This is a genomic window from Colwellia sp. BRX10-9, assembly GCF_014077405.1.
In the GTDB taxonomy this organism is placed as follows: domain Bacteria; phylum Pseudomonadota; class Gammaproteobacteria; order Enterobacterales; family Alteromonadaceae; genus Colwellia_A.
In genome coordinates, this window is record NZ_JACGVV010000005.1 from 57,672 (window position 1) to 115,342 (window position 57,671).

Annotated in this window: 58 protein-coding genes (1 of these 58 only partly in view); 42 read left to right on the forward strand and 16 right to left on the reverse strand. The window is 38.2% G+C overall.

Annotated features, from left to right (window positions below):
* The first annotated feature begins 90 nt into the window (after window positions 1-90).
* The 13 genes from H4J69_RS04520 (at window position 91) to H4J69_RS04575 (ending at window position 10,309) form a co-directional block, all read left to right on the forward strand.
* On the forward strand, window positions 91-246 hold the full coding sequence (locus H4J69_RS04520; protein WP_182214746.1) for a hypothetical protein: 156 nt from the start codon (window positions 91-93) through the stop codon (window positions 244-246).
* Window positions 247-336: 90 nt separating this feature from the next.
* A complete protein-coding gene (locus H4J69_RS04525) occupies window positions 337-564 on the forward strand; it encodes a hypothetical protein (RefSeq protein WP_182244737.1) in 228 nt (75 codons plus the stop codon).
* Between the two features lie 180 nt (window positions 565-744).
* On the forward strand, window positions 745-2,646 hold the full coding sequence (locus H4J69_RS04530) for a hypothetical protein (RefSeq protein ID WP_182244739.1): 1,902 nt from the start codon (window positions 745-747) through the stop codon (window positions 2,644-2,646).
* Between the two features lie 200 nt (window positions 2,647-2,846).
* Window positions 2,847-4,073 carry an ectonucleotide pyrophosphatase/phosphodiesterase gene (locus H4J69_RS04535; protein ID WP_182222531.1) on the forward strand — a complete coding sequence of 409 codons (1,227 nt, stop codon included), beginning with the start codon at window positions 2,847-2,849 and terminating at the stop codon, window positions 4,071-4,073.
* Between the two features lie 152 nt (window positions 4,074-4,225).
* Window positions 4,226-5,074 carry an alpha/beta hydrolase gene (locus H4J69_RS04540; RefSeq protein ID WP_259367709.1) on the forward strand — a complete coding sequence of 283 codons (849 nt, stop codon included), beginning with the start codon at window positions 4,226-4,228 and terminating at the stop codon, window positions 5,072-5,074.
* Window positions 5,075-5,252: 178 nt separating this feature from the next.
* A complete protein-coding gene (locus tag H4J69_RS04545; protein ID WP_182222532.1) occupies window positions 5,253-5,615 on the forward strand; it encodes a DUF413 domain-containing protein in 363 nt (120 codons plus the stop codon).
* A 292-nt stretch (window positions 5,616-5,907) separates the two neighbouring features.
* On the forward strand, window positions 5,908-6,882 hold the full coding sequence (dusA, locus tag H4J69_RS04550; protein ID WP_182244740.1) for a tRNA dihydrouridine(20/20a) synthase DusA: 975 nt from the start codon (window positions 5,908-5,910) through the stop codon (window positions 6,880-6,882).
* Between the two features lie 276 nt (window positions 6,883-7,158).
* Window positions 7,159-7,437: a hypothetical protein gene (locus H4J69_RS04555; RefSeq protein ID WP_182221229.1), complete on the forward strand. Its 279-nt coding sequence runs from the start codon at window positions 7,159-7,161 to the stop codon at window positions 7,435-7,437.
* A gap of 10 nt (window positions 7,438-7,447) precedes the next feature.
* On the forward strand, window positions 7,448-7,579 hold the full coding sequence (locus tag H4J69_RS20050) for a hypothetical protein (protein ID WP_259364605.1): 132 nt from the start codon (window positions 7,448-7,450) through the stop codon (window positions 7,577-7,579).
* Between the two features lie 109 nt (window positions 7,580-7,688).
* Window positions 7,689-8,576: a sulfurtransferase gene (locus H4J69_RS04560; RefSeq protein WP_182244741.1), complete on the forward strand. Its 888-nt coding sequence runs from the start codon at window positions 7,689-7,691 to the stop codon at window positions 8,574-8,576.
* Window positions 8,577-8,868: 292 nt separating this feature from the next.
* Window positions 8,869-9,531 carry a phage shock protein PspA gene (gene pspA / locus H4J69_RS04565; protein ID WP_182244742.1) on the forward strand — a complete coding sequence of 221 codons (663 nt, stop codon included), beginning with the start codon at window positions 8,869-8,871 and terminating at the stop codon, window positions 9,529-9,531.
* A 147-nt stretch (window positions 9,532-9,678) separates the two neighbouring features.
* Window positions 9,679-9,891 carry a PspC domain-containing protein gene (locus H4J69_RS04570; protein WP_182176464.1) on the forward strand — a complete coding sequence of 71 codons (213 nt, stop codon included), beginning with the start codon at window positions 9,679-9,681 and terminating at the stop codon, window positions 9,889-9,891.
* Between the two features lie 82 nt (window positions 9,892-9,973).
* The gene (locus H4J69_RS04575; protein ID WP_182243086.1) at window positions 9,974-10,309 is read left to right on the forward strand and encodes a hypothetical protein; all 336 of its coding nucleotides are present in this window, start codon (window positions 9,974-9,976) and stop codon (window positions 10,307-10,309) included.
* A gap of 54 nt (window positions 10,310-10,363) precedes the next feature.
* On the opposite strand, the gene H4J69_RS04580 is transcribed toward H4J69_RS04575, so the two are convergent.
* Window positions 10,364-11,098 carry an enoyl-CoA hydratase/isomerase family protein gene (locus H4J69_RS04580; protein WP_182244743.1) on the reverse strand — a complete coding sequence of 245 codons (735 nt, stop codon included), beginning with the start codon at window positions 11,096-11,098 and terminating at the stop codon, window positions 10,364-10,366.
* Window positions 11,099-11,168: 70 nt separating this feature from the next.
* Between H4J69_RS04580 and H4J69_RS04585 the strand changes: the two genes are divergently transcribed.
* From H4J69_RS04585 to H4J69_RS04605, 5 genes are all read left to right on the forward strand, one after another.
* On the forward strand, window positions 11,169-11,648 hold the full coding sequence (locus tag H4J69_RS04585) for a copper chaperone PCu(A)C (RefSeq protein ID WP_182244744.1): 480 nt from the start codon (window positions 11,169-11,171) through the stop codon (window positions 11,646-11,648).
* A 9-nt stretch (window positions 11,649-11,657) separates the two neighbouring features.
* On the forward strand, window positions 11,658-12,650 hold the full coding sequence (locus tag H4J69_RS04590; protein ID WP_182214728.1) for a DUF2333 family protein: 993 nt from the start codon (window positions 11,658-11,660) through the stop codon (window positions 12,648-12,650).
* Between the two features lie 13 nt (window positions 12,651-12,663).
* Window positions 12,664-13,422, forward strand: a complete 759-nt coding sequence (locus tag H4J69_RS04595; RefSeq protein ID WP_182244745.1) for a TIGR04219 family outer membrane beta-barrel protein — start codon at window positions 12,664-12,666, stop codon at window positions 13,420-13,422.
* A 450-nt stretch (window positions 13,423-13,872) separates the two neighbouring features.
* Window positions 13,873-17,787, forward strand: coding sequence for a rhombosortase-dependent M36 family metallopeptidase (locus H4J69_RS04600; protein ID WP_182244747.1), 3,915 nt, complete (start codon window positions 13,873-13,875; stop codon window positions 17,785-17,787).
* 106 nt (window positions 17,788-17,893) lie between these two features.
* Window positions 17,894-18,466 carry a hypothetical protein gene (locus tag H4J69_RS04605; protein WP_182244749.1) on the forward strand — a complete coding sequence of 191 codons (573 nt, stop codon included), beginning with the start codon at window positions 17,894-17,896 and terminating at the stop codon, window positions 18,464-18,466.
* Window positions 18,467-18,508: 42 nt separating this feature from the next.
* On the opposite strand, the gene hslO is transcribed toward H4J69_RS04605, so the two are convergent.
* Both hslO and hslR read right to left on the reverse strand, forming a co-directional pair.
* Window positions 18,509-19,372, reverse strand: coding sequence for an Hsp33 family molecular chaperone HslO (gene hslO / locus H4J69_RS04610; RefSeq protein ID WP_182176457.1), 864 nt, complete (start codon window positions 19,370-19,372; stop codon window positions 18,509-18,511).
* A 2-nt stretch (window positions 19,373-19,374) separates the two neighbouring features.
* A complete protein-coding gene (gene hslR, locus H4J69_RS04615) occupies window positions 19,375-19,782 on the reverse strand; it encodes a ribosome-associated heat shock protein Hsp15 (protein WP_070374949.1) in 408 nt (135 codons plus the stop codon).
* Between the two features lie 232 nt (window positions 19,783-20,014).
* Between hslR and gspC the strand changes: the two genes are divergently transcribed.
* The 12 genes from gspC (at window position 20,015) to H4J69_RS04675 (ending at window position 31,689) form a co-directional block, all read left to right on the forward strand.
* Complete coding sequence (gene gspC, locus H4J69_RS04620) at window positions 20,015-20,968, forward strand: type II secretion system protein GspC (RefSeq protein ID WP_182214722.1); 954 nt, start codon at window positions 20,015-20,017, stop codon at window positions 20,966-20,968.
* A 110-nt stretch (window positions 20,969-21,078) separates the two neighbouring features.
* Window positions 21,079-23,151: a type II secretion system secretin GspD gene (gene gspD / locus H4J69_RS04625; protein WP_259367711.1), complete on the forward strand. Its 2,073-nt coding sequence runs from the start codon at window positions 21,079-21,081 to the stop codon at window positions 23,149-23,151.
* Between the two features lies 1 nt (window position 23,152).
* Window positions 23,153-24,709 carry a type II secretion system ATPase GspE gene (gspE, locus tag H4J69_RS04630; protein WP_182214820.1) on the forward strand — a complete coding sequence of 519 codons (1,557 nt, stop codon included), beginning with the start codon at window positions 23,153-23,155 and terminating at the stop codon, window positions 24,707-24,709.
* Window positions 24,710-24,722: 13 nt separating this feature from the next.
* Window positions 24,723-25,946 carry a type II secretion system inner membrane protein GspF gene (gene gspF / locus H4J69_RS04635; protein ID WP_182214719.1) on the forward strand — a complete coding sequence of 408 codons (1,224 nt, stop codon included), beginning with the start codon at window positions 24,723-24,725 and terminating at the stop codon, window positions 25,944-25,946.
* 22 nt (window positions 25,947-25,968) lie between these two features.
* Window positions 25,969-26,403, forward strand: a complete 435-nt coding sequence (gene gspG, locus H4J69_RS04640) for a type II secretion system major pseudopilin GspG (RefSeq protein WP_182214818.1) — start codon at window positions 25,969-25,971, stop codon at window positions 26,401-26,403.
* A gap of 18 nt (window positions 26,404-26,421) precedes the next feature.
* Window positions 26,422-27,063: a type II secretion system minor pseudopilin GspH gene (gene gspH, locus H4J69_RS04645; protein WP_182214718.1), complete on the forward strand. Its 642-nt coding sequence runs from the start codon at window positions 26,422-26,424 to the stop codon at window positions 27,061-27,063.
* The gene (gspI, locus tag H4J69_RS04650; protein WP_083277946.1) at window positions 27,053-27,451 is read left to right on the forward strand and encodes a type II secretion system minor pseudopilin GspI; all 399 of its coding nucleotides are present in this window, start codon (window positions 27,053-27,055) and stop codon (window positions 27,449-27,451) included. The genes gspH and gspI overlap by 11 nt, the downstream gene beginning before the upstream one ends.
* 11 nt (window positions 27,452-27,462) lie before the next feature.
* Window positions 27,463-28,071, forward strand: a complete 609-nt coding sequence (gene gspJ, locus H4J69_RS04655; protein ID WP_220465911.1) for a type II secretion system minor pseudopilin GspJ — start codon at window positions 27,463-27,465, stop codon at window positions 28,069-28,071.
* A gap of 42 nt (window positions 28,072-28,113) precedes the next feature.
* A complete protein-coding gene (gspK, locus tag H4J69_RS04660; RefSeq protein WP_259367710.1) occupies window positions 28,114-29,142 on the forward strand; it encodes a type II secretion system minor pseudopilin GspK in 1,029 nt (342 codons plus the stop codon).
* The gene (gene gspL / locus H4J69_RS04665) at window positions 29,142-30,476 is read left to right on the forward strand and encodes a type II secretion system protein GspL (RefSeq protein WP_182244195.1); all 1,335 of its coding nucleotides are present in this window, start codon (window positions 29,142-29,144) and stop codon (window positions 30,474-30,476) included. Before gspK ends, gspL begins: the two co-directional genes overlap by 1 nt.
* On the forward strand, window positions 30,476-30,946 hold the full coding sequence (gene gspM, locus H4J69_RS04670; RefSeq protein WP_070374943.1) for a type II secretion system protein GspM: 471 nt from the start codon (window positions 30,476-30,478) through the stop codon (window positions 30,944-30,946). The genes gspL and gspM overlap by 1 nt, the downstream gene beginning before the upstream one ends.
* Window positions 30,946-31,689, forward strand: a complete 744-nt coding sequence (locus tag H4J69_RS04675; RefSeq protein WP_182244194.1) for a type II secretion system protein N — start codon at window positions 30,946-30,948, stop codon at window positions 31,687-31,689. The genes gspM and H4J69_RS04675 overlap by 1 nt, the downstream gene beginning before the upstream one ends.
* Before the next feature lie 79 nt (window positions 31,690-31,768).
* Here H4J69_RS04675 and yrfG read toward each other — a convergent pair whose 3' ends face one another.
* Window positions 31,769-32,443 carry a GMP/IMP nucleotidase gene (gene yrfG, locus H4J69_RS04680; RefSeq protein ID WP_182244193.1) on the reverse strand — a complete coding sequence of 225 codons (675 nt, stop codon included), beginning with the start codon at window positions 32,441-32,443 and terminating at the stop codon, window positions 31,769-31,771.
* Window positions 32,444-32,542: 99 nt separating this feature from the next.
* Here yrfG and nudE point away from each other — a divergent pair, with 99 nt between their 5' ends.
* Genes nudE through H4J69_RS04695 form a run of 3 tightly spaced genes read left to right on the forward strand, consistent with a single transcriptional unit; the run spans window position 32,543 to window position 34,564 of the window.
* Window positions 32,543-33,103 (forward strand): ADP compounds hydrolase NudE, encoded by a 561-nt coding sequence (nudE, locus tag H4J69_RS04685; protein WP_182214712.1) that lies wholly within the window; start codon window positions 32,543-32,545, stop codon window positions 33,101-33,103.
* Window positions 33,104-33,132: 29 nt separating this feature from the next.
* Window positions 33,133-33,957 carry a 3'(2'),5'-bisphosphate nucleotidase CysQ gene (gene cysQ / locus H4J69_RS04690; protein ID WP_182214710.1) on the forward strand — a complete coding sequence of 275 codons (825 nt, stop codon included), beginning with the start codon at window positions 33,133-33,135 and terminating at the stop codon, window positions 33,955-33,957.
* A gap of 28 nt (window positions 33,958-33,985) precedes the next feature.
* The gene (locus H4J69_RS04695) at window positions 33,986-34,564 is read left to right on the forward strand and encodes a YceI family protein (protein ID WP_182244192.1); all 579 of its coding nucleotides are present in this window, start codon (window positions 33,986-33,988) and stop codon (window positions 34,562-34,564) included.
* 46 nt (window positions 34,565-34,610) lie between these two features.
* Here the strand turns inward: H4J69_RS04695 and H4J69_RS04700 are convergent, their stop codons facing one another.
* From H4J69_RS04700 to H4J69_RS04725, 7 genes are all read right to left on the reverse strand, one after another.
* The gene (locus H4J69_RS04700) at window positions 34,611-34,862 is read right to left on the reverse strand and encodes a YheU family protein (RefSeq protein WP_182243097.1); all 252 of its coding nucleotides are present in this window, start codon (window positions 34,860-34,862) and stop codon (window positions 34,611-34,613) included.
* Window positions 34,859-35,842 (reverse strand): hydrolase, encoded by a 984-nt coding sequence (locus H4J69_RS04705; protein ID WP_182221215.1) that lies wholly within the window; start codon window positions 35,840-35,842, stop codon window positions 34,859-34,861. Before H4J69_RS04705 ends, H4J69_RS04700 begins: the two co-directional genes overlap by 4 nt.
* Before the next feature lie 329 nt (window positions 35,843-36,171).
* Window positions 36,172-36,582 carry a Cu(I)-responsive transcriptional regulator gene (gene cueR / locus H4J69_RS04710; protein WP_182214702.1) on the reverse strand — a complete coding sequence of 137 codons (411 nt, stop codon included), beginning with the start codon at window positions 36,580-36,582 and terminating at the stop codon, window positions 36,172-36,174.
* Between the two features lies 1 nt (window position 36,583).
* On the reverse strand, window positions 36,584-38,959 hold the full coding sequence (locus tag H4J69_RS04715; RefSeq protein ID WP_182244191.1) for a heavy metal translocating P-type ATPase: 2,376 nt from the start codon (window positions 38,957-38,959) through the stop codon (window positions 36,584-36,586).
* A gap of 443 nt (window positions 38,960-39,402) precedes the next feature.
* The gene (locus H4J69_RS20055) at window positions 39,403-39,531 is read right to left on the reverse strand and encodes a DUF3149 domain-containing protein (protein ID WP_157470907.1); all 129 of its coding nucleotides are present in this window, start codon (window positions 39,529-39,531) and stop codon (window positions 39,403-39,405) included.
* Between the two features lie 156 nt (window positions 39,532-39,687).
* Window positions 39,688-40,410 (reverse strand): tetratricopeptide repeat protein, encoded by a 723-nt coding sequence (locus H4J69_RS04720; protein WP_182214699.1) that lies wholly within the window; start codon window positions 40,408-40,410, stop codon window positions 39,688-39,690.
* 67 nt (window positions 40,411-40,477) lie between these two features.
* Window positions 40,478-42,385 carry an ATP-binding cassette domain-containing protein gene (locus tag H4J69_RS04725; protein ID WP_182214697.1) on the reverse strand — a complete coding sequence of 636 codons (1,908 nt, stop codon included), beginning with the start codon at window positions 42,383-42,385 and terminating at the stop codon, window positions 40,478-40,480.
* 102 nt (window positions 42,386-42,487) lie between these two features.
* On the opposite strand from H4J69_RS04725, the gene H4J69_RS04730 reads away from it, so the two are divergent.
* Complete coding sequence (locus H4J69_RS04730; RefSeq protein WP_070374933.1) at window positions 42,488-42,682, forward strand: YheV family putative zinc ribbon protein; 195 nt, start codon at window positions 42,488-42,490, stop codon at window positions 42,680-42,682.
* Window positions 42,683-42,749: 67 nt separating this feature from the next.
* Here H4J69_RS04730 and H4J69_RS04735 read toward each other — a convergent pair whose 3' ends face one another.
* Window positions 42,750-42,986: a SlyX family protein gene (locus tag H4J69_RS04735; RefSeq protein WP_070374932.1), complete on the reverse strand. Its 237-nt coding sequence runs from the start codon at window positions 42,984-42,986 to the stop codon at window positions 42,750-42,752.
* A 12-nt stretch (window positions 42,987-42,998) separates the two neighbouring features.
* Window positions 42,999-43,997 (reverse strand): hypothetical protein, encoded by a 999-nt coding sequence (locus tag H4J69_RS04740; protein ID WP_310733505.1) that lies wholly within the window; start codon window positions 43,995-43,997, stop codon window positions 42,999-43,001.
* Window positions 43,998-44,128: 131 nt separating this feature from the next.
* Between H4J69_RS04740 and fkpA the strand changes: the two genes are divergently transcribed.
* On the forward strand, window positions 44,129-44,884 hold the full coding sequence (fkpA, locus tag H4J69_RS04745; protein WP_070374931.1) for an FKBP-type peptidyl-prolyl cis-trans isomerase: 756 nt from the start codon (window positions 44,129-44,131) through the stop codon (window positions 44,882-44,884).
* A 132-nt stretch (window positions 44,885-45,016) separates the two neighbouring features.
* On the opposite strand, the gene H4J69_RS04750 is transcribed toward fkpA, so the two are convergent.
* Window positions 45,017-46,126, reverse strand: a complete 1,110-nt coding sequence (locus H4J69_RS04750) for an NAD(P)/FAD-dependent oxidoreductase (protein WP_310733586.1) — start codon at window positions 46,124-46,126, stop codon at window positions 45,017-45,019.
* A gap of 212 nt (window positions 46,127-46,338) precedes the next feature.
* Here H4J69_RS04750 and H4J69_RS04755 point away from each other — a divergent pair, with 212 nt between their 5' ends.
* From H4J69_RS04755 to H4J69_RS20060, 4 genes are all read left to right on the forward strand, one after another.
* A complete protein-coding gene (locus tag H4J69_RS04755) occupies window positions 46,339-48,138 on the forward strand; it encodes an assimilatory sulfite reductase (NADPH) flavoprotein subunit (RefSeq protein ID WP_182244190.1) in 1,800 nt (599 codons plus the stop codon).
* Window positions 48,138-49,886 (forward strand): assimilatory sulfite reductase (NADPH) hemoprotein subunit, encoded by a 1,749-nt coding sequence (gene cysI / locus H4J69_RS04760; protein WP_220467858.1) that lies wholly within the window; start codon window positions 48,138-48,140, stop codon window positions 49,884-49,886. The genes H4J69_RS04755 and cysI overlap by 1 nt, the downstream gene beginning before the upstream one ends.
* Window positions 49,879-50,655 (forward strand): phosphoadenylyl-sulfate reductase, encoded by a 777-nt coding sequence (locus tag H4J69_RS04765; RefSeq protein WP_157470904.1) that lies wholly within the window; start codon window positions 49,879-49,881, stop codon window positions 50,653-50,655. Before cysI ends, H4J69_RS04765 begins: the two co-directional genes overlap by 8 nt.
* Before the next feature lie 261 nt (window positions 50,656-50,916).
* Window positions 50,917-51,045 (forward strand): hypothetical protein, encoded by a 129-nt coding sequence (locus tag H4J69_RS20060; RefSeq protein ID WP_259364607.1) that lies wholly within the window; start codon window positions 50,917-50,919, stop codon window positions 51,043-51,045.
* 390 nt (window positions 51,046-51,435) lie between these two features.
* Here H4J69_RS20060 and H4J69_RS04770 read toward each other — a convergent pair whose 3' ends face one another.
* Entirely contained in the window at window positions 51,436-52,350 is a 915-nt protein-coding gene (locus H4J69_RS04770) for a TIGR03899 family protein (RefSeq protein ID WP_182221210.1), read from the reverse strand.
* A 268-nt stretch (window positions 52,351-52,618) separates the two neighbouring features.
* On the opposite strand from H4J69_RS04770, the gene H4J69_RS04775 reads away from it, so the two are divergent.
* The gene (locus H4J69_RS04775) at window positions 52,619-54,841 is read left to right on the forward strand and encodes an EAL domain-containing protein (protein WP_182243103.1); all 2,223 of its coding nucleotides are present in this window, start codon (window positions 52,619-52,621) and stop codon (window positions 54,839-54,841) included.
* A gap of 76 nt (window positions 54,842-54,917) precedes the next feature.
* On the opposite strand, the gene H4J69_RS04780 is transcribed toward H4J69_RS04775, so the two are convergent.
* Complete coding sequence (locus tag H4J69_RS04780) at window positions 54,918-56,096, reverse strand: MFS transporter (RefSeq protein ID WP_182214689.1); 1,179 nt, start codon at window positions 56,094-56,096, stop codon at window positions 54,918-54,920.
* A 173-nt stretch (window positions 56,097-56,269) separates the two neighbouring features.
* Here H4J69_RS04780 and H4J69_RS04785 point away from each other — a divergent pair, with 173 nt between their 5' ends.
* Both H4J69_RS04785 and H4J69_RS04790 read left to right on the forward strand, forming a co-directional pair.
* Window positions 56,270-56,953, forward strand: coding sequence for an ABC transporter ATP-binding protein (locus H4J69_RS04785; protein ID WP_182214687.1), 684 nt, complete (start codon window positions 56,270-56,272; stop codon window positions 56,951-56,953).
* A protein-coding gene (locus H4J69_RS04790) for an HlyD family secretion protein (protein ID WP_182244189.1) crosses the window boundary here: on the forward strand, window positions 56,938-57,671 show its 5' portion. The gene runs 238 nt beyond the window's last position; the window shows 734 of its 972 coding nt (coding positions 1-734); its start codon is at window positions 56,938-56,940; the stop codon falls past the right edge of the window. Before H4J69_RS04785 ends, H4J69_RS04790 begins: the two co-directional genes overlap by 16 nt.

The window sequence follows — 57,671 nt, forward strand, 5'->3', positions numbered from 1 at the left end:
GTCATTAAAGATTCATAAACTAACTCATTAAAAGCTATACCTTTTTCATTGTTTAAGTCATAATTCATTGACATATAACAAGGAATGTTAATGATGAATGTCAATGAATTTGATCGAATGAATACCCTCTCTGAAAAAATCCTCAGCTCAACCGCATCTGTCCATGAAATAGCAGAATTTACTGTATTACTTAACCTATGGAAAAGTTCTGAAAAATTCAATTTAGTTATTGATTTACCCCAATAAAGAATAGACGTTTCAATTGTAAATATATTGATCTTTAGGTATAAATGTCTCGCCTATTTAGGATGAATTATAACAAATGGATGTTTTTGAATGAATTATACTGCTTCTCTTTTTGTGAGCTTAATATCACTGGCTCTTTTAGCTTCTTGTGGTGGAGGCAGTGGTGAACGTTCAGAAAAAATAACGACACCGCAGCCTACTGTTCCAACACCACCTGTTGTCAACGCGATTTTTACAGAAGATAATGCCGGTGATATTGCCATCTGGAGTACGGTGTTAACCGAAGCGAGTATTAATGCCGCAGACATCATTGAATAGGAAATTATTTGGTTTCATCATGCACCTGAAAACATCTTAATTAGAGACTGTAATAGCACAGGTACCGTTGAAAAAATTATTGACGATACAGAAAATAGCTACCAATTAGTTTTTACAGACTGTAGTTACCAAACCGATATTATTGATAGAGAAAACTCAACCACAACAGTGACTGCCTTAGTGAATATTACCCAGCAGTATATTCAACTTGATGACAGCAAGAATCCTTACTCGGATAGTTTCCTTATTAAGGACCTAAGTGCAAAGTTTTCCTCTACGCGCTTTATTATTTCTACGATAGAAGAACCTTCACTTTCATTAGAGTTAATGTTTGAGCTTTTGCTAACAAGCAACCAAACGTGGAGCGCAAGTACTGAAGATTTAGACGGAGATCTCGTTTTAAATTATCAAAGTAAAAACAGAAAACTTGATATAAAAGCAATCGACTTTAAAGTTAAAACTGATGATTTAATGGTTGTTACGGACTCTCTAAAGCAAACGACAATTAATCAACATATTAATGCGCCAGGTAGTAATAAATATCCGCATTACCAAGTCGATATTACCAGTACAATAACGAGTGAACTATTTGCCTTTGAGACCACTTTAACCTCTACCGTTACCTCGCCATATTCAGGTAAAGGTTACGCATCACAATCACCTGCTGGAACCTTTAGACTGACCAACGCTCAAAATGAAGAAATATTGCTAACATTTATCACAAATAAATATATGCAATTGCACCTTAACCAAGAACTTATAGGTGAAGCAGAAACAGTAGCATGGACTTCATCCGCCTTATTTAATTTACATGATAATGCCCAAGCACTAGCTTTTATCCAAGAGTTAACACCGTTTAAAGCTATTTCAATTACTAAAGAGACGATTGAAAATGATCCCGTTGAAAAGGTAATCATAAAATTTAATAAAAAAGTATCCATTGATAGTAGTTATTCAAATACTCCGATACAAGTTTCAACTCTTTCGGTCTCTAATTCTTTTTACCGACCTATTATTTTAGCGACTGAAAACAAGATTACCCTTTCTTTCGATACCAATGAATCTAAAGGTTTTTATAATATTTATTACGACGGAAACTATAAACTGAAAACCAGTGAAAAATATGTTGAACAAAGTTCAGGCGGACACTCAGTTAAACAAATCGTTGGCATTGTCGGTGAGGCAGTTACATTAGATCATACCGTCGAGCAGGTTCGATACTCATCTGTGTTCGACCATCTTATTGCAATAAATGATTTTAATACCGTAATAAAAGTCTTTGATCTTGAAACCGGTCACTTAATTAAGGCTTCTAATGAAACCAATATTATTTTTGACCATATTTGTTTCTCGGCTGATCAAGAACGTATATTTTTAACGGGTCTAAACTATGACGATTACAGTTACCAAATATTTTCATATGACCACCAAACGCTAAGGCTTATTGAGTCTTATCAGCAAACGGGCTCTGCTCATAGCCTTAAAAAGTGCGCGGCTAATCAACTTATATTTGTAAATGATGATTCACTTGAGCAATTTAACTTGTCAACGACAGACTTTTCGCTTACCAACACCGCTTTAGCTAACGTCAATAACATTGTTCAATTTCCATTAAACGACAATAAATTATTATATGTGTCGGATACAGATAGCCGTGGTTATGAATTGTTCTCATTAACATTAGATCCTTTGGCGATTGAAGCTGTTGCGACTCCACTGGCGGATAGTCGCGATACTTACAATTACTCTGGTAACCAAGAACGGGCTATTTTCATTGATGGCGTCAATGAAACACTGCTTGCTAGAAACACTGTTATTAAGATAAGTGACACTTCTGAAGTACTGCATACCTTTACGGGCGAAGAAACTTATTTTCCTAAGAAAAATGAACATATCCGATATCATAATCAAGCGCATAATATTATAGTTACTAATCTTGCGGTTTATGACGCCTCAACTTTTGTTGAGCTTATAGCACTCCCGTCGATTCCTGCGGCAAGCTATTGGTTTGTTGATAATGATGATAGATTATCTGTAGTCCTTCAATCAATGGATAGTATTTACCGAGTAAAGCTCTACTAATTTTACCGAGCGCTCAATTATAAAAAGGCATCAGCACAAAATATATAATTATTATGCTGATGTTTAATTGAAGCGATTGTCTTATTTACGCCCCGCGTTGAGTCAATAAATACTCGTCTTAAGATAAAGCAATAACGATTTTATGTTAGTAAAAAAATGCTAGAAAGCCCTTAAACACTAATTATTGATGAGAAATTACCGTGAATAAATTATTTATAATAGGCATGTTATTTGCCTTAAATGCATGCACATCAGAATCAAAAAATTCACTAGGTATAGCATCCAATCCTAATCCTAAACCTTATGTGTTGTTAATTTCACTGGATGGTTTTAGGTGGGATTATGTTGATAAATATCAGCCTACATTCTTGTCTCAATTTGCTAAAGAGTCTGCTCATTTAACATCATTACGTCCTACTTTCCCGACAAAAACCTTTCCTAACCATTTGAGTATTGTTACGGGGTCATACCCTGAGAATCATGGCATAGTGTCTAACCGTTTCTATGCTCGCGATTTAAATAAAACCTACAGCATAAGAGACTCGGAAGCGGTGACCAATCCCGACTTTTATTTACGTAAACCCTTGTGGATTATTGCGGAAGAACAAAATATGCGTACCGCTAACTATTTTTGGCCAAGCTCCGAAGCCGCTATTGCGGGTATTTATCCGTCTCATTTTAAAAAATATGATCACAACGCCTCACATCAAGAACGCATAGATGGTGTATTAAATTGGTATCAGCTTCCTTCAAGCGAACGGCCGCAATTAATAACCACTTATTTTCATGATATAGACAGTGCAGGGCATGGTTTTGGTCAAGATTCACCTGAGCTTATTGCCGCTATTAACCGTGTAGATAGCACCATTCGTGAAATGGTTGAAAAAGTACGAACGTTAGATTTTGAAGTAAATATTATTATTGTCTCTGATCATGGTATGGCTGATTATCCTGCTAAGAATTATGAATATTTACCTAATTGGTTAAATGATGAATATAAAGTTTTGGCAACCAACCCTATTACACTTATATACGATGAGGGTAAGTCTACCCGCACATTAGCTCAAACTGTTGCACAATTAAATCAACAAGCTAAACATTATAAATGTTATCAATACCAAGATATTCCAGCAAAATTTAACGCCTCAAAATCCAGTCGTATCGGTGATATAGCTTGTTTAACCGATAACGATTGGTCGATAGGTTTTACCGGAAAAACCAGTAAAGGAAATCATGGTTGGAGTCAGTTTGACACTACAGACATGGACGGAATATTCTATGCACAAGGGCCCGCATTTAAAAAAGCATATCAGTTAGATACAGCTGAAAACATAAATATTATGCCATTAATAGCAGACATTTTAGGCCTAGAAATCACCACACCAATTGATGGTAAATTAGCGATTATGAAACCGTTACTTAAATAAATATTATGCCCATAAGAGTTGCACACTAAAAGTAATACACCGGTGATTTATTCGCTGGAGTATTGCTTTACTTATCCTTAAGGTTTTATAAATAGCTCGTTATGGTTAGGTAAACATAACGACTTGTCATTGAGTCAAGAAAGAGAGTTCACTTGAAACTAGTAATATACAGTTTAACGCTGCTATTAATATTGACCAGCCAGCTATCAATGGCTTTTGCCACTACGCCTTTTCAAATACCAAGAAGTAAAGTCGTTGAAATTAAAGATCCCGACAGTCAACGCGTTTACCCATTATTTATAAAGTTACCTAAATCTTATGCTAAAAATGATGATAAAACTTATCCCGTTATTTACTTAACCGATGCTTGGTATACTTTTCAGATTGTTTCTGGGGCAACCCGTTACCCAATGAATGCACAAAAAATGAAAGAAGCTATTATCGTTGGCATTTCATATGCGAAAGGGTCGAAGCGAGATGCTAGCAGAGTGCGAGACTATACCCCAACAATCAATAAATCCTGGCAACAAACAACAGGTGGTGCTCAACAGCATATGGCGTTTATCGAAGCTAGTGTTATCAATTATATCGATAAAAATTATCGAACGGATCGACAAGATAGAACCTTTGTCGGTAACTCGCTTGGCGGATTATTTGGTACATATATATTATTAACTAAACCGACATTATTTAATCATTACATACTCGGTAGTCCTTCTTATTGGTTTGATAATAAGGTTATTTTTACATTAGAAGAGGCGCATCGAAAGCGGCAGTTAACCATTAATGCTAATGTTTTTATTGCTATTGGCGAGCGTGAATCAAAAGCATTAGACAGCAGCCATGACATGGTCAAGGATGCTGAAAATTTTTATGAAAAAATACTTAATTGGCAGCAAACTCATGTAAAAGCAAAAATTGTTATTATCCCAGAAGCCAATCATCAAACCGCTTTTCCTACGACGGTCATTCAAGGACTACATTGGATTTACAAAATATAACCTCATGCTAGTTTTGTATTTTTAGCCTAAAAAAAAGTCAAAAATAGTGTATATAATGGTAAATAATATACATTAAGTAAAATATTCTAATTAACGTTAAAAAAATAATTGCCAATTAATCGATATTGAGTTAAAAATGCGATTATCAGTGTATTTATATTTTAGTAGAGTTTATAAAATGGCTAATTTAGCAATATCAGCAGAAAGTTTTAAGGTAAATAGAAATTTTTACGATGATAGAAATTATCCGCGCGGCATAAAGCGTTCCGGTGACTTTAACTTGGCCGAGGCCGAGGCATTAGAAAAATATGGCGTTGCATTAATGGCACTTTCTTTAGGAAGCCGTCTGCCTGTTACCGAAGAAGAGCAACATTTTGTTGAAGTTTGTCGTGGTAATGCTGCTGTAAGCAATACCATCGAGAAGGCTTGGTTAAAATATCAAAACATAATTTTAACACCCAAGCAATTCCACACCTTATTTGGTCGAACTAAAGTTGAAACAGACGACGAACTTGAGTCAGATCCTGACGACCTAGATTAACCTTTTGTTGTTAATCTATTAGGCTATTTATGCAAGATACTTGCTATAACTTAGCCCCGATTTAGGTTCAAATTGACTAGGCGTTAATTCGCCAAATTATTAAGTGATGTTATTTAAAATTCACCCATCTTTATACCATAAAAATAGCTGAAAGCTATCGAGGCTTTCGGTGCTGTCACTTGGCATTATTTCTTTTGTTTAACATCGCTAAAGCCTTTATAATCAGCGAAATTTTCTGTTGTTGTTTCCAACAGCTACATTCGCTTTAAACTTAAAGGTTTTTTATAACTTTATGATTTCACATAAACTTTCTGTTGCACCCATGCTCGATTGGACTGATCGCCATTGCCGTTACTTCTATCGTGTTATGTCAAAGCACACCGTGCTATACACCGAAATGGTGACTACTGGCGCAATTATATTTGGTAAAGGTGATTATTTATCCTTTAACAAAGAAGAGCACCCTGTTGTACTGCAACTGGGGGGAAGTGATGTTAAAGCCATGACAGAGTGTGCAAAAATGGCTGAGCAGTATGGTTATGATGAAATTAACATTAATGTTGGCTGCCCATCTGATCGTGTCCAAAATGGTCGTTTTGGTGCTTGCTTAATGGCTGAACCTTCTTTGGTAGCTGACTGTGTCAATGAGATGCAAGCGGCAGCCAATATTCCGGTTACTGTTAAATCGCGTATCGGTATCGATGACCATGACAGTTATGAGTTTTTACATAATTTTGTTGATGTTGTCTCTCAGGCTGACTGTAAACATTTTATTATTCATGCACGTAAAGCTTGGTTAAGCGGTTTAAGCCCTAAGCAAAATAGGGAAGTTCCCCCGCTTGATTATGGTCGTGTTTATCAAATCAAAAAAGACTTTCCACAGTTACAAATTTCAATTAACGGCGGTATTAAAACCTATGATGAGGCGAATGAGCATTTAACTCATATTGATGGTGTGATGATAGGCCGTGAAATTTATCAAAACCCTTACATGTTAGTTGAAGCAGATAACGCGATTTATCAAACAAACACGGATATTCTTTCTCGTGAGCAAATTGTTGCCGAGATGGCGCGCTATATTGATATTCATATTGCCAACGGCGGGCGTGCTTGGCATGTTGTTCGCCATATGCTTGGACTCTGCAATGGTTTAGCGGGTGCTAGGCAGTTTCGTCGTTATTTAAGTGAGCAATGCAGTGGTAATGAAGTTACCAGCCAAGTTCTTTTTGATGCGTTCGCACAAGTGACCCTTCCTGCAGGCGAGTAATTTTCTGTTTTGTGTACCGATTTTGGGAAATTGTATCCCTAAATCGGAATACTATATATCTTGCCGTTTAGCGATAAAGATAATGTTATCGCTATAATTATTAATAATTGGCTTTTTTGACCACTTTTCTTTTATTTAGTCTTAAGCTTTATTTTTATGATAAAAGCATAGATTAATTAATCCTATAAAATTCAATTGCTTAATTTTTTTTTGATCTCTGGCACAACCTTTGTAATAGATATTACGACTTAACTATTATAAAACTTGGAGAACAACATGAAAACGTTATTGATCACCACATTAACTACCGCTTTATTATCTTTTAACAGTTTTGCAGACAACACTACAGACATCAAAACTATCGCTAATCTGATGGTTAAAACAGGCATTGAACAACTCAATACAAAATTAGCGAGTAACGTAAAAGATAAAGTTCAGCCAGATATCACGATGTCAGCTTTAGCCAACAACAAATATTCCCAAATTTTAGTGGCTAAGCTTAGTAACAAAAAGGGTACTCAACAAAAGAATACCGTTCAAGCAGCGGATGAGTAAGGAATTGATTATGCCGAGCTTAGAGCTAATTTTTACGTTATTGATGTTACCTGCTGTATTTTTATTGGCAGCGTCTTTAGTGGTAAGCCTAGTAGAAAATAACCGTGAACAATCATCAGCCGAAAAACAAGCCGCAAGCTAAACGCAGGGAATTTGTTGTACCCTGCCAATTTATATTGTTTTTTCGACTGTACAACTATCGATTTATTCGTTATTTTTTAAGCCTTATTCAAAAATGAATGACGCTAACTATGCCTTCGACTTTTCAGCAAATAATATCGTGCCGTCAGCTGCATGATTTGCTTTTTCCTACACTCCATTTAACCGGAGACTCTGCAAAACCATTATCAAATATAATACTGCTTGATGCGAGTATCCCACCCGTTGGTAATATGCGCTCGCCAGAAAAACAATGGCCAGACTTTACGTTGCCTTATGCCAAGCGATTCGATTTAAATAAAAACTTTTCTGATTTATCAAATCCACTTCCCCACACTATGCCAAGTGCTGAACATTTTCAGCAGCAAGCGCGTGCGTTAGGGGTAATGACAGACAGTCAAATTGTTGTTTACGATGACCAAGGCTTATTTTCTGCAGCGCGTGCTTGGTATATGTTTAGAGCAATGGGACATGAAAATGTTGCCGTACTTGATGGCGGATTACCCGCTTGGTTGGCATCAGGGTATCGTGTTTCATCAACGACATCTTCCGTTACTAGCAGTGGTAACTTTATCGCTACATTTTGTAAAAAATACTTTTATAGCAGCCAAAATATAGAACGTAACCTTAACTCTCAAGAACACCTTATTGTTGATGCTAGGGCTAAAGAACGCTTTGAGGGCAAAGTTGCTGAGCCACGCGAAGGTATTCGTAGCGGTCATATTCCCTCTTCTGTGAATTTACCCTTTAGTGATTTATCGCATGATGGCTGCTTGCTCGCCAAAAATATTTTAAAAGAAAAATTTAACGCTATTAATAGCGAAAATAAACCAATGGTGATGAGCTGTGGCTCTGGGGTAACCGCCTGTGTTTTAGCGTTAACCGCCGAAATGAGCGGTTATAAGCACGTAAAAGTTTATGACGGCTCATGGAGTGAGTGGGGCGCAGGTGATTATTTTCCGGTAGTCGTTACTCAATAATTCAACGCTCATTTTAATAAAATTCCACCATGTTATGGGTATAGTCAAATTAACTAATTAATTTGTGAATTTGACTATATTTTCGTCTGACATATTATGTCCCCTTTCTTTCTGTAATCGATGTCTTTATAAAATCCCTTAATAAACAGTAGTTTAATTTGTTTTGCTGAGTTGGCATGTCACTTGTAATAGAAAACACAGTAGCAAGTTAAGCATTAACATTTTGGTTAATACTTAATGAGTCATTAAATTAAAATACTAATAGCAGCGCATTTGCGCAGGAGAATGGATTATGGGCATGTTTTCACGTTTTACCGATATTATTAACGCTAACTTAAACAATATGTTAGATAAAGCTGAAGATCCTGAGAAAATGGTTAAATTGATCATTCAGGAAATGGAAGAAACCTTGGTTGAAGTACGCTCTACTGCAGCAAAAAATATAGCAGAAAAGAAAACCTTAATGCGTAAAATAGCATCACTAGAAGTTAGTATTAATAATTGGCAAGAAAAAGCCGCATTAGCCATTAATAAAGGACGTGATGATCTTGCGAAGTCTGCGCTACATGAAAAGCAAAAATGTTCAGTACAAGTCAGTGAATTCCATGATGACTTAGCGCAACTAGAGATTTTTTTGAGTGCAGTACAAGAAGACGGTCAACGTTTACAAGAAAAACTTCAAGAAGCTAAACGTAAGCAAGACGCTTTTGCATTGCGTCAAGAGTCAGTTGAAGTACGTTTAAAAGTGCGTGAAAGAGCGATTGTCTACAACATAGATGAAGCCATTAATAAATTTGAACGCTACCAACAAAAAATTGACCGAGTAGAAGCTGAATTAGAGTCTTATGACTTAACCGAGAATAAAGATCTCGCCAGCCAGTTTCGTGATTTAGAAACAGATGAATCTATTGAACAAGAATTAGCCGATTTAAAAAAGCAAGTTGTTAATGGCTAAGCGACAAAAAACTAGGGGGCATTACATGATACATCACAGTAGTTATTTCATAATGATCATGTGTCTTGCTCCCGTATTAACTTTTTTTGTTGGCGCAGGACTATTAACTTTTTTTACAAAACAGCGGTTAGAATTAAGGAATAAATGATGAGCTATCAACGTGAGTATTCAGTGAAAAAAACTTTAACAAAAGATGTTGCCCATAAAAAATTATCAGGCGTTTGTGCGGGCATCGCAAAATATTATGACTTACCAAGAATAGCTGTTCGTATTGCCGCTATTGGTGCTTTGCTTATATTTCCGTTAGCTAGCGGTGTTGCTTATGTGGTCGCGGCGATACTATTACCCACCAAACATTAATGGGCAGTATTAACTTAAAGCGATAGCGAGTAAATAATATTTACCGATAGCTGTGCGTAAAACTAAGTAAGCAGGAGGAATTATGTCATTTTTTAAATCATTAATATTAGCAATTTTTGCAACCTTATTTTTAACCTATGCATTAGGAATAAGTTTTATAGAAATGTTTAATGTCGACCTTCATGTTGGTGATGAACTTATTGATCCTTTAAAAGCGATTAGTGTTTCAGCAATTATTATGGTTATTCTTGTCATGGTGGCATTTGCAATTGTTATGAGTGTGTTTGGTTCATTAATTTTTATCGGTATGATGATTTTTGGTGCGGCGGCCTTTGTGATGATTGGTATATTTTGGCCCGTTATTTTTATTGCTGTTGTTATTTGGTTAATGGCAGGGGACAAAAAACAAATCGCCTAACGATGAAACCCCCGCAAATTTTGGCTGACTATTTCATCTTTAAGATTTATTTTTTTAAAAAAATTGCGCTAAAATATTTTTACATTGCTGCGTTTTTACTAAACGTTTAAATTCTTTAGCTTCGTTATCAATGACCTGTTGCATAGTCAACTGAGCATGTTGTTTCATCAATTTTCTACTGGTCATGACAGAATCATGAGGTAATTTAGCAATAGTATTAGCAATATCGTTAGCTATTTTTAGTAAATCTTCCGGTATGCATATTTGATTAATAAGACCGTAATCTAGTGCTTGTTCGGCAGTAAATTGCTTGCCAAGTACTAAAAGTTCAAACGCTTTGTTATGACCAATACGCAGGGGTAACAACAGGCTAGAGCCAGCTTCAGGTGATAGACCTAACTGAGTAAAGGGTAATTTAAATTTACTATTGTTTGCCGCTATGACCATGTCGCAATGTAACAACAAGGTAGTGCCAATACCTATTGCCGGGCCAGCAACTGCGGCAATAAGAGGTTTATCAAATATTGTCAGTGCTTGTACAAAATCTAATGCTACTAATTCATCATCTTGTGAGCATTGTAAAAAGTCATTCAAATCATTACCTGCACAAAAACAGTTTTCATCGCCTTGAATAAGCACACAGTGGATAGTTGAATTTTCGCTCGCATATTTTAGAGCAGCACATAAGTCGATATACATACTTTGATTAAGTGCATTTTTTTTATGTTTACGGTTAAGAGTCACGGTGAAAACATGATTGTTTTCTTGGCTAATAATTAAGTTATCCATTTTGCTCCAGCTTAGTTACAATGTTAAGGCAATAAAAATAATCTGTCTAAAAAAGGAAGTATAGCGAGAAATGAATAAAATATGTTTTATAGCCATTGTATTATCTTTTACGTTACTCAGTATCAATAGCGATGTTTTTGCTGTTGAACACGATAGTAATATTATTATTGACGGGCCTTATGTGAGAGCTAGCATACCTGGAACCAGTATAACTTCAGCTTATATGTCGATTGAAAATAAAAATGATGAGACGCTAATTTTAACAGGAGTCAGTGGCTTGTTTTCCGATAGAATTGAAATTCATCAACACACCATGAGTGATGGTATGATGAAGATGCGTCAAGTTGAACAATTGACAATCGAAGGGAATAATAAAGTGGTATTGCAGCCTATGGGCTATCACTTAATGATATTTAACGTTAAAAAAGCCTTGTTACCTGAAGAGGAACTTTCATTAACATTGCACTTTAAGCAGCAAAAGGATCTTGTCGTAACCATTCCGGTGCGAAGTATTAAACAAGAAAACCCAGCTAAAAAACAACACCATTAGGAGCTCAACATGACGACTAATTTTTCAGGAAAAACTTTTGTCACCATTTTTTTTGCTATCATCCTCTCAGGCTATTTTCTCGGCGTTTATTGGAGCTTTGAACCTGAACAGCTTGATATTAGAGCTGAAGCAACGAAAGATGCAACGGCAGCTGGTATAAAACCTGTTGTCGGTTACACCACAACAACGGCACTTATTAGAGTAACCGAGACATTATTAAATAAACCTGGCGGTTATCTGTCAAATGATGCTTTGCCACCCTCAGTATTTTTAGACAATATCCCAGCTTGGGAGCTTGGTGCGCTTGAAATGTCGCGTGATATGGCGCTTGTTATGCGTCAGGAATTTAGCCGCTCTCAGTCACAATCGGTAGAAAATAAGCACTTAAAAGTTGCTCAGCCTCAATACAATATCGATCACAAAAGTTGGGCGATGCCAAGTGCAGAAAGTGAATACAATAAAGCAATTAACGAATTGTATGCCTATCGCAAAGCGTTAGGTGATGTTAACAGTCAAACAGCGCAATTTTATGCTCGCTCAGATAATTTACGTGACTGGATCCAAGAAGTGAATAAACGTTTAGGCAGCTACTCTCAACGATTAAGTGCAAGTGTTGGCCGTGAACAGTTAAATACCGACTTAGCTGGCGATAGCGTTGCCCAGCAATCAACATCTGCACAGTCAAGCGTTGTCTTAAAAACCAGCTGGTGGAAAATTGATAATGAATTTTATGAAGCACGTGGTGCGTGTTGGGCGTTACTTCACTTTTTACGCGCCGTAGAAATTGATTTTAATGATGTATTAGAGAAGAAAAATGCTAAAGTAAGCGTACAGCAAATTATTCGAGAATTAGAAGCAAGCCAAGAATCTATATGGAGTCCAATGATCCTTAATGGTGATGGCTTTGGTTTATTAGCTAATCATTCTTTAGTAATGGCAAATTATATTTCTCGTGCTAACGCAGCACTAATCGATTTAAATGACTTATTAAGTCAAGGATAATAAAGGGTTCAACATGAAAAAAACAGCATTAGCAGTACTTGTTACCGGGTTACTTTCAACATCAGCAATGGCTGATACTATTGCCGGACTTTATATTGGTGGCTCAATGTGGAGTAATGAAGCAACAGGTACTTTTGGTGAACAAACTGGCTTAGTTGATTTTAATTTAGAAGATAAAGAGCAAGGTTCATTTTATATCGCTCTAGAACATCCGATCCCTTTAATCCCCAATCTAATGATAGCCTCAACAACGTTAGATACTGATGGCGCAACAGTTTTGTCGCAGGATTTTGACTTTTCTGGTAAAACATTCGACGCTGGCACCGCTGTCGGTAGCACCTTCGATGTTAGTTATATTGACTATACGTTATATTATGAAATTTTTGATAACGGTCTTTTCTCTTTTGATATTGGTTTAACCGGTCGTGATTTTGATGGCGATATAACGGTTGCATCAGCTATTGGTGGTACATCAGTTGAAGGAACATTAGCCGTTACAGAAATCGTACCTATGCTTTATGTTTCAACGATTGTCGGCTTACCCGGCACGAGTTTTAATCTTTTTGCCAATGGTAATTTATTATCGATTGACGATCATACTATATACGACTACCAAGTCGGTTTGAGCTACGAGCTTATTGATAACTTAGCGGTTGATGTAAATTTAACACTTGGCTATAAAGCGGTTAAATTTGAACTTGAAGATTTAGATGATTTGTATACAAACATTGAATTTAAAGGTGCTTTTGCAGGTGTTGTTGTCCACTTTTAAGGTTTTAATTGGATCTGTTTCACAAAGCTGAATTTTTTAACAGGTAAAGGCGCTAATTATAAAATTAGCGCCTTTTTTGTTACGAAAAAAAGAGTTTATGCCACTCATCTGTTAAATCCGCTTAGTGACGTTATGGTAAATTTAGTATAAATAAGTTTCTACTATCCAATCAGTTACTTGCTAGAGATATTATAAATATATGTATTTATCCGTTATTATTCATTATCAAGCACTAGGTTAACGTTTTTGTAACAAGTGGTTGCCTTATAAGCGTTTATTACTTTAACGTAACGTATGCTTTACTTTTTGTTTGTGTTTTTTAAGCTAAATGATTGCTTTATTGTTACATAAATGTAATAAATTAACGTAGAGCCCACGTTGTGGGTTAATAATAAAATGCTTCAGTACCCAATTTATGGGTTAATAATAAAAATATACTTAGGGAATCGTATGAACTTTAATAAATCAATCATAGCAACATTCGTAGGTGCTGCAATCGCTTCTGCTTCTATGGGAGCTATAGCTTCAGATACAGGTGCTTTTTTAAATGCACCGGCTCCAGTTGTGTCAAACCAAGTAGCTACTATCAGTGGTATGAGTAATCAGTTTGATGCTCAATTAGGTACAAATACTTTTCAGTGGGCAAGTGCAAAAAATTCTATTCCAAATATGATGGCAGTTTCTGCAGAGCATCAGAATGCTTTTGCTGCAGATTTTTATTTGAAGCAACTTACTGGTTTATCTGAGTCAAAGCCAAGCCTAGCTATGCCTATATTAGCGAATATCCATGATATTGGTCGTGGCGCAAAAATCGCTAAATATAAGCAAGAAATTGCAGGTATTGAAGTTTTTAATCGTGAATATAATATCATGATGGATCGCGAATTCAATTTAGTCGCTTCATCGGGTTACTTAGCAAGTGACAAGGCTGTTAAATCATCAAATCTATTGTTAAAAAGTGTCGACTCTGCTTTTGCTGATGCCGCTAGTTCTGTTAAAACAGTGTTTTTGGCGATGGGTGGCGACAGTGCTACGATTAAATTAACAAACAAAAAATCAACTGATAAGTATGAAAGATTTTCTGTCGCTAATACTTCATCTCAAAAAATAATAATTGGTGAGCCACGCGCTAAAAAAGTATTTTTTGAACATAAAAATAAAATTGTTGCTGCTCACTACGTTGAAGTAGAAACAGGCGAAATAGACAGTCGCGAATCAGAGTATTATGGCTATGTTGTTGCAGCTAAAACAGGTGAGGTTTTATTTAAGAATAACTTAACTAGCCATGCAGCTGATTTTAATTATCGCGTTTTTGCCGACGCTGACGGTAAGCCATGGGATAGCCCTCATGGTGAAGTTATGCCAGCTCCTGAAGGAAGCGATCGTAGCGCGTTTCTTACACAAGAATACTTAGATGCAACGTTGATAAGTAAGAGTCACGGACCTATCAGTACTGGTGATGCTTGGTTAGCTGATGATGCAACTATGACCATGGGTAACAATGTTACCGCATATGTCGATGCTATTGCACCTCAAGGTTTTAGCAACGGTGATTACATGGCAGAAGTGACCAGTAATAATACCTTTGATTATAAATATGATGTTTCTAAAGCAGAATATTCAGTTGGAAACCGTAAAGCGGCGATTGTTAACTTATTCTATGTAAATAACTATTTACATGATGACTATTATGACCATGGCTTTGATGAGCTTGCTGGTAATGCTCAGACTTTAAACTACGGTCGAGGTGGTGAAGAAGGAGATGCATTAAACGTAGAGGTTCAAGATCACTCTGGTTTTAACAATGCAAACATGTCTACACCTGCAGATGGTGGTTCACCACGCATGCAGATGTATCTTTGGGAAACAACACAAGCGGTAAATGGCACTGACTATGGTGTTACTGCAACTACGCATAGTGATATAGGCCTTTTAGCTAATCTCGGTTTTGCTGGATTTGGTCCAGAAACTTTTGATTTATCAGGTGATTTGGTTCGTCTAGAAGATGCAACTGCTCCAATTAATGACGGTTGTGAAGCGGCTGTTAATGGTGCTGACCTTACCGGTAAAATTGCTGTAATAGATCGTGGTGCTTGTGCCTTTGTAGACAAAGTTTTAAATGCTCAAGATGCAGGCGCAATTGCTGTGCTTATAGCAAATAACAAAGATGGTGATGATGTAGGCGGTATGGGTGGCAATGATCCAAGTATTACCATCCCAAGCTTTATGATTTCACAAAATGATGGTACTGCAATCTACGCATTACTAGATGCTGATGAAAAAGTATCTGTTGATATGTTCAGAAATGACCTGTCGCGCGTATTCAAAGATAGTACATGGGATAACGCAATTGTTGCTCACGAATGGGGTCACTATATCAGTAACCGTTTAGTGGGTAATAGTTCAGGATTAAGTAGCCAACAAGCACGCTCTATGGGTGAAGGTTTTGGTGATTTTCATGCATTGATGCTTACAACAGACGCAAGTGATAACCTAGTTTTAGGCAATGAAGAATACGATGGCGGTTACGCTGCTATAACGTATGTTTCTAGCTTTGTGGATGGTATCCGCCCGTACCCTTACTCAACAGACACAACAATTAATCCATCTACATTTGGCGATATAGCCCTTTACCCTGATCTAGTGCATTCTCCAGGTTCTATATTTTCTAATATGATTTGGGAATCTTTTATTAGCATGGTTAATGACGAGCGTCATACTTTTGATGAAGCTAAGAACCTAATTAAAGATTATGTAGTAGCTGGTTATAAGATGATGCCAATGGCGCCTACATTCACTGAAGGTCGAGATGCTATATTGTCAGCAGCATATGCAAACGACGTAGAAGATTACAACCTTATGCTTGCAGCATTTGCAAAACGTGGTATGGGATTAGGAGCTAAGTCGCCAAGCCGATTCGCTACTGACCATGCAGGCGCAGTAGAGTCTTATGCAACAACATTAAGTTCATTCTCTGCAAATTCTCATATGTTAAATACTAACTATGAAGGACTTACTTCAGGTTACTGTTCTAAAGATAGCGTGCTTGATAAAGGTGAAACTGCAACAGTTAGCTTTACTATTCAAAACCGTGGTAGTGAGACTTATGAAAATATTACCGCACAAATTGAAGTCGTAGGTGATCAAGATGTAACATTTGCAAATGAAGGTGTGGTAACTTTTGATAGTCTTGGTGTAACTGGTTCAGCAACAAGTTCACCTATTGAATTTACGTTGAATGATGCAAGTATGGCAGAAGACGTTGAATTCAAAGTTACTTTCCCTGGACTTACTGCCGATGTTGTTAACGATTATTCGTTTACTACAAAGGTTAATTATGACTTTAAAGATCGCGCACCAGTAGGTTCTTCTACTTTTGATGATATGGAAACATTATCATCACAGCACGACTTTATGGAAAATGTTATAGGTGGTGGTGAAGCTGCTGCCGGTACTGGATATTTAGATACAAGATTTGCCGGTGCTCTTGGTGGCGTTCTAGGACAACAGTATTTATTTATCAATAATAATGGTTTTGAATCAGATGTCGCTTATGAAACAAGAGCATTTAGCGTTGGTTTCGATGGTGATTTTGTTATTAACTGGTTCCATTACTATGACTTCGAAGCTAATTGGGATGGCGGTGTTGTTGAAGTAAGTGTTAACGGTGGTGACTGGGCTGATGTTACTGAGATGGGTGGTACTTTCTTAGGTGGTGGTTACAACGAGAATCCGATTTTCACTGAAGCTGGCACAGCATTATCTGAACGTCTGAGCTTTACTGACTTCGCAGCTGGTTATGAAGGCGTATCTTTTGGTGAAGCACTTAATGGTAATGAAGTTAAATTCCGTTTCCGCGCAGTAAGTGACTTTACAGCAAATAACTTAGGTTGGTTGATTGATGGTGTTCAATTTGACAATGTAAATAGCTCGATTTTCAGTGATGTAGTTGCAGGTGATAGTGTTGCTTGTGATAACCGTGCACCGATTGTAACAGCCGTTACTGATGTAGAGCGCATTGTTAGAGAAGGTATCTCTGTTAGCATGAGTGTTGAAGCTACAGATCCTAATGGTGATGCATTAACATACAGCTGGGAACAAACCTCTGGTCCAACAGTGACATTAGCGGGCTCAAACACAGCAGCTATATCTTTCACTTCTCCTAGTATTGAATCTGGTAGTGAAACACTAACATTTGTAGCAAGTGTTAATGATGGTACTGTCGATGCTACACAGAGTTTCTCTGTAGTGGTTAATGATATGCCTAGTATGGTTCCAGCTAGGAAAGATTCTAGCGGTGGTTCAACTGGCTTATTAGCCTTCTTGCTATTACCTTTAGCGTTATTACGTCGCCGTAAAAAGTAAGTAGTAACAACAAGTAAAAATAAAGCTGATTGGTCATTCAATCAGCTTTTTTTATAACTAAACGTTTATCACTTAATTATGACTGGAAATAAAAAAGGAAGTAAATATGCGTAACCTTAGTGTCATCGCCCTTAGTGTAACTTTTTTAATGGCTTGTTCAGATAAAAGAGAAGTCGTACAGCCACTAGAAAAAAAAACCAGCGATAAAGAAGCTGCTTCTTTAAAGCCAAACACATCAGTTGCTACAACTAATGAAACACTTGCACGGGCCACTAGTAGCGGTTTAAGTGAACGTAATGGAAGTTTAAAAAATAACAACGTTTTTAAAAAACTGACAAATTCAGAAAATAAATACTTAATGCTCAACGAACAGAAATTTGAATTACAAGCAGATAAGCTGACTAATGGCGCTAAAGTTGTTAATTTATTAATGTCAGAAACGGGCACGGTAAAGGGCACTTTTGTGGTTATCGTTAACAACTTAGCCAGCCTAACAAGCTATGACAATACCGCAAATATTAATAAAATAGCTAAAAGTACCTATCGATTAACGCCAGAAGAGGGTGTCGATCTCTTAAGTTATTATAAATCACTTGTAGCAGCAAAACAGTTTGAGCGGGTAGAAATAGAAATAGATTACAGTGGTAAAGTGGGTCGCCCATTAGCAGAAGAGCGCTAAAAGGCGAACAGGTAGAATTAAGACGTTAAGTCTGAGGGTAAACTAGTGCTTGGGCTCATGAATAAAGTGTGCAAGTTTTGGTTCATCAAACTTATATGTTGTTAAACAATATTCACAAGTCATCGATACGCAACCTTGCTCTTCTATAATGCTTATCAATTCGCTTGGTGAAACCTGAGAAATAGCCGTTAAACATTTTTCCTCAGAACAACTGCATTGATAATTAACCGATTGAGGTTCAAATAAACGAACCTCTTCTTGATGATACAAACGATACAATAAGTCTTCAGCGTCTAGTGAAAAAATCTCATCTGCTTTTATTGTATTGGTTAGTTGGCACAAGTGTTCGAAATCACTAAGCTGAGTTTCCTTGCTATCACTATCAGGGAGCAGTTGTATTAAGCTACCAGCAACTTGAGTATTATCAGCATTATTAAATAACCAAATTTTTGTGGGTATTTGTTCAGAAACTTCAAAGTAATGTGCTAAACAATCAGCTAAATTATCTTTATCTAGTGCAACAACTCCTTGGTAAGGTTCGCCTTTTTCAGGACGTATAGTAATAACCATCGTACCTTTACCTATTAGTTCTTTTAAGCCTATACCAGCAGTTGGCTCAGCTAAACGAGCTATGCCACGCATATTTTGTTTATCGTCACCATTAACTGACATATAGCTAATGGGGCCATCGCCCTGTAATTGAACGGTAATTTCGCCCTCAAACTTTAAAGTAGCTGTAAGCAAGCAAGTGGCGGCAACTAATTCACCTAACAAGGCTTGCACGCCGGGAGGGTATTCATGCAAAGCGATAATTTCTTGATAAGCTTTAGTCAGTTGTACAAGCTCTCCGCGAGCATGCTTACCATCAAATAAGTAGCGATTTAAAACATCAGTTTTAACAGTCACAGTTAGATCCTTTCTTTAAATTGTATTAATTGTCGACGTTGTTTCTTATCGGGTTTAGTATCACTAGCGGGGCTAAGTAAAGTGCCTTGTTTACGTGCTAAGGCATTTTTTTCACGAGTGGTAATACTGTTGGGTGTTTCTTGGTAAAGAGTTTGCGCAAAACTCGCATCTCGACGTTTATCTGCCAGCGCCACAACAATAATTTCTCGTTCTTCATAACTCTGGCGTAAGACAACTTTGTCTCCTAAAGCAACGACTTTACCCGACTTTGTTCGTTGACCATTATAGAACACTTTACCACCATCAATCATTTGTTTGGCAATGGCACGTGTTTTGTAAAAACGAGCAGCCCATAACCACTTATCGAGACGGGTTGAAGTGTTTTCAGTGAGAGGTGAATTATGTTTCATCTACTTACCATCTTCCTATAAATATATGTCGCGGCGAAAATATCATAATTGCTTATAATGTCTAGTCTTTTAACTAAGTGTATCGCTGAACTGGCAATATTAGTTTGCACATAACAGCACTAAATTGTTAATAAATATTTTAATCATCATCTTACCCTTGTTGATAATGTCTAGCTCAAGTACTATCACGGTATAATAATGAAAATTAATTTAAATTTCTATAAAGATAACCATGCAATTACCTTCAAATTTTTCTAGTGTAGTCGACTTCTCTTCACAATTACCTCAGCAAAAAATAGCTAAGGTGATCAGTGTATTTTTGTTAGCTTACATCGCATATGTTTTTGCACAAATCACTTGGCTTGTTGCGCCAAGTGGCCAATATCATGCATCTTCAAATGTTAGCGTAAAAGTAGCAATACAGAACACTGAAAAAGCTGATATCAGTTTAACAAATTTAAAAACATTGAACTTATTTGGCTTATATACAGACAGTATAGATACAATTGAAACGGTTGAAGTGGAAAGTGCACCTCAAACACAGTTACGTTTAACGCTATCAGGGGCAGTAGCAAGTGATGACAAAACTACGTCTGCGGCGGTCATTGAAAACGCTGGTAAGCAAGACACCTATAGTCCTGGTGAAACCATTACCGGAACACGTGCCGTGCTCGATAGTGTCTTTCGTGATCGAGTGCTTTTAAAGCATGCCGGAAAACTTGAAACATTGATGCTTGATGGATTTGATTACAATGAAAAAATACAACAAAACGTGGTAAATAAATCGGCAATATCTCCGGCTAAAACTCGAGAATTAAATAGTCGACTAACATCACCTAATGTCATTGATCAAAGAACAAATAAGATGTTGAGTAAAAGTGCAGAGTCATTTAAAGACGAAATTAATACCGACCCAAGTAAAATTACCGATTATTTAAAAATATCGCCAAAACGTAAAAGTGGCAAAATAGTAGGTTACAGATTGTTGCCGGGTAAAAACGCAGATTTTTTTCAAAATTCAGGGCTGAAATCTGGTGATATCGCGATTCAAATGAATGGTTATGATTTAACGGTGCCAAGCGAAGCCGCACAAGCACTTGCTGCATTAAAACAAGATAAAGAAGTATCACTATTAATCGATCGTAATGGTGAATTGAACGAAATATTATTTAGTATCGGTGGTTAATACCTTTACTGACCAAAATTGAGAATTAAGTTATGAAAAATTTTTCCTTGCGCAAGACTCTTCGCGCCCCTTGGTATAAAGGATTGTTAGCAACAGGTTTAACTGTTGTGATGATGAATACTTTATTATTTAGTGCTGATATACATGCGGCTAAGTACTCGCCAAACTTTAAAGGTACTGAAATTGACGAATTCATCAATATAGTCGGTAAAAACCTGAAAAAAACCATGATCGTTGACCCTAACGTTCGAGGTAAAGTGACATTACGTACCCAAGATCAACTTACTGAAAAACAATATTATCAAGTGTTCTTAAATGTGCTTGAAGTGTATGGTTTTTCTGCTGTTGAAATGGATAATAATGTTGTAAAAGTTATTCGTAATAAAGACGCTAAAACTTCATCAATACCGGTTGTTGGTAACGAAAACCCTGGTGTGGGTGATGAAATGGTGACTCGAGTTGTTGAAGTTAAAAATGTCACAGTACGAGAATTAACCCCTTTACTTCGTCAACTTTCAGATCAAGCCGGTGGCGGTAATGTGGTCAATTATGATCCCGCTAATGTCATCATGCTAACGGGCACTGCTGCGGTTGTTAATCGTTTAGTCAATATTATTGAGCGTGTCGACAAAGCTGGCGATCAAGACGTACAAATTATTAAACTGCAATATGCATCGGCGGCAGAAATGGTGCGTATTGTTGAAGCCATGCATAAATCTGATCAAGGAAAATCTGGTACGCCAACCTTCCTTATCCCTAAAATAGTTGCTGATGAGCGCACCAATAGTGTAATTGTTAGCGGCGAATCTCAAGCCCGTTCGCGTGTCGCTAAGTTAATTTCCCGTTTAGACAGTGAATTAGAAACCAACGGTAATACCCGTGTTTATTATTTGAAATATTCAAAAGCTGAAGACTTAGTCAAAGTACTTGAAGGGGTCAGTAAATCAATTGAAGCCGAAAACGCTGGCGCACAAACGAGTAAACAAAGCAGTAAAAAACGTAATGTCAGCATTGACGCTCATGAAGACACCAATACCTTGGTTATTACCGCTCAGCAAGACATGCTACGTTCACTTGAGGAAGTCATCCGCAAATTAGATGTTCGTCGTGCGCAAGTGCTTGTTGAAGCGATAATCGTCGAAGTTTTTGAAAGTGACGGTATTAGTTTAGGCGTGCAATGGTTCAGCGAAGATGGTGGTTTTACCCAGTTCAATAACGGTCCTGCGCCTATAAGTGCTGTAGCAGCGGCTGCTGAGGCAGCTCAATCAACACCAGGAACTAAAGGTTCTACGGTTACTTCTGAAAGTGGTGCCACAACGGTTAACCCTGATCAAGATGATATTAAAGGCGACTATTCATTAGCCGCAACCTTACTTGGCTCTGTAAGCGGTGGTATGTTTGGTATTATGAAAAATGGCTGGGGCGCAATCATACAAGCGGTGAGTAATGACACTAATTCCAATATCCTTGCTACGCCAAGTATCACTACACTCGATAATGAAGAAGCGCACTTTTTAGTTGGACAAGAAATTCCTATTCTTACTGGCTCTACTGCCGGTAGCAATAATGGTAACCCATTTCAAACCGTTGAACGCCAAGAAGTTGGTATAAAACTAACCGTTACCCCACAAGTGAATGAGGGCAGTGGTGTGCAGTTAACTATAGAGCAAGAAGTCTCTTCAGTGAGTGGCGCTACGGGGGTAGATATTTCTATCAACAAACGTGAAATTAAAACGGTAGTGATGGCCGATTCTGGCGCAACCGTGGTACTGGGTGGCTTGATTGATGAAGACGTTCAAGAAAGTGAACAAAAAGTACCTTTATTAGGTGACATACCTTTTATTGGGCACTTATTTAAATCAACAACAACCTCAACGCGTAAACGTAATTTAATGGTATTTATTCGCCCAACGATTATTCGTGATGGCAAGTTGATGAATGAAATTAGTAAAGAAAAGTATAACTATATTCGTGCGACTGAAATACGTAAGCAAGAAGAAGGTTTGTCATTAATGAGCGATGAAAAAATGCCATTGTTACCTGAATGGAATGACCAACTGACCTTACCTCCTTCATTCGATGAATACATGAAAGAAAGTCAGTCTAAAGACTCTAGCTTATTACCGCCTGTCGTTAAAAGCGAGGGTGATGATTCATCAACTTCAGACCAAAAAGATCAATAATATGGCTGATATTGAAAAGAGAGAAGACATCGATAGCGTAGTGACTTTAAATGTTGCAGGTAATGGTCAAGAGGCAGAAGAAGTAAAAGTGCAGATCAGCCGTTTGCCTTTTAATTTTGCCAAACGTCATCATGTACTCATTAGTAAAAGTAACGACCAATACACCTTACATTGCTTAGCCAATGTTAAAAGTGCGGCAGTATTAGAAGTGCGTAGGGTCTTAAAAAGCCCCTTTGCTATTGAATTTCATTCGTTAGATGAATTTGAACAGTTATTAACTATTTCATACCAACGAGACTCTTCAGAAGCTCAACAGATGATGGAAGATATTGGCAACGAAGTTGACTTGTATTCTCTCGCTGACGAGATGACAGAAACAGAAGATCTGCTAGAAAATGAAGATGATGCGCCAATCATCAAATTGATCAATGCGATGTTGAGTGAAGCAATAAAAGAAAATGCTTCTGATATTCATATTGAAACTTTTGAATTAGCGCTACAAATTCGTTTTCGTGTTGATGGCGTTTTACGTGAAGTATTAAAGCCTAATCGTAAACTTGCTTCATTATTAGTTTCTCGTATCAAGGTTATGGCAAAACTCGACATTGCTGAAAAACGCATACCACAAGATGGTCGTATTTCTTTGCGTATTGCCGGTCGTGCTGTTGATGTACGTGTTTCAACAATGCCAACGGGCCATGGTGAGCGTGTGGTACTACGTTTACTTGATAAGAACTCGGTTCGTCTCGATTTAGAAGATTTAGGCATGACACTTGCCAACCGAATAAAGTTTTCAAAACTCATCGAAAAACCCCATGGTATTATTTTAGTTACGGGTCCTACGGGATCGGGTAAAAGTACCACGCTTTATGCGGGACTGAGCCAAATCGATTCGAAAGAGCGTAACGTTTTAACGGTTGAAGATCCCATCGAGTACGCCATTGAAGGTATTGGACAAACGCAAGTTAATACCAAAGTTGATATGACCTTTGCTCGCGGGTTACGGGCGATACTTCGCCAAGATCCCGATGTTGTTATGGTTGGTGAAATACGCGATTTAGAAACCGCTCAAATTGGCGTGCAAGCGAGTTTAACCGGTCACTTAGTGATGTCGACATTGCATACTAACAGTGCCGCTGGTGCCATTACTCGTATGGAAGATATGGGCGTAGAGTCATTTCTACTCTCATCAAGTCTCTTAGGGGTCTTAGCACAACGACTCGTGAGAACATTGTGCCCGCATTGTAAAGAAAGCCATTTACCTGATGGCCCAGAGCTAAAATTACTTGAGTTACCTCAAGACAACACTCAGCATATTTACCGCGCAGTTGGTTGTAGTGAATGTAGTCAAAAGGGATACAAAGGCCGTATGGGTATTCATGAACTTATTGTTGTCGACGATAAAGTACGCGAGCTTATTCATAATGGTAAAGGTGAGCAGGCTATTGAAAAGTTTATTCGCCAAAATACGCCAAGCATACGCCGTGACGGCTTTGATAAAGTGTTGACCGGACAAACGACACTCGAAGAAGTTTTGCGTGTTACCAAAGAAGATTAACTAGAGTTTTATTATGGCAGCTTTTGATTATCAAGCAGTAAATAGCCGTGGTAAAACGGTAAAGGGTGTTATCGAAGGTGATACACCCAGACAAGCGCGTGGCTTATTACGTGACAAAGGCTTAATGCCTACTGAAGTAACGCCAAGCTTACAAAAAACTAAGCAAGCCGCGAATAAATCACGGTTTGGCGGACGAACAAAAGTATCTGTTGCTGAACTTGCTTTAATCACACGTCAGCTGGCAACATTAGTCGAGTCGGGTTTACCGATTGAAGAATCTTTGCTTGCCGTTGGCGAACAATGTGAAAAAAACAGCATGAAAAGTATGATCATGGCGGTGCGAACAAAAGTAACCGAAGGTTATGGTTTAGCGGAGAGTATGGCCGAGTTTCCGCATGTCTTTAGTCACTTATACCGAGCAATGGTTGCCGCAGGTGAAAAATCCGGTTTCTTAGATACGGTTTTAAACCGCTTAGCCGATTACACCGAGCAACGGGAACACTTACGTTCACAAATCATTCAAGCGCTTATTTATCCCGTTATTATGACGGTCGTAGCCATAGGCGTTATCGCAATACTGTTAACGGCGGTAGTCCCTAAAATTGTTGGCCAGTTTGATCACATGGGCGCAAACTTACCTGCAACGACTCAGTTTTTAATTAGTACCAGTGATTTTTTAAGAGATAATGGTTTGTATATCCTTATTTTGATTGCCTTACTGATTGGTGGCTTTAATCATTTAATGAAAAAGGCCAGCTTCAAGTTTGCTTTTCATCGCAAGGTGATTAGTTTTCCAGGGCTGGGCAAAATTATTCGTGGTATTAATACCGCTCGGTTTGCTCGTACCTTAAGTATCTTAACCGCCAGTGCTGTTCCTTTGCTGGAAAGCATGAAAATATCAGGTGAAGTTTTAGAAAATTTATACATTAAGCAATGCGTTAAAGAGTCGGCCGATAAAGTGCGCGAAGGCGCGAGTTTACGAGTTTCTTTAGAGCAAACGAAATTATTTCCACCGATGATGCTTCATATGATTGCTAGTGGTGAAAAAAGTGGCAAGTTAGAACATATGCTTGGTCGATCAGCAGACAACCAAGACAGGGAGTTTGAAGCGTTGATGAATATATCGCTAAAAGCTTTTGAGCCCGCCTTGATGATCGCTATGGCAGGTATCGTTCTTTTTATAGTTATGGCTATTTTACAGCCAATTCTTCAGTTAAATACCTTAGTAGGAGGTTAATGTGCACAAAAAAATTCAACCAATGAAAGTGAAAAATAAACAACGTGGCTTTACTTTATTGGAAGTGATGGTTGTTATTGTTATTTTAGGTTTGTTAGGCAGTGTTGTTGTTCAAAACTTGATGGGCAATATGGATACCGCAAAACTTCAAAAATCAGTACAAGATATTAATGCATTAGAAACGTCGTTAAGTATGTACAAAATGGATAACTATAACTACCCAACGACTGAACAAGGCTTAGAAGCTTTAGTTGAAGAAACTGACGTTGAACCTTTACCGCGTCGTTTTCCAAACGGGGGTTATGTTAAACGTTTACCTGACGATCCTTGGGGCAACGCCTATCAACTATTAAATCCAGGCGAAAATGGTGATATTGATATTTTTACCATGGGACCCGACGGTGAACCTGGTACAGAAGACGATATTGGCAACTGGAACCTTGGCGACTACCAGTAGTTTTGGTGAACTCTTAATATGAAGCATTATTCCAAAAACAGCACAGTAGTTAACGGTTTCACTTTAATTGAAGTGATGTTGGTTATTGTGCTGGTGGGTTTAATGGTTTCGGTCGTTCAGTTTAGTGCTTCAGGTGATAAAGCCGAAGAAACACTTGAACTCTCGAGTAAACGTTTTGCTGGCGTTTTTAATATTGCTGCTGAATATGGCATGCTAAATAATATTGAATTAGGCTTAGTTATTGGCAAAAAAGGTTATCAGTTTTTAGGGTACGACGGTATAACGTGGTCGGATATCTCTGATAATGAATTATTCAGTCGCTATAAATTACCTGAAGGTGTTGAGTTGATTTTACAACTTGATGACTTGCCAATTGAAGAACCACAATTATTTGATACTGAAGTATTTAATGAGTTGCAAGCGGCTAATAAAGAGAACGACTTAGATGAAGACGTAGGTAAAGATGATGACGGTAATAATATAGAAAAAAAAATACTTATTCCCCAAATTTACATACTCTCAGGCGGTGAAATAACACCGTTTAGTCTGCGTTTTCAATTCGTTAAAAATAATTATACCGAAGCAAAACTTTATTTTAAGGCGACCGGCTTATACACCACACCGATAACCGTTGAAGGGCCACTCTTTGATGATGAATAAGGTGAAACGGGTCATTAAAACGGCTTCATTAGGCTTCACTTTAATTGAAGTCATGTTAGCGATGGCTATTTTTTCAATCGCGGGTATTGCGTTGTTAAGTGCAGCAGACAATAACTTTAAGAATTTAAGTCATTTAGAAAATAAAGTATTAGCCAATTGGGTGGCCTCAAATCAATTAGTTGCGATGACATTAGACCCAACATGGCCACCAAAAAACAATAAAAAAGGCACCGTAGAAATGGCTGGCCAAGAATGGTTTTGGCTACAAAAAGTGCTTAAAACAGAAAATAAGAATATGCGTGCTATAACGATTGAAATTCGTAATAAAGAAGATGAAAAGTTAGCGATCACTAGTATGGTTACCTATATCTCAAAGAGCCAGCCGTAGTGAAGATTTGCTTGAATAAGCCAACGAATAATGGCTTTACCTTGTTAGAAGTTTTAATAGCTATCGCTATTTTTTCAATGATCAGCATGAGTAGTTTCACTATTTTTAATACGGTATTAAAAGGTAATGAGTCATCTAAAATTCGTACCGAACGCGTTAATGAATTACAGCGAGGCTTTTTACTTATCGAGCGTGATTTACTGCAAATTGCTAAACGCAGTATTCGATTAAATGGCGAAGCTCCCCAGCAAGATTTTTTATATACTGACAGCAATAGTTTTTCAAATGGCGAAAGTACCTTAGCTTTTGTTCGCAACGGATGGACAAATCCAGGTCTACTATTACCGCGTAGCAATATGCAATCAGTCGCTTATCAATTAAATGAGGGAACCTTTGAGCGACTTCATTTTAATTTTGTTGACGCTATCCAAGGGCAAGAGCCTAAAAGAAGAAAGTTAATCACCGAGATTGAAGCGCTAAATTTTGAGTTTTTTTATGACAAAAAATGGCAAAAACAAATTATAAATAAAAGTTTACCTCGAGCGATTGCTGTTGAGCTAATAACTAAAGATTATGGGCTTATAAGACGAGAATTTTTAGTGGCGGGTGATGATGTCTAAATTTAAAGCCTACGTATTGTGCTGTTCGTTATGGGAGGTCTAATGAAGAACTCTCAGTGCCGTACTGATATGAGTAAGTCGACCGCTAAAAAAGTGACCGGTGTGGCGTTAATTACTGTTTTGCTTATCGTCGCATTAGCCGCCGTATTAGCCACACAGATGACTGCGCGCTTGCAGTTGCAGATGCAACGTACTAATAATGTTACGCTAAATCAGCAGGCTTATTGGTATGCGATGGGCGCAGAAGCGTTTGCAAAAAGAATATTAATCAATGTTTTTAAAGATGAAAAAGACGTAACGCATTTAGAACAAATTTGGGCTCAAGGCGAAACAAGTTATCCTGTTGACTTTGGACAAATTACCGGCGAAATTTTTGATATGCAAGCCTGTTTTAATTTAAATGCTTTAAGGCCTGATGATAATGCTACTCCTACGGGCACTCAAAGGCGTCCAATAGAAGACGCTTTCCAAAAATTAATTATGTCGCTTAATGTTGAAGGTGTTAGTCAGTTTGATGCTGAATACATGACCGATGCATTAGTTGACTGGCTTGATCAAAACAGCGCTATAGCTAGTGCTGGTGGTGCTGAAGATAATGATTACTCTGCAAAAGAGTTTCCTTATTTACCCGCTAATTATTATTTGGCCAGTATTACCGAACTACGCTTAATTGAACACTTTACTGTGCCGGTTATTAATAAATTAAAAGAGTATGCTTGCGTAATACCTAATAACAATCTCCATAAAATAAATGTAAACACCATAAGAAGCGACCAACCTGAATTGTTGGAGGCTTTTTTAGGTATTCCTTTAGCGGATGCAGAAAATGCCTTGGCTAGCCGAGAGGGTGCTGGTTTTAAAACACGAGATGAGTTTTTTAATTTAGCCGATATATCAAAACATACAAAAATAACCAATGATCAAAAAGAGCAGTTCGATGTTGTTAGCCATTATTTTAAACTAAAAAGTATCGCTAGTTTTAATGACAGTTACTTTGCGTTGAGCACTTTAATGAAAGTTGAAAGCAATAATAATATCTCCGTAGTGAGTCGTACCATAGGACGAGAGTAATGACCGAAAAGTTATATATCCGATTAGGTACTAACGCAAAAGACGTAGTGCACTGGGTAATATTTAGTGACGATCAAGAAGGCATCATTGCCAGTGGTGAACTCCCCAATGCCAATGCGTTAGAGCAATTAGCTGAGAAAGCCAAACAACGTGAAGTCATTACGTTTGTGCCAGCCAGTGATATCAGTTTGAAAAGTTTAACGGTACCCAGTAAATCTTCAAAAGCGATGCGCTTAGCTGTGCCGTATATGCTTGAAGATGAATTAGCACAAGATGTTGAAGAGTTATTTTTCGCTTATAGTGATATCAAAATTGTCGGTAGTGCGCACAATTGCTTTGTTGCAATTATCGAATCTGCTCAGTTGGCATTATGGCAAGGGTGGTTAAAAAGTGCAGATATTACCTGTAAAAAAATCATCCCTGATGTACTTGCAATGCCACTGACTAATGAAGTGAATGTTGGTAGTGCAATTGTATTAGGTGAGCAAATACTGATACGCCAAGGACAATGGCAAGGGGTCACCATAGACAGCAACACTTGGCCGTTAATTAGTCAGTCACTTAGTGGTACTCAAACAGTAGAGAAAATTAGCAGTGAGCAAAAATCAGTAGCGGACAATGATAGCAATAATGACGTACCCAACAGTTTCTCATTAAATGCTTATTCAATATTACCTGAAACCATCGCTAAACTGACCATCAATGCGATGCCAGAAGAGCTGCCTTTGGCGTTATTAGCCGCTACATATAATCATGAAAAAGCGGGTAAGTTCAATTTACTACAGGGTGACTTCAAAGTTAAAGAACAGCGCTCACCCGTGCTAAAAAGTTGGTTTTTGGCCGCAGGTATTGCCATGTTCGCTTTATTGCTTAATGTCGGTATTAAAGGTGCCGAATTAATACAGCTTCATAGTCAACAGGCTGAAATTGAACAGCAAATCATTAGTACCTATAAAAAGGCTTTTCCAAAAACTAAGCGAGTTCGAGTCTCAACTATTCGCTCCCAACTTAAGCAGAAACTCAAAGAAGTAGGAGGGGCTAGTGGAGAAAGTGGCTTTTTAGCTATCTTAACTCAAGTGCAACCAGCGTTAGCTTTAGTGCCTGAAATAAAACCCCAAACGTTGAAGTTTGATGGTAAGCGCAACGAGATTCGTATGCAGGCAATTGCCAGTGATTATCAGTATTTTGATAAGTTAAAAATCGCTCTTGAAGAGAGTAATCTGACGGTATCTATGGGCGCGCAAAATAATCAAGGTGATCAAATTTCTGGCTCATTCAGCATAACCAGTAATGATGATAATCAGCAATCAACAAACACAAGTAAGGGGCGATAATGAAAACGTGGTGGCAACAATTAAAAAGCTCTGAGCAACGACTCGTTGCTATGATGAGCTTTGTTGTAGTGCTGTTTTTATTTTACAGCGCAGTGTGGCAACCATTGGTTACTAATACTGATAAAACTCAACAAAAAATCATGCGCCAACAAGCGCTTTATACCTGGGTGCAAGAAAATACCCTGCGCTATCAACAGTCACAAAAAAGAGTGGCATCATCAGCCAGCAATGCCAGCCTTTCTAGTATTGTTAACAGCAGTGCCGGTCGTAATAATATTTCGATAGCTCGCTTGCAACCTCAAGGTGAAGACTTACAAGTATGGATTGATGAAGTCCCCTTTACACAGTTACTTAGTTGGCTTGAATTTTTAGCCAATAACGAAGGTTTATTAGTGAAAAGTATTGATTTAAGTAAAGCCGATCGCAACGGTGTTGTTAGAGTTCGTCGCTTACAATTAGGAAAAGGTTAATGAAAAAGTGGTTTGCTTACGGAGCAATGTTCTTTAGTTTATATTTGATTTTTTTAATTGCAACTATGCCTGCAGCTTGGGTGGTTAGCTTTATTAATTTACCAAAAAACAGCCAAGTATCTCAACTTTCTGGCACAGTGTGGCAAAGTTATGCAAAACAAGTCCGCATTGATAATGTCGACATTAACAATGTCAGTAGTGAGTTAAGTTTCCTCTCATTATTGATGCTTGACCCGACAATTAAGTTAACTTTTGGCGGTGCCTTAGTCAGTGGACCAGAAGGTAGGTTGACAGCAAGCCAATTGCTTAAGCAGATAAAAATTACTAATGTTGATATCACAGTAGCTGCACAACAAATTACGGAAAAGCTTAATCTAGCTATCCCGATGCAAGCCCACAACCTTATTGAACTCAGTGTTGATGAATTTATACTCGGCAAGCCTGTATGTCAGCAAATGAAGGGCTTAATAAAATGGAACAAGGCAGCTATCACCGCATTATCAGAAAAAGCAAATTTAGGTACGTTATCTGCTGAGTTGGCTTGTGAAAAAGGGGCGCTTGCGTTTATCATTGCCCCTGAAAACGATCTTGGACTCACGTTTACCGCTTATCTGCATAATACCAATAGAGCTTCTGGAAATGGTTATTTAAAGCCAGGTGCGAACTTCCCTGAAAAATTAAAGCCACTGCTGCCCTTTATTGGCAAAGCTGATAACCAAGGGCGCTATCGATTGAATTTTTAAGCCATTTAATACGGTGATTAATCGTTACTTAGGCTAAACCTATTTCATCCTGGCTTTACGTCAGGATGAATAATAGCCATTACCTAATGGGATATTTCTTTATTTCATCAATTAATGTTCTAAAGTCTGATGTAGATGGGTAATCGTTAACAATATGTGGCGTTTTCTGGCTATCTGGGTTTTCAACCGCTAATAAATGTTCAAAACCATAGCGTTGAGCCGATGCTAAAATATTGATACTATCATCAACAAACAAGGTGTTCTCTAGGCTAAAACCTTGTTTCTCTTGAAGACGTTGCCATAATAATTGTGATTCTTTGGTAACACCAAATTCATGCGTAGAATATAAAACATCAAAATATTTATCGAGTTGCGTGCGTTCAATCTTAAGCAACAAGCTATCTGGGTGAGCATTAGTAACCAGTATTATTTCTCGTCCACTCTCTCGTAGTGCCACCATAAAATCATGAGCATCATCGCGTAAGCTAATTAAGTGTTGTACTTCACGTTTTAATGCTTGAATCGGTAATTGGGTTTGTTCAGCCCAGTAGTCTAAACAGTACCAGTCAATGGTCCCAGCAACTCTTTCATAGTGGCTTGCTAAGTTTTCTTTTGCTTGCTCAAGTGAAATCTTTGCATGCTCACTGTAACGTAGTGGTAAATGATGGAGCCAGAAATGGTTGTCAAAATGTAAATCTAAAATCGTTCCATCCATATCTAAAAGTACGGTAGAAATTTTTGACCAATTAAGCATATTATTTTTCCTAAGAGCGATTAATTATTAATTATATCTAAAGTTAACGTGCTATTCTAAAACTATATTATTAATATTTTACTCTTAGGTTTAGCTACCATGAGCAATAGTTTAACACTTCCCAAAGTCACTCAACGTAAGCAAGTTGCCAAGAGTCGCTTGTTTGCTATAGAACAAGTAGATCTCACCTTCAGTAACGGCGTAGAGCGAGAATATGAACGCATGCAAGGCTACGGTCGAGGCGCTGTATTAATTGTACCTATGTTAGACGATGAAACGTTTTTATTAGTTCGCGAGTATTGTGCTGGCACCCATACATATGAGCTTGGCTTCCCGAAAGGTCTTATTGATGAAGGCGAAAGTGCAGAGCATGCTGCTAATCGTGAGTTAAAAGAAGAAGTCGGCTATGGGGCGAATAAATTCACCCATGTGCATCGAGTCGCAACAGCACCGGCTTTTTTCTCTGCCTCAATGGAAATATTTCTTGCTGAAAGTTTATATGCAGAAAAACTACCCGGTGATGAACCTGAAGAGCTAGAAGTTGTCTCATGGAAACTTGCCGACTATCAATCATTACTTGCCCAACCTGACTTTAATGAAGCAAGAAGCATAGCTGCTCTAATGCTGGTAAAAGATTTAGTTAAGAATATTTTAAAATAACACTCAAAAGAAAAAGTAAGTGAAGATTAATGAACAATGAAACGTTACTCGCCATCGCGATAGAAAGTGCAAAAAAAGCAGGCCTAGAAGTTACTAAGCATTACAAATCGGGCAATTACACGTCAGAAATTAAAGAAGATAATAGCCCCGTTACTAGTGCTGACTATGCGGCTAACGATGTATTGATGCAAGAGCTGTCACGCTTGGCACCTGGCATTCCTATTATTTCTGAAGAAGTTGGTGCATTAGCGCTTAATCAAAGAAAAAATTGGTCACGATATTGGCTACTCGACCCTATTGATGGGACAGGTGAGTTTATTAAAGGCAGTGGCGATTTCGCCGTTAATGTCGCTTTGGTGGAAAATGGCTGGCCAAGTATTGGTGTTATTCACGCACCAGATCACCAACTCACCTACTATGGACAAAATAAGCTTGGCGCTTTTAAAGAAAGCCATACCGGTAGCCAGCAAATTCATGTCGCTAAATATGATGGCAAACGAAAAATCAAAGTGGCGGTAAGCCGCCGACAAGAGCTCAGCCTAATGGGGCAATACCTTAACAACGAAAACTTTGCTTTTGAATATGTGGCATTAGGCAGTTGCTCACTTAAAAACTGTCTAATTGCTGAAGGTGGTGCAGATTGTTACTTACGTATTGGTCCTACAGGTGAGTGGGATACAGGAGCGAGTCATTGTATTATCGAACAAGCGGGAGGCTCAATAATTGATAGTGAGTTTTTACCGTTAACTTATAATCAACGGGAAGGATTAATGAATCCTGACTTTATGACTTTAGGTGCGAGTAATATTCCGTGGCAAAGTATTGTGACCCCTCATCGAGCGCGACGCTCTTAATTTTTATTTTATTTTCAAAGGACCTATTATGCGTATTATATCTACTTTTATTTTAAGCCTTTCACTCCTGCTTACGGCACCAGCCTATAGTGCTTGGCAGTTGGACTCTAAAAATTCATCGTTAACTTTTGTGTCGATTAAAAAAGGCACTGTGGCTGAAAGTCATAGCTTTAAAGAAATTACGGGTGTTATCAACAATAGTGGCTTGGCAAATGTGACCATTGACCTAAGCAGTGTTGACACCAATATTGCGATACGTGATCAAAGAATGGCGGAGTTTCTCTTTGAAACAGCTACTTTTGCACAAGCGAGCTTTAGTGCGCAACTTAATCGTGCAGATATTGATGCGATAACTATCGGTTCAAGTCAGAAAATGTCACTTACGGGTAGCCTGAATTTACATGGTCACCAGCAAGAACTTACATTGAATGTTATGGTGGCTAAGCTATCAGCAAATCATATGCTAGTGAGCACCTTAAAGCCGGCTATCATTAAAGCCGAAGACTTTGCGTTAGTGGCAGGTATTAATAAATTAAAATCATTAGCAAATCTACCAAGCATTGCTTATGCCGTGCCGGTAAGTTTTGTATTAACTTTCACCCAATAGCAAATAAGTAACGAACATCCACAGGGTGTTCGTTGCTATAAAATAACTATTGCGTTTGTTCTTGTTCTTGCTCGTTTTGTTGTTGTTCAAACTGATCAATAGGTAAAATATTTACCGTATCATGAAGCTCTGAATAAACTAAAAACGCACTACCATTAGCAAGTTGTATTTTTACTTGCGCCACTTTTTCGGACAAAGACACATCGTCCGCACCATATTCGGTACCTTCACGTAAAACAAACTCTCGAATAATACCTGTTAACGTATCGGGTTGTAGATCTTTGTAGGGGATTATCATAGGTAGCTCTCTAAAAAATTTGGAACACGATGTTCTAGCCAAAACTTTGGTCTTAAGGGATTATTACCATTGATAAAGCCAACATGCCCCCCTTTTTTACTGACCTCAAAACATATGTTACTGGGAATACTGCTAATATCACGGGTATTTTCATCACATAAGAAAGGGTCGTCATTTGAATGAATAATTAAGCAGGGTTGTTTAATTTTATCCAAAATAAAACGTCCACTCGCCTGATGATAATAATCTTCAGCGCTCTCAAAACCGTTAATAGGGGCTGTTACCAGTTGATCGAATTGCCAAATGGTCTTAATTTCATCGAGCTTATGGGCCAGTCTTTGCGATAGCGGAGCAGAGAGTAGATTACTGTCCATTTTATCCTTAATACTGTCTTTGAGCATGCCCACTAGATATTTCTGATATATACGCGAAAAGCCTTTGTTAATCCGCTTGCTACAACTGGCCAAATGTAGAGGGGCACAAATGATTGCAGCGGCTTGATAAGGATTATTAGGTTCTTTTGCTAAATAGCGCGCTAGTACATTACCCCCTAAAGAAAAGCCAATAATTGTCATTGGAAGCTGTGGATATTTTTTCTTTAAAAATTGCGTTAAATAACTAATATCATCAGTATCGCCACTATGATACGAACGTGCTTTTCTATTGACTCGTCCACTACAGCCCCTAAAATGCATCAGTACTCCGATCCACTGTTTCTCTTTAATAGCCGATAACATTCCTTTAGCATAATGACTGTTAACTGAACCTTCTAAACCATGAAGAACAACCACTAAAGGACGAGTTTCATTAGGTTTAGGTTTATCGGTCCATGCTAAATCAATAAAGTCGCCATCAGGTAACTCCACTGTTTCATTGCAAGTTTCTAGCTGTTTTCTAGATCTTAAAAATTTTGCAATAATAGTTTGGCAATGAGGATTGTGTAGCCACCAAGCTGGAGTGAATTGACTTTGAGTAAACATTTAAAGTTATAGTGGTCTGTTGTGGTTTATCAGTTTTATTATTGTATGTGAATTGAAAATAAATAGATATTTTTAGGCTAAAAAAAAGCTTACAAGGCTAAACGCCATCATAAACTTGTTGTCTTATATTCGTTGATTAATGAGTATACCTTTTCATCATTTTCTTCACGTGATTTGTTTTGACGTTCAATTACATTGAGCGTAGAGGAAGATTGATTAATAGATAAGTTAATAAGCACACCTCAGTATTTAAGATTAATTGTGCAGATAATGCATGATAATCAACATAGACAAGTGCTGTTAGTATAACAAAAAACAATTATCCTTCGTTATTCAGATGAAAGTTGAGCTAAACCTTCTAAAATAGGGCAGTCAGGGTTATCGTCACCATCACATTGATCAGCTAGTTTTTGTAATATTGCTCTCATTTGCTCTAGCTCCAATATTTTTTCATTTATCTCCTGTAAATGACTCACCGCTAGTTGCTTCACGTGCCGACTTTCTCTATCAGTATCGAGCCAGAACTTGAGCAGTGACTGAATCTCAATCATGGAAAAACCTAAGTTTCTCGAACGACGGATGAACCCCAATTGTTGTATGTGTGCTTGGTTATAAAGTCGATAACCTGCATCTGTGCGACTCGTTTTTTTTAATACGCCAATTTCTTCATAGTATCGGATCATTTTGGCCGATACCCCTGTTAAGTTAGAGGCTTTACCTATGGTGACAAGTTTCGCCATATTATTTCTCCTTAAGAGTCCAACGTTGCAATAACAATGCGTTACTGACGACAAATAAGCTACTAAATGCCATCGCAGCTCCGGCAATAATAGGGTCAAGATAACCAAAGGCTGCTAGTGGAATTCCCACAGCATTAAAGATAAATGCCCAAAACAGGTTTTGCTGTATTTTACGATAAGTTAGCCTTGCAATGATCAATGCAGTGGGGACTAGGCTTGGTTTACTGCGCATTAATGTGAAAGAAGCTGCGCTAACGGCAACATCAGTACCAGACGCCATTGCCATACCTAAATCTGCTTGGGCTAGCGCTGGCGCATCATTAATGCCATCACCAACCATAGCAACCTGATAACCTTGCTCTTGATATTGCAGAATATATTTTGCTTTATCTGCAGGCAACACCTCAGCTTTAAAATCGTCTAACTGTAATTCTGTCGCTACCGATGTTGCACTCGCTTGATTGTCACCAGTAAGCATAGCTACCTTTATACCTTGTTGTTGCAATAACTTCACAGCCTGCAGCGCATCAGGCTTCAATTTATCACTAAAACAAAACAGCCCAAGTAATGTTATCTTATCTTGCTGCTGACTAGCCAACCAAGAAACAGAAGCACCTGGTATTTTTATTTGTTCGGTTGGCAGTGTTACCCCTAACTCTTGCATCCAATGACTACTGCCCATCAAGACTAAATTGTCACCAATGTTGCCTTTGACACCATAACCCGCGACAACTTGAAATTCCGCGACAGGTATTGGTTGTGTTTCGCTGGCTAATGCTTTTTCAACCACAGCTTTGCCTAATGGGTGCTCACTATTTATTTGTAAGGAATAGGCCAGCTGCAATACTGCTTCTTCACTACCACTGATGACCCTCATCTCATTTACAACAGGTTTGCCTTGGGTCAAGGTGCCTGTTTTATCAAATACCACTAAATTTATTTCTTTTGCCTGCTCTAACGCCACTGCATCTTTAACCAATACGCCTAATCTGGCAGCGGTTCCTGTACCTGCCATTATGGCTGCTGGAGTTGCTAAACCAAGTGCACATGGACAGGCAATCACTAAAACGGCTACCGCATTGAGAATGCCATTGGTCCAGTCATCAAATACTAAACCCAACACCAATAAGGTGGTAAGTGCGACCAATAACACCACAGGAATGAAGATACTACTGACTTTATCTACTATTGCTTGTACGGGAGCTTTTGCACCTTGGGCTTGCTCTACTAATTCAATGATTTTAGATAAAGTAGATTCGCTACCAACATTCGTGGCACGGATCTCCAAAATACCGTCCAAATTAAGTGAGCCACCCGTGACAACGTCACCTTCTTTTTTACTTAACGGAATTGATTCACCACTAATTAACGCCTCATCCAAATGACTCTGGCCCTGCAAAATTTCACCGTCAACAGGAATGCTTTCGCCCGGTATTACTTTAACTTTTTCACCTGATTTTACTGATGAAGCGGCCACTTTTTGCCATTTACCTAAGCGCTGCACTGTTGCCTCAACAGGTTTCAAATTTTCCAATGCTCTAAGTGCATCAGTTGTTCGGCGTTTTGCTTTGTGTTCTAAATATTTACCCAGCAGAACCAAGGTTATTACTGCGCTACTACTTTCAAAATACAAGTGCGGCATGCCATGAGCGCTATTAAAGCTCCACCACAAATACAAAGATAGTCCGTAGGCTGCACTGGTACCTATGGAGACAAGAAGATCCATGTTGCCCATGCCAGCTTTTAATGCTCCCCAGCCTGCACGATAAAAGCGAGCGCCAAAATAGAACTGTACTGGCGTAGCTAATAGCCATTGCCAAACTGGCGGTAACATCCACTGTTGGGAAAACAACATGCCTAACATGGGTAACACCAGTGGCAAGGTAAGTAGGCCTGCTCCCAATACGGGCCACCATGCTTTAGTATAAAAAGGCTGATGTTGGCTGGGCTTTTCTATCACGCTGTCATTGTTCAACGGGATAAAAAGGTAACCGGCTTGTGTCACGGCTTGGGCTAGTTGTTCATCCGTTACAAAGGATAAAGTTTTTACTTGTACGTGCTCGGTGGCTAAATTGACCGATGCATCGACCACACCGGTTACTTTTAACAATGCCTGTTCGACCCGCGTCACACAAGAGGAGCAACTCATCTTTCCAATACCAAATTGCTTTACCTTTACGGGCACTTGATAACCAGCCTCAATAACAGCGGTAATTAATTCACTATGACTGGCAGTGCCTTGAATAGTAGCCGTATCTGTAGCTAGGTTAACGGTAACATCTGTCACGCCAACCACTTTGTGTAAGGCCTTTTCAACACGACCGACACATGAAACACAGGTCATACCGTCAATTATAAATTGTGTAGTTGTATTCATAAGCTTCTCATCTTAATTGAATTGTAGAACTAAGTTGAGGTTAAAGCTTACCACGGTAGTAGGGTCAACTGTTTTAGTATAAAAAGTGTTATAAGTAACAATTTATAATTTAACGGTGAACACCGTATTTTAAGAAGGAGTACAACAATCTTAATGACTGCTTTTTTAGATGAGCGATACCTGAGGTTAAATCTTTAATGTATATATTCGTATCAAACAGTAAAAATATACGCCTGTAAAATTTTCGGTTGCTAAAGACTCCTCTTTGGCAGCTATTGCCTTTAGGGTTATATTGTAGAAATTAACTACTTCAACGTTTAATTAAATTTTTTGAAAGATATTTTCGGTGCTTAAACGTAATAATTGCAGTTGCTGACTTTATTTAACGGTTTCCACCTTAATTTAGAAGGTTGCAACTTTAATCAACTTCTACAGGTTTTTACCTAATTATTTTCATTGATGTTTTTAAGAAAATAATAAACATAGAAAGCACCAATACCTAAAAGAATTGCTAATCCGCCAAAAGAATAAAGTACAACGGGATCATTAATAATCATATCGAAAAAGTTCATAATAGACTCCATAAAAATAATTGAGTTATAACAAAAATGGCTATAACGTAATGTTATAGCCATTTTAAATCGTGGGTTACTTTATGGTTGTGATATAGATCAATGAACCTTAAATTTATCCCTTAGATTATTGTCTTATTTTTTAGAGCTAAGGTTTTATTGTTTAGCTTTTAATGCTTCTTGTTCGATAATTTGTTGATAAAGTCGGTCAGCCTTTTCCCTTGCTTGAGCTATTTCTACATTGCTGAGTTTTAAGGAGTCCATATCGCGACTTTTTCCTGCATTTTGATAACCATTACTTGCGGAAATAATATTCCATATAAAAGACATCTCTACACTTTTCTCAACACCCAATCCTTCAAAATACATCAGTGCTAAATTAAACTGGGCTAGGGCGTAGTTTTGCTTTGCCGCAGTTTCATACCAACGTGCGGCTTTTGGATAGTCTTTATATGTACCCGTGCCATTGAAATACATAACACCAAGATTAAATTGTGCGGCAACGGAGTCTCTTATCGCTGCTCTTTCCATCAGTGCAAAAGCGGTTTTTAAATCTTTTTTAACGATGACTCCGTCAGAATACATCAGTGACAAACTAAATAGTGCGTCGGGGTGATTTTGTGAAGCGGCTAAGGACATTAATTCCAACGCTTTTTTGGGATCTTTTGTAACGCCGTAACCATTTAAATAAATAAGCGCCATTTGATACTGCGCAGGAGAATACTCCTGAGCAACTAAGGGTTCAAATTCATTTATAGCCGCTTTAAAAGCACCACGGTTTAATTCATAAATGCCTTGGTCAAGATCACCTTGATAAGCAAAGCTCGAAACACTGCTTACTATAGATAGACAAAAAAGGGCGAATATTGTTTTTTTCATAACGTTCTCATTATTTTAATCGTATGATTATTAAGTGTAGCAAGTAATATAATTTAATGATTAATTTTTACAGTGAAGCTTGCAACATAATTTCTTCAATTTGTTCTTCTAATTCGAGCCAATACATTTCATTTTCTTCAACATCTGCTTTGAGCTTAGCTTGTTGCTTAATGAGTACGGCTAAGCGTGCTTTATGTTCACTTTGATATATCTCACTTTCGGCTAATACTCCTTCAACTTCAGCTAATTCAGTTTGCAGCAGTTGCACTTTCTTCTCGTATTTATCGGCTTGTTTACGCAGTGGAGATGCTTTTTTACGTAATTCAGCTTGGTCTTTGCGTAATTGTTTTTTATCAACAACCTCAAGAGACTTTGCGGGTTTAGTATTTTTCAGTGTTTGTTTTTTGTCTTCATTAAGCCATTGTTGATAGTCATCAATATCACCAGAGAACTCGCTAACTTGACCATTGGCAACTAAGAAAAACTCATCAACACACGACTCTAATAAAAAGCGATCATGGGCAATCAAAATAATAGCCCCTTCAAAGTCTTGTAAAGCAAAGACAAGTGCTTGACGCATTTCTAAATCAAGATGGTTAGTGGGCTCATCGAGGAGAAGTAATTGTGGCTTTTCATTAACAATTAACGCCAATACCAGACGTGCTTTTTCTCCACCTGACATGGTACTTACCGGAGAGAGTGCTTGGTCGCCAGTAAAACCAAAGCTACCTAAAAAATTGCGCGCTTGTAGCTCTGTAGTCTCAGGTTTAGCACGAACAATATGATCAATCGCACTACTTGGCATATGTAATTGTTCAAGCTGATGTTGAGAGAAGTAACCAACAGTTAAGTCTTGGGCGCAATAACGCTCGCCTTTAATTAAGGCAATATCGCCGGCTAATGACTTTATTAATGTCGACTTACCCGCACCATTTCGTCCTAAAAGACCGATTCTACTACCGGGTACCAGCGTTAGACCGACATCACGTAAAATAATGGTTTCTGGATTATAGCCACAGGTTGTCTCTTTTAACGCTAATAATGGATAAGGCAATGTTTCCGGTGTTTTGAAACTGAAGGTAAATTGGCTATCAACATGTGCGGGTGCTAAGTCAGGTAATTTTTGTAAACGCTTTAAACGACTCTGTGCTTGTTTTGCTTTACTGGCTTTTGCTCTAAAGCGATCGACGAATGAGGTTAAGTGAGCAACTTCTTTTTGCTGTTTTTGAAATTGAGCATCTTGTTGTGCTAAATGTTCCGCGCGCTGACGCTCAAAGGCGCTATAATTACCCGAATATAATTTTGCTTGTTGATGTTCAATATGAAGAATTTGTTCAATAACGTCATCGAGAAAATCACGATCATGTGAAATAAGCACTAAAGTACCGGTAAAGCGTTTTAACCAACGCTGTAACCAAATTACCGCATCTAAATCTAGATGGTTAGTAGGTTCATCGAGTAAAAGTAAATCTGCGCGGCTAATTAACGCTTGAGCCAAGTTAAGACGCATGCGCCAACCACCAGAAAAATCCTTTACGGCATCACCTAGTTGTTCTTGTAAAAAACCTAAACCATGCAATAACTCGCTAGCACGGGCGGGTAAACTGTAGCCATTTATGGCATCAATATGGTTGAGAATTAACGCTTCTTGGTTGCCATCATCATTTAATCGAGCTTTCTCAAGTTGTTGCTCAAGTTGACGAAACTCTTTATCTCCGTCCATCACATAATCTAAGGCTGATTGCTCGAGGGCGGGAGTTTCTTGTTTTACTGTCGCGACATCCCAGCCTGAAGGCATATTTACATCGCCCCTGTCGGGCTGTAACTCACCTAATAAGGCCGCAAATAAAGAAGATTTTCCACAGCCATTAGCGCCAACTAAGCCGACTTTGTGATTAGGATGAATAGTAAAGCTTGATGATTTTATGAGGTTTTTAGCGCCTCTATCTAAGCTTAAATCGGTGGCTATGATCATTGTGTGTTATTACTCATTTTAATTCAGGCCGCTATTGTCCTTTTCCTATCGACAAGATTCAAGGTAAAATAATACAACTCGATTTTATTTGGATTGAAACACATGAAAAAAAGATTTATTGCTGGCGCTATTTGCCCGAAATGTAATGCTATGGACACCATGGGATTAACAAAAGAAAATAATGTTGAAAAAGTTACTTGTGTTAGCTGTGGGCATCAAATGTCACAGCCAGAAGAGCATGTCGTTAAAGAAATCCGTCCGCAAGAGCAAGTGATTGGTATTTTTAAGCAAGAATAAATCATTATTTTACCAAGCTGAAATATTTCAGCTTGGTATTTATTTGAATGAAAGCTCAGGTTAAGAGTTAATAATGTGGTGGTGGCGGTTCGATATCTTGCGACTGATTTTGACCCGGATTATTATCTTGAACACGACTTGCGATTAACTTTAGCTGTGCCCTAATGTCTGAAATTTCTAATTGATGAACAGCAAGTTCATTATTCAACTGTTCAATAACATCGTCTTGAAAGGCATTACGAGATTGCAGCGCTTCAACATTTTCTTGTAATTCGATGATTTTTTTTTGTATTTCTGTTGTCATAATTTGGGGTACCTAACGCGACTTTCTTTGCCAAAGCTCAGCGTATCCTGATGAACTTTCGGTGATTATTTGGTTCTTTCCTCGAAAGGCGACACTATACACTACCGCGCCTGCAGCACGTATACTTTCTTTTGGCGTAACTCGCCAGCTGTCAAGCCGCTCTCCGGTTAGTATGCTCCATAGGCTAACTTTTCGAGTTGGGGCTCCTGTTAATAGTTGAGTACCATCATCAGAAAACCTTACTGAGCTAAATATTTCGTGACGGTTATAGTATTGAAGTTGGCTAATGCGTTTACCTGTTTTTAAATCCCATATGTTTGAAGATTTTTTACTGTCGGCAGTAAAAGCAAACCGACCTTTAGGGTCTAGAGCCACCATAGTAACGCGACTGGGATGATTAAATCGGTAAATAACCTGCCCACTTTCTGTATCCCATACATAAGCGACGTAATCATTGCCTCCTGAAATAGCGATACGGCCATTGGGGAGCATATCAACCGCATTAATTTTTTCTGTATGACCTAAGAACTCTAAGCGACGGCCATTGCTCATAGTAATGTGAACAACGGTGCCATTACTTTTACCGAGTAAAATAAAGTCACCATTATTGGACAAGGCAATATCACGAATCGTTGACTCGCGTACTTTCCAATAACCTTCTGATTGCCCTGTTGCTATATTCCACAACGAAAACGCTTCTCGATTTGCGGTCAATGCATGGCTATTATTATTGGATATATCGGCTAACAGCACTAAATTATCGCTACTATCTTGCTGTTGTGACCAGCTGTATTTTAATGCATTCTCTTCTATGTCCCATAAACTTAAGCCATGATAAATAGAAGAGACAACACTGTATTTGCCATCATTAGAAATATTAGCTGCATAAGCACCATCTGTAGCATGCTGCCAACGCTGTACAGGCTTGTCCTCTGCAGGCTGGCAAGCACTGTTCAATAAGGAAAATAGACAGATGAAAAGCAGTGTTAGCTTGTTATTACACTTAATCACAATATTAATACTTTTTTCTTAGTTAATTTATCGTTAGTATAAGCCGCATTGTCTAACAATACATAATATTTAATCAATGGCTTAGGGGGACTTCCTCCAACTGAGTACTAGGTTACGTTAACGGAGAAAAAATGAAATTATTTAAGCCAACTATGTTAGCTATTGCACTTGTGTCAGTGTTTGGCTGTCAAGAAAGTGTAAAACCAACCGAAACAGCGCCTGTTTTAGAAACTGAAATGCAAAAACAAGCTTACAGTTTAGGTGCTTCAATTGGCATGTACATGCAGAAGAATCTTGATCAACATGAGAAGTTGGGTGTTCCACTTGACCAAGCATTAATTACTCGTGGTTTCATGGACAGTCTTGCTGGCAAATCAATCATTGAGAAAGAAGAGATCCAAGCACTATTAATGAGCCTTGATGAACAAATGAAAGCAAAGCAACTAGCAGCAGCAGACGCTGAATCTGAAGCGGCAATTGCTGAAGGCATGAAATTTTTAGAAGAAAATGCTAAGAAAGAAGGTGTACAAGTTACTGAATCAGGTATTCAATACCTTGTTGTAACTGAAGGTGAAGGTGATAAACCTAGCGCTACTGATACAGTAACGGTTCACTATAAAGGTACTTTCTTAAACGGTGAAACTTTTGATAGTTCATATGAACGCAATGAACCAGCAGTATTCCCTTTAAATCGTGTTATTAGCGGTTGGACAGAAGGCGTACAGTTAATGTCAGTGGGCTCAAAGTACACTTTTACTATTCCATCTGATTTAGCTTACGGAAAAAATGGCAACCCGCCACGTATTCCTGGTAACTCAGTATTACAGTTTGAAATTGAATTATTAGACATTCAAAAATCAGCTGAACCAGAAGAAATCACTCAGTAATATTATTACTTTAGTGTTAAAGGAGCCAATTGTGTAAGCAATTGGCTTTTTAATTCATTTTAGAAACTTAAAATATAAACACTCATTTTTCACTCGCCATAAATACCTTACTCACTTTCAAATATATAAGCATTATATGGCTAGTCTTTCGTCGACATATTCAGCTATAGCTAAACTAGAAGTTAAGCCGGGTGAGTCAATACCAAACAGATTCACTAATCCTTTCAAGCCATGCACTTTTTCACTTTGAATGACAAAATCTTTAAAACCATCATTCGGACCTTCTAATTTCGGACGAATACCCGAATAAGCAGGCTGTAATCTTTCGCTATCTAATGAAGGGTAATAGCGTTGAATCGCGGCAACAAATTTAGCTTTTAGAAGCGGAGAGACTTCATAATCAATATCATCTATGTACTGTGTGTCGGGACCAAATTTTAATTGTCCGCCAATATCTAATGAGGCGTGAATACCTAAACCATGCGCTTCGGGTAAGGGATAAATGAGTTGTGTAAAAGGACTTCTCCCTTGGTATGAAAAATAATGGCCTCGACAATAATAAAGCGTTGGAATATGTGACTTTTTTAAATCACTAATATTTTCGGCAACTTTAGTACTTTGTAATCCCCCTGAATTAATTAAATAATCACAATGCAGCTGCATTATTTCATCTTGACTATTTAAAGTAACAACAAAGCCATCATTATTTTTATCTGCCTTTATAAAGGTGGTTTTTCCAACAAACTGACCATTATTATGCTCAATTTCTGCCAGTAAAGCCTGCATATAACGATGACTATCAATAATACCTGTTGAAGGGGAAAGTAAGGCAGCGGTGGCATGTAATGCTGGATTTGACTTCTTAAGCTCGTCTGCCGTTAACCAGACGAGATCATTAACATCATTAAGTGCTGCTTGTTTTATGGTTTTCGCTAAACATTGCTCTTCTTCCTCGCCGTGGGCAACCAGTAATTTTCCTAGGCGTTGATGAGGAATGCCTCGATCTTTACAATATTGATAAAGCTTCTCTTTTCCTTGCACGCATAGCTTAGCTTTTAAACTGTGCTGAGGATAATAAATGCCGGCATGAATAACTTCACTATTACGACTACTGGTTTCTTCACCAAAGCCAGCATTTTTATCAATAATGAGCACGTTATTGAGCTTATTGCTAAGTCTTGCCGCAATGGCTAAACCCACGACACCAGCGCCAATAATTATTGCGTCTACTTTTTCCATCATTTTATCTATTCTTTTAGCTTGAATTAAGTGTGGTCGCCCCTTATCTAAATTTCAAGAAAAAGAATGTCTTAAAATTTAGATAAGAGTGTGGGTAAAGGTTCAAAGAACTGACTTATTCTATTTTGGAATAAAAAAGCCTTTTCTATTCTTTTTATTATATGCAAAGTCAGTCTATTATTATTTTACTAAATTTAAATGGGCGAATTCACATTATGTTGCCAAACCAACAGAACTTACAAAAAACTATGCTAGATGCTGACCAACTTTCATCATTACAAAACGCTATTGGCAGTTACTCTCAGTTGCAGCTTGCATGGGCAAGTGGTTACTTAGCGGCTAAATCTGAAGGAGCATCGTTAAGCGTTAGCCCTACAGCTTCAGCTGTTGCAGCTCCTGCGCCTGTATTAACCATTTTATTTGGTTCTCAAACCGGAAATGCTAAAGGTGTTGCTAAAGCGTTAGCCGCACAAGCACAAGCAGAAGGTCTTACCGTCGACTTAAAAAGCATGAGTGACTTTAAGCCAAAAAGCATTAAAAATCTGACTCACCTATTAATTGTCGCCAGTACTAATGGCGAAGGTGAAGCACCCGATGATGCGATTGCTTTACATGAATACTTAGGCTCGAAAAAAGCGCCAAAGCTCGATGATTTACGCTATAGCGTTTTAGCCTTGGGCGACACTAGCTATGAGTTCTTTTGTCAAACGGGCAAAGACTTTGATGATTACTTAAGTAAGCTTGGTGCAAAACAGATTACCGCACGCGTTGACTGTGACGTTGATTACGAAGCTGAAGTAAAAGCATGGTCAGAGACTATTGTTAAAGATGTAAAAGCCTTGTTGGGTAATGAGATTGATAGCCATAATGTTGTGGTAATGCCAACACTTGGCGCGTCTAGCGAATATACAAAACAGGCGCCTTATGCTGCTGAGTTAAGTTTAAGCCAAAAGATCACCGGTCGTGATTCAGCAAAAGATGTTCGTCATATTGAAATCGATTTAGCCGATTCAGGTATCACCTATCAAGCCGGTGACGCTTTAGGTGTGTGGTTTGAAAATGACACTGAGTTAGTCGCCGAACTTATTGCAATACTTGGTTTGTCAGGTAATGAAAATATTGATGTTGGCGGTGAACGTTTATCACTGGAACAAGCATTAATTTCAACATTAGAAATTACTCAAACAGTGCCTAATTTCATTAGCTTTTGGGCGGATAAATCACAAGATAAAGCTTTGCTTACCTTGAGTGAAGATAAAAATGCTGCGCGTGAATATGCGGGTAACCATCAAATTATTGATGTAGTTAAAGCAGCTCCGGCGAAAGTAACAGCACAAGACTTTGTTGATGCGCTTAGAAAGATTACTCCACGTTTATATTCTATAGCCTCGAGCCAAGCTGAGGTTGAAGAAGAAGTACACTTAACGGTGGGCTTAGTTGAATACAGCGAAAATGATCAGTTAAGAAGTGGCGGTGCCTCAAGCTTTTTAGGTAAACGCTTAGCAGAAGGCGGCACAGTTAAGGTTTTCATTGAACACAACGATAACTTTCGCTTACCTGAAAATGGCGATACGCCTGTGATCATGATTGGCCCAGGTACTGGTATTGCTCCTTTTAGAGCCTTTATGCAAGAACGTGAAGCAAGCGAAGCAAGTGGTGATAACTGGCTGTTTTTTGGTGATCAAACCTTCACTCAAGATTTTTTATACCAAGTGGAATGGCAAGGCTATTTAAAATCAGGCTTGTTAACGCACCTTGATTTAGCCTTTTCTCGTGATCAAGCGGCAAAAATATATGTGCAAGACCGTTTACGTGAAAAAGCCAGTGAGATTTTTGCTTGGTTAGAACGTGGCGCACATTTATATATTTGTGGTGACATGAGCCGTATGGCAAAAGATGTTGAGCTTGCCTTGGTGGATATTATTGCTGAGCATGGCAAGTTGAGTACAGAACAAGCACAAGATTATTTAAAAGAATTGCGTAACGCCAAGCGTTTCCAAAAGGATGTTTACTAATGACTACAACAAATAAAGAAATCGTATTAACAGGTCCAGGACCGTTAATTGTAGAAGGTAAACAGGCTGATAACGAACGCTTAAAAGCAGATAGTAATTTTTTACGAGGGACAATTGTTGATGACTTAAAAGACCAAGTCACCGGTGGTTTCACTGCAGATAATTATCATATTATCAGAACTCATGGTATGTATCAGCAAGATGACCGTGATATTAGAACTGAGCGTAGTAAACAAAAATTAGAACCTTTGCATAATGTTATGTTACGAGCTCGTATGCCTGGCGGTATCATTAAACCAGAGCAGTGGTTGGCTATTGACAAATTTGCTCAAGAGAGCACTTCATATGGCAGTATTCGCTTAACAACACGTCAAACATTTCAATTTCATGGTGTGTTAAAGCCCAATATTAAATTAATGCACCAAACATTAAATAGTATTGGTATCGACTCAATTGCGACTGCTGGCGATGTTAACCGTAATGTTCTGTGTACTTCTAACCCTATTGAGTCAGAACTTCATCAAGAAGCTTATGAATGGGCTATTAAAATTAGTGAACATTTACTGCCTAAAACACGTGCTTATGCAGAGATCTGGCTAGATGGCGAAAAGCTTGAAGGCCCTGAAGGTAAAGAGACACAAGAGCCTATTTTAGGCAGCAACTACTTACCACGAAAATTTAAAACGACTGTTGTTATTCCGCCACAAAATGATATTGACGTTCACGCTAATGATCTCAACTTTATCGCTATTGCTAAAGATGGAAAATTAGTTGGTTTTAACGTACTTGTTGGTGGTGGTTTAGCGATGACTCATGGCGATAAGTCAACGTATCCTCGCAAGGCTGACGATTTTGGCTATGTGTCTTTAGAACATACCTTAGATGTTGCGACCGCTGTTGTAACAACACAACGCGACTGGGGAAACCGAGTTAATCGTAAAAATGCTAAAACTAAGTACACACTTGACCGAGTGGGTGTAGAAACCTTTAAATCGGAAGTTGAGAAACGTGCCGGTATTACTTTTGAAACCTCTCGTCCATACGAGTTCACTGAACGTGGCGATCGTATTGGTTGGGTTGAAGGTTTTGACGGTAAGCACCATTTAGCCTTATTTATTGAAAATGGTCGCTTATTAGATAGCCCAGGTAAACCCCTTAAGTCAGGTGTTGCTGAATTAGCGAAAATACACAAAGGTGATTTTCGTATGACTGCTAACCAAAACTTAATTGTCGCGGGTGTAGCAACTGAAGATAAAGCACAAATTGAAAAAATTGCCCGTGAATATGGCTTAATGAACGACACGGTTTCAAAGCAACGTAAAGATTCTATGGCTTGTGTAGCATTTCCTACCTGTCCATTAGCTATGGCTGAAGCAGAACGCTATTTACCGGGTTTTGTTACCGACGTAGAAGGCATTTTAGCCAAACATGATATGAGTGATGAAAGTATTATTTTACGTGTGACTGGTTGTCCAAATGGCTGTGGTCGTGCGATGTTGGCAGAAATTGGTTTAGTTGGTAAAGGTCCAGGTAAATACAATATGCATTTAGGCGGCAACTTGGCAGGAACGCGAGTACCTAAAATGTATAAAGAAAACTTAAGCGAACAAGATATTCTTGATGAAATGGATATGCTAGTGGCTCGCTGGTCATCGGAAAGAAACAGCAATGAAGCGTTTGGTGATTTTACTATTCGTACCGGCATTATCGCAGAAGTGAAAAATAGTAAGCGAGATTTTCATGACTAAACCTATTATTAATAGTGCTGATATCGCTGCGGCAAAAGCACCGATTAATAACCGTTTTCCTGCGTCTTTACCTAAGCCTTGGCTTAACCAGTGGAACGAGCTATTAGAGCAGCAAACCGCGACTGAACGAGTTGAATGGTCGATGGAAAATTTACCATCGCAGTTCGTTTTGTCTTCTAGCTTTGGCATTCAATCTGCGGTTATGTTGCATATGTTGACGCAAGTCGATGCGAATATCCCGGTGATTGTTACCGACACTGGACACTTGTTTCCTGAAACTTATCAGTTTATTGAACAGCTCAACGAACGTTTGAAATTGAATTTACACGTTTATAGCGCGACAGAAAGTGCGGCATGGCAACAAGCAAAATATGGTGAAGAATGGGCAAAAGATGAAACATCACTCAAAGCTTATAATCGCCGTAATAAAGTTGAGCCGCTAGAACGTGGTTTACATGAGCTCAATGCAGCAACATGGTTTTCTGGCGTGCGTCGTCAGCAATCAGAGCATCGTGAAGGCTTGTCTGTAGTCAGTATTTTACGCGGTCGTTTTAAAGTACATCCTATTATTGATTGGAGTAATAAGGATGTACATGAATACCTAACTAAGCATAACTTGCCCTATCATCCTCTATGGGACCAAGGCTATGTATCGGTTGGCGACACACACAGTACACGGCCATTAACGTTAGGTATGAATGAAAGTGATACTCGCTTTTCTGGCATGGCCAGAGAATGTGGTCTACATACTGACGGTGACGGTATTTAAATAACGCCCAACTTAACGTTTACTATTAAGGACAAACATCTTAGATGCTTGTCCTTTTTTATGTTGGGTACTTTTTGTCGGGAAAAAACTGCATTTCAGTATCTGTTTTCGTGTTTGTAAGTACAGATCCTGAAACAAGTTCAGGATGACGGGGGTTATAGCAGGATGACGGTGCTTATAGCAAGATGACGGGTTACAGCAGAATTAAGGGTTATAGCAGGATAACGTTGCTGGTAGCAGGATGGCGTTGCTGGTAGCAGTATGAATAGGCTTGTATCTTTATTGAGAGGCTTGAAGTTTAGTGACACGATTTTGTCGATAGTTGCAGGGTCTGATGCCCACTCTTGTCGTCATGCTGAACTTGTTTCAGTATCTGTATTTTGGGGGTAAGTACAGATCCTGAAACAAGTTCAGGATGACGGGCTTATAGCAGGATGACGGGCTTATAGCAGAATGAAGGCTTATAGCAGGATGGCGTTGCTGGTAGCAGTATGAATAGGCTTGTATCTGTATTGGGACCTTGAAGTTTAGTAACGCGATCAGGTCGATAGTGGTAGGGCTTGATGCCCACTCTTGTCGTCATGCTGAACTTGTTTCAGTATCTGTATTTGGGGAGGAAGTATAGATCCTGAAACAAGTTCAGGATGACGGGGGTGGTAGCAGGATGACGGGGTTGGCAGTTATATGACGTTGCTTATAGCAGGATGACGGGGCTGTAGCAGTCAGAGGGGCTTGTATCAGTATCTATATTGGTGGCTCTCAAACCACCAATTCTTATCCTTATCCCTCTGTAATTGAAAAATTTTCGCTTAATGCACTTTTTAAATGCTGTAAATAAACATCATCAATATTATCGCTGATTAGACGTGCTAGCTCGCTGCCTATTGGCGTAAATTTATAAAACTTCAGTACACAAGATGATTTTTTTGCGGTAAGCGTTAATGGCTTACCGTTAAAGTTAAAATGGAACGACTCTGACTTGTTCATTGGGCTAGATTCTGTCTCTTGAATAAAGACCAGGTGATTATCGGCTAGAATTAATAAATCAGCATAGCTCAATGAAAATTGGTTGAAGGGTATATTCTGTTCTCTATTTTTATTAAAAAAGTTTAATAAGCCGGGTGTCTGATAGGCTCCTGAAATAATACGTATATTTCTTTTTGTTTGTTCTGTCACCGCTAAACTACAGGCCTTTGCTAACAATTTCGCTTCCGTGATACTCATGGCACGAAAAACCTTGAGGGTTTTAGTGGAAAATGAACCGGGTTGTGATATTTCCCCTGCTAGTATTTTTGCCCACAAATTTTGCATGGTGGTATTACTGACATCTTCGGCGAGTTCGGTAAAGGTACTAAACCAATCAGCATCTGCTTTATGGGTAAACTCGGTAGCAGAGCAGTAATTTACTGACTTTTTTATAATAGCTTCAAGATTCTCTTGTTTTCGTAATGCGGCAATCCGTGCTCTTTTTTGGGTTCTTTCTTCTAATGGCATCTGTTTTTCTGAAGAAATTAAGCCACCATCAAGTACAAAGTTTTTAGCCAAGGCAAGCAGTTGCATTTGGGAAGAAACACCGGCATTTTTTTTATTGCCGCTATTTTTAGCCGTAGATTCTGTTGTTTTTATTACTTCAGTGTTAACCGGTTCCTCAGCAATAACCAGCGGTGCAGTTGAGGGTTCGTTGATGTCTTTCATAAAAATTACCGTAACTAATATATTATTTTCATTACTATTTTTTCTAAGCATACGCTGGAAAATTAAAATCAGCAATATTCTCTTTATTCATCTAAACTTAACATAAATTAAGGAAGCAATTGAAATTATGAATATAATTGTAATTCTAGGTTGAATATTATTTAACTGACTCTTATTATGTAGTTTATTGGAAACATGATTCATAATAAAATTTGATGTGATAAAAAAACCTTAATCAGTAGTATTTTTCTGGTTAAATGAGGACGATATGCAGGCTTCTGAAAATAATAATGACGACTTTTTATTTATTGATGATAGTGATGAAGATGAAATTCTAAATGATGGCAGTGCTGAAACGTGGAAGGTTCTGATTGTTGATGACGATCCCGAAATTCACTCTGTTACTCAGTTAGCACTCTCAGATCTCGTCGTCTTAGGTAAAAATCTAGAGTATATACATGCTTACTCTGGGCGTGACGCATGTCTGCTTATTGAAGAGCACGAGGACATCGTTTTGGTATTACTCGATGTTGTTATGGAAACGGATGATGCGGGCTTAAATGTTGTAAAACATATTCGAGAAACTTTATCTCGTCAAGATATACGTATTGTTTTGAGAACCGGTCAACCAGGCTATGCTCCTGAAGAAAGTGTTATCAAAGATTATGATATCAATGACTATAAAACCAAAACAGAGTTAACTCGTCGCAAGTTAGTGACTACCGTTTATGCCGCTATTCGTTCATATCAACAAATTCATTCGGTTAATCAAAACCGCTTGGGCCTCGAAAAAATAATTAGTGCTACTGCTGACTTACTTGAACTGCACAGTATTCATGAATATGCAGAAGGTGTGTTGTCGCAATTAATTAAGTTGAGTAAGAGCCATTGCAGTGTTTTTTGTGCGCGTGGGCAAGGTATTATTGAGGGTTCTGACGATTTAAGCTTACATATCTTAGGTCAAATCGGTCATGACGCCGAACTGATTAATCAAAAAATTTCCTGCTTCGACAGAGATTCAGCACAAGATCGCATGAGTAGCTGTTTCACTCAAAAACAAAATAATTATGGTAGTGACTTTGCGGTATTGTATTTAGCAAGCGGTGGTTATCGCGCGGTTATTTATCTTGAAGTTGAGCAAGAATTAACTGATATTCAAATACAGTTAATCGAAGTGTTTTTAGCCAATGTTGCCATCGGTTATGAAAATGTTCACCTTTTTCAAAAACTACGTAATGCTGCCTATCGTGATTGGCTGACTGAGCTGCCAAATCGTTTAGAGTTTGTTAATTTACTCGACAAATTTAGTCAATCAGAAGAACCCAATCTTGTTGCCGCTTTAATAGATATAAATCACTTTAGTGATATTAATGATGGCTTAGGACAAGATTTAGGTAATAAGCTGTTGCTCGCTGTTACAGAGCGCATGAAAGAATTAGGAAAACATTGTCAGCTTGCTCGAATGGGTGCCGATGTTTTTGGTGTTATTGGTCCGGCTGAAAGTGTAAACCCTGATAAATTAATGTCATTATTTCATCGTTCGTTTACCGCGGGAGAACAACTATTACCTGTCACGGCATGTTTTGGGCTGTGCTCAAAAAGTAGTGCCGGTTCACAAGGGGTAAAGGTTCTTAATCAAATAAATATCGCCTTGAATTTAGCCAAAAAAAGTAATCACGAAAATTTTGTTTATTACAAAAAAGAAATGGAAGATGAAACACTTTGGCGTTTAGGTATGATCAGGCAATTACGTACTGATTTTGCAGATAATCGTTTAGAGCTTTGGTATCAGCCTCAGCTTAGCTTAATTACCGGCAAGGTTATTGGCGCTGAAGCATTATTGCGCTGGCGAACCGCCGAAGGAAAATTTATTTCACCGGCTGTGTTTATTCCTCTAGCAGAATATTCAGGGTTGATTGTAGAAATTGGTGATTGGGTTATTAACCAAGCCTGTAAACAAATAAAGGTATTAGAGCAACAGAAATTCGATCATGTTGGTATCTCTGTTAATGTTTCTATCCCACAATTTAAACGTGATAACTTCGTTGACAGTATCATTCAAGCGACGATTAATCATGATGTTAAACCAAGTAAGCTCGAATTAGAGATCACTGAAAATATTTTAATGGATGAACCACAAGTTGTTATTGATGCATTAGTTAAGTTGAAAGCTGAAGGTATCAGTATTGCGCTTGATGACTTTGGTACGGGCTATTCATCAATGAGTTATTTACAACAACTACCGCTTGACCGTTTAAAGGTCGACCGTTCATTTATTACGGGTATTGCAGAGCCAGGGCAGTCATTGATTGCAGATACGATTATTAACCTCGGTAAGCAAATGAACTTAAAAGTTATTGCTGAAGGTATCGAAGAGGAAGAACAACAAGCGCATTTAATCGCTCAAGGGTGTGACGAAGTACAAGGTTTCTTTTATGCTAAACCTATGCCTGCTGATGAGTTTTTAACCTTCTTACGTAACAATAAGTAATAAATACTGATTGTTGCTAGCTTGAATAAATTAAAGCCGAGATATAATGTCTCGGCTTTTTTATCGGCTAATATAGTTAAGATGTTTCTTGGTATCTAAACTCGACGCCTTCCCTTGGTTGGCATGGAATAAAGTGCGATAAAATCAAAGAACAACAAGCAAAGCCAGCACCAATATAAAAGACCCATGACGGGTTATAAATCCACACTAAACCAAGCAACGCCGGAATAACCACAGCGGCAATGTGATTAATTGAAAAACTAACGCCAGCACTTGATGCTAAATCTTCAGGCTTGGCTATTTTTTGAAAGTAGGTTTTAATCGCAATAGCTAAAGCAAAAAATAAATGATCTATCACATATAAGCTTGCTGCGATCGTCGAGTTTTCGACAAAGCCATAGGCAATAAAGATAGTAATTAAACCGATATATTCAAATTTAAGCACCCGACGTTCACCAATAATGCCAATCAATTTGCCTATTTTTGCTGCGAATAACCAATTAAAAACATAGTTTATTAAGAATAATGCACTGATATCAGCAACGCTATAACCAAATTTTTCTACCATTAAAAAACCCGCGAATACGGTAAATATTTGGCGGCGCGCACCACTAAAGAAAGTCAAAGCGTAGAACAACCAATAACGTTTACGTAGTATCAGGCTTTTTTCTTGTTCGACCTTAACGGGAAACTCTTTAAAAGAAAGTGCCAAACAAATAGTGAGTACTAGGCCGAGTGCACCAAATAAGGCATAAGTACTTTGATAAGACCACGAGAACTTTTCCATCATCAACCAAATACTGCTAAAAGCGAGTAGTGATGCCGCTGATTTTACCGATAATAGACGCCCTAAAAAATGGGCTGTTTTATCTTTATCAATCCATTGCATGGTTAACGATTGGTTCACGGTTTCAAAATAATGAAAGCCAATAGACATGATAACAGTGGTCAGATACAAACCTAAAACAGAAGGAAAAAATCCGGTCATTATTACCCCAATAGCGGTAACGGCTAATGAAATAATGGCTAATTTTTGTTCTTTAATAAACAGTAGTACATAAATAACGGTAAAGGCTAGAAATCCAGGTATTTCACGGAGACTTTGTAAAATGCCAATTTCTTTACCGGTAAAACTGGCTTTTTCGATAACAAAATTATTGAGTAAAACCATCCAAACGCTAAATATTAGCGGCATAATAAATGCCATGGCGAGCAATAAATTCTCTGGTTTGTTGAAGCGTTCTTTAATTGACATTATTTTCCAATATTTGAGGCTGTAAATGCAGTCTTAATTGAAACAAATTATTACAGTTCAGCAGTATGTGATTAAAATTTAAAGCTATATATTGTTACGCGGGCTATTTTACCTTTATTTGTTAGATAAAAGTAATGGCATCAACAGGGATTAATTTTTATGGAGCGTAATAAGTGATCAAAATCGATAACATCAGTCGAATTTATGGTGAAGGTGAAACTCAAGTCATAGCCTTAAATAATGTTTCTTTAACCATTGAAAACAATGAATTCGTTGCGATAATGGGCACTTCGGGCTCAGGAAAATCAACCTTAATGAGTATCTTAGGTTGTCTCGATACACCGACTTCTGGTGAATACTTATTATCTGGTGAGTCAATAAAAAATATTGATGACGAAAGCCTTTCTAAGATCCGCAATCGTAAAATAGGTTTTATCTTTCAAACCTTTCATTTACTACCTCGTTTAACTGCCCTTGATAATGTTATTTTACCACTACGTTACAGTAATGCCGATCAAGAAGACGCCAAAAAACGTGGTATGGAAATGCTTGATAAAGTAGGTTTATCTTCGCGTTGGCACCATAAACCCTTTGAAATGTCTGGTGGGCAACGTCAACGTGTTGCTATTGCTCGGGCGCTAGTAAATCGTCCAGAAGTGATTTTTGCAGATGAACCGACCGGTAACCTAGATTCTAAAACCTCTTATGAAATTATGGATTTACTCTGTGAGTTACATAATCAAGGACAAACTATTGTTATGGTGACTCACGAAGAAGATATTGCTGCGTATGCTGACAGAATGATCCGCATGAAAGACGGTAATATCATTGAGGACCGATTATGTATCAAAAACTAATATTATCAATCGCTATACTTGCTTTTAGCGGCTTCTCCTTAGCCGAAGGTCAAACTCCCTTGATTTTATCCGGTCAAATTAAAGCCAGCGACAATCAAACGTTTTACTCACCTAAAACAGATAGTTGGAATGTTCAAGTGCAATGGTTACTACCAGAGGGTGATATAGCTGAAGAAGGCGATCTAGTTGTCGTCTTTGACAGTGGCTCAATTCAAAGTCAAATAGAACAAGAAAAAGTAAGTTTGATTGCCGCGAATGAAGAGTTATTTCGTTTGACTAGTAGCGCTAAGCAATCACTTTTAGAAGCGACTTACGGACAAAAGAGAACGGCTTTATTACTTGATAAAGCACGAATTGATGCCGGTATTGCTGTTGTTCATTTAAGTGAATATGATTATCAGAAAAACCAACTTCAGCTTGAAAAAGCGGTTGTTGCTAATGCGAAATCACTCGAAAATTTAAAGCAAGTCAAGGTCGCTAATCAGGTTGCCGTGACTAAGCAAAAAATTACGATTGTAAAGCATCAGGATAAATTGCAATACAATGAGTACAAACTCAAGCAGATGAGTGGCTATGCTGAGCGAAGTGGTCCGGTACTTTATGGGATCCATCCTTGGAGTGGTGAAAAAGTATTTGTCGGTATGACGGCGCAACCTTCTTGGGAAATTGCAAAAATTCCTTCGGTAAATGGCTTATATATTGAAGCTTGGGTACATGA

Bases quoted from the DNA above. Each gene is read 5' to 3' on its own strand.
- H4J69_RS04520 (WP_182214746.1), top strand. From the start codon at position 91: ATGATGAATGTCAATGAATTTGATCGAATGAATACCCTCTCTGAAAAA.
- H4J69_RS04525 (WP_182244737.1), top strand. From the start codon at position 337: ATGAATTATACTGCTTCTCTTTTTGTGAGCTTAATATCACTGGCTCTT.
- H4J69_RS04545 (WP_182222532.1), top strand. From the start codon at position 5,253: ATGGCTAATTTAGCAATATCAGCAGAAAGTTTTAAGGTAAATAGAAAT.
- dusA (WP_182244740.1), top strand. From the start codon at position 5,908: ATGATTTCACATAAACTTTCTGTTGCACCCATGCTCGATTGGACTGAT.
- H4J69_RS04555 (WP_182221229.1), top strand. From the start codon at position 7,159: ATGAAAACGTTATTGATCACCACATTAACTACCGCTTTATTATCTTTT.
- H4J69_RS20050 (WP_259364605.1), top strand. From the start codon at position 7,448: ATGCCGAGCTTAGAGCTAATTTTTACGTTATTGATGTTACCTGCTGTA.
- H4J69_RS04560 (WP_182244741.1), top strand. From the start codon at position 7,689: ATGCCTTCGACTTTTCAGCAAATAATATCGTGCCGTCAGCTGCATGAT.
- pspA (WP_182244742.1), top strand. From the start codon at position 8,869: ATGGGCATGTTTTCACGTTTTACCGATATTATTAACGCTAACTTAAAC.
- H4J69_RS04570 (WP_182176464.1), top strand. From the start codon at position 9,679: ATGAGCTATCAACGTGAGTATTCAGTGAAAAAAACTTTAACAAAAGAT.
- H4J69_RS04575 (WP_182243086.1), top strand. From the start codon at position 9,974: ATGTCATTTTTTAAATCATTAATATTAGCAATTTTTGCAACCTTATTT.
- H4J69_RS04580 (WP_182244743.1), bottom strand. From the start codon at position 11,098: ATGGATAACTTAATTATTAGCCAAGAAAACAATCATGTTTTCACCGTG.
- H4J69_RS04585 (WP_182244744.1), top strand. From the start codon at position 11,169: ATGAATAAAATATGTTTTATAGCCATTGTATTATCTTTTACGTTACTC.
- H4J69_RS04590 (WP_182214728.1), top strand. From the start codon at position 11,658: ATGACGACTAATTTTTCAGGAAAAACTTTTGTCACCATTTTTTTTGCT.
- H4J69_RS04595 (WP_182244745.1), top strand. From the start codon at position 12,664: ATGAAAAAAACAGCATTAGCAGTACTTGTTACCGGGTTACTTTCAACA.
- H4J69_RS04600 (WP_182244747.1), top strand. From the start codon at position 13,873: ATGAACTTTAATAAATCAATCATAGCAACATTCGTAGGTGCTGCAATC.
- H4J69_RS04605 (WP_182244749.1), top strand. From the start codon at position 17,894: ATGCGTAACCTTAGTGTCATCGCCCTTAGTGTAACTTTTTTAATGGCT.
- hslR (WP_070374949.1), bottom strand. From the start codon at position 19,782: ATGAAACATAATTCACCTCTCACTGAAAACACTTCAACCCGTCTCGAT.
- gspC (WP_182214722.1), top strand. From the start codon at position 20,015: ATGCAATTACCTTCAAATTTTTCTAGTGTAGTCGACTTCTCTTCACAA.
- gspD (WP_259367711.1), top strand. From the start codon at position 21,079: ATGATGAATACTTTATTATTTAGTGCTGATATACATGCGGCTAAGTAC.
- gspE (WP_182214820.1), top strand. From the start codon at position 23,153: ATGGCTGATATTGAAAAGAGAGAAGACATCGATAGCGTAGTGACTTTA.
- gspF (WP_182214719.1), top strand. From the start codon at position 24,723: ATGGCAGCTTTTGATTATCAAGCAGTAAATAGCCGTGGTAAAACGGTA.
- gspG (WP_182214818.1), top strand. From the start codon at position 25,969: ATGAAAGTGAAAAATAAACAACGTGGCTTTACTTTATTGGAAGTGATG.
- gspH (WP_182214718.1), top strand. From the start codon at position 26,422: ATGAAGCATTATTCCAAAAACAGCACAGTAGTTAACGGTTTCACTTTA.
- gspI (WP_083277946.1), top strand. From the start codon at position 27,053: ATGATGAATAAGGTGAAACGGGTCATTAAAACGGCTTCATTAGGCTTC.
- gspK (WP_259367710.1), top strand. From the start codon at position 28,114: ATGAAGAACTCTCAGTGCCGTACTGATATGAGTAAGTCGACCGCTAAA.
- gspL (WP_182244195.1), top strand. From the start codon at position 29,142: ATGACCGAAAAGTTATATATCCGATTAGGTACTAACGCAAAAGACGTA.
- gspM (WP_070374943.1), top strand. From the start codon at position 30,476: ATGAAAACGTGGTGGCAACAATTAAAAAGCTCTGAGCAACGACTCGTT.
- H4J69_RS04675 (WP_182244194.1), top strand. From the start codon at position 30,946: ATGAAAAAGTGGTTTGCTTACGGAGCAATGTTCTTTAGTTTATATTTG.
- yrfG (WP_182244193.1), bottom strand. From the start codon at position 32,443: ATGCTTAATTGGTCAAAAATTTCTACCGTACTTTTAGATATGGATGGA.
- nudE (WP_182214712.1), top strand. From the start codon at position 32,543: ATGAGCAATAGTTTAACACTTCCCAAAGTCACTCAACGTAAGCAAGTT.
- cysQ (WP_182214710.1), top strand. From the start codon at position 33,133: ATGAACAATGAAACGTTACTCGCCATCGCGATAGAAAGTGCAAAAAAA.
- H4J69_RS04695 (WP_182244192.1), top strand. From the start codon at position 33,986: ATGCGTATTATATCTACTTTTATTTTAAGCCTTTCACTCCTGCTTACG.
- H4J69_RS04700 (WP_182243097.1), bottom strand. From the start codon at position 34,862: ATGATAATCCCCTACAAAGATCTACAACCCGATACGTTAACAGGTATT.
- H4J69_RS04705 (WP_182221215.1), bottom strand. From the start codon at position 35,842: ATGTTTACTCAAAGTCAATTCACTCCAGCTTGGTGGCTACACAATCCT.
- cueR (WP_182214702.1), bottom strand. From the start codon at position 36,582: ATGGCGAAACTTGTCACCATAGGTAAAGCCTCTAACTTAACAGGGGTA.
- H4J69_RS04715 (WP_182244191.1), bottom strand. From the start codon at position 38,959: ATGAATACAACTACACAATTTATAATTGACGGTATGACCTGTGTTTCA.
- H4J69_RS20055 (WP_157470907.1), bottom strand. From the start codon at position 39,531: ATGAACTTTTTCGATATGATTATTAATGATCCCGTTGTACTTTATTCT.
- H4J69_RS04720 (WP_182214699.1), bottom strand. From the start codon at position 40,410: ATGAAAAAAACAATATTCGCCCTTTTTTGTCTATCTATAGTAAGCAGT.
- H4J69_RS04725 (WP_182214697.1), bottom strand. From the start codon at position 42,385: ATGATCATAGCCACCGATTTAAGCTTAGATAGAGGCGCTAAAAACCTC.
- H4J69_RS04730 (WP_070374933.1), top strand. From the start codon at position 42,488: ATGAAAAAAAGATTTATTGCTGGCGCTATTTGCCCGAAATGTAATGCT.
- H4J69_RS04735 (WP_070374932.1), bottom strand. From the start codon at position 42,986: ATGACAACAGAAATACAAAAAAAAATCATCGAATTACAAGAAAATGTT.
- fkpA (WP_070374931.1), top strand. From the start codon at position 44,129: ATGAAATTATTTAAGCCAACTATGTTAGCTATTGCACTTGTGTCAGTG.
- H4J69_RS04750 (WP_310733586.1), bottom strand. From the start codon at position 46,126: ATGATGGAAAAAGTAGACGCAATAATTATTGGCGCTGGTGTCGTGGGT.
- H4J69_RS04755 (WP_182244190.1), top strand. From the start codon at position 46,339: ATGTTGCCAAACCAACAGAACTTACAAAAAACTATGCTAGATGCTGAC.
- cysI (WP_220467858.1), top strand. From the start codon at position 48,138: ATGACTACAACAAATAAAGAAATCGTATTAACAGGTCCAGGACCGTTA.
- H4J69_RS04765 (WP_157470904.1), top strand. From the start codon at position 49,879: ATGACTAAACCTATTATTAATAGTGCTGATATCGCTGCGGCAAAAGCA.
- H4J69_RS20060 (WP_259364607.1), top strand. From the start codon at position 50,917: ATGAATAGGCTTGTATCTTTATTGAGAGGCTTGAAGTTTAGTGACACG.
- H4J69_RS04770 (WP_182221210.1), bottom strand. From the start codon at position 52,350: ATGAAAGACATCAACGAACCCTCAACTGCACCGCTGGTTATTGCTGAG.
- H4J69_RS04775 (WP_182243103.1), top strand. From the start codon at position 52,619: ATGCAGGCTTCTGAAAATAATAATGACGACTTTTTATTTATTGATGAT.
- H4J69_RS04780 (WP_182214689.1), bottom strand. From the start codon at position 56,096: ATGTCAATTAAAGAACGCTTCAACAAACCAGAGAATTTATTGCTCGCC.